The following is a 57,671-nucleotide window of genomic DNA, read 5'->3' on the forward strand; positions in this document are numbered from 1 at the left end:
CGGAGGCGCGTCGTTGTCGATCCCCTTGGCGCGCAACGCCGGTGCGGGCGGCCGCTCCTTGGTGGCCACGCCGCCCTCGCCTGCGCCGCGCTCCTGCGCCTGGGCCGCGGCAGCCTTGGCGAAGTCGGCCAGACCGCTCGGCGCCGCCACCGGTGCGACGGCGGGCGCGGGGGCGGCCTCGACGGTGACGTTGAACAGGAAGCCGACCGACTCCTCCTTCAGCGCGTCGAGCATGCCCTTGAACATGTCGTAGCCCTCGCGCTGGTACTCGACCACCGGGTCGCGCTGGGCCATCGCGCGCAGGCCGATGCCCTCGCGCAGGTAGTCCATCTCGTAGAGGTGTTCGCGCCACTTGCGGTCGATGACATTGAGCAGCACGTTGCGCTCCAGCTGACGCATCGCGCCTTCGCCGGCCATCTCCTCGAGTTGTTTCTCCCGCTCGGCGTAGGCGCGTTCGGCGTCGGCCACGAGCGCGTCGAGCAGCTCTTCACGGGTCAGCTCGCCGGGCTCACCGACAGCGTCGGAGTCGACCAGGTCGTGGTGGTCGATCCCGACCGGGTACAGCGTCTTGAGCGCCTCCCACAGCTTCTCCAGGTCCCAGTCCTCGGCGTAGCCCTCGGCGGTCGCGCCGTCGACGTAGGCGGTGATGACGTCGACGAGCATCTGGTGGGCCTGGTCCTGCAGGTTCTCGCCCTCCAGGATGAGGCGACGTTCCCGGTAGATGACCTTGCGCTGCTGGTTCATCACCTCGTCGTACTTGAGGACGTTCTTGCGGACCTCGAAGTTCTGCTGCTCCACCTGCGTCTGGGCGCTCTTGATGGCGCGGCTGACCATCTTGGCCTCGATCGGTACGTCGTCGGGCAGGTTGAGCCGGTTGAGCAGCGCCTCCAGCGTCTCACCGTTGAACCGCCGCATCAGCTCGTCTCCCAGTGACAGGTAGAACCGGGACTCGCCCGGGTCGCCCTGACGGCCGGAGCGGCCGCGCAGCTGGTTGTCGATGCGGCGCGACTCGTGGCGCTCGGTGCCCAGCACGTACAGCCCGCCGACTTCGATGACGTCCTTGGACTCTTCGACGTGCTCTTCCTTGACCTGCTGCAGCGTCGCCTCCCACGCCGCTTCGTACTCGTCGGGCGTCTCGACCGGGTCGAGACCCTGTTCACGCAGCCGCTTGTCGGCGAGGAAGTCGACGTTGCCGCCGAGCACGATGTCGGTGCCGCGACCGGCCATGTTGGTGGCCACGGTGATCGCGCCGAGCCGGCCGGCCTCGGCGATGATGCCGGCCTCCTGCTCGTGGTACTTGGCGTTGAGCACGTTGTGCGGGATTTTGCGCTTGGTGAACTGGCGCGACAGGTACTCGGAGCGCTCGACGCTGGTGGTGCCGATCAGGACCGGCTGGCCCTTCTCGTAACGCTCGGAGACGTCGTCGACGACGGCGATGTACTTCGCCTCTTCGGTCTTGTAGATCAGATCCGACTGGTCCTGGCGGACCATCGACCGGTTCGTCGGGATCGAGACCACGCCCAACTTGTAGATCTCGTGCAGCTCGGCGGCCTCGGTCTGGGCGGTGCCGGTCATGCCGGAGAGCTTGTCGTAGAGCCGGAAGTAGTTCTGCAGCGTGATGGTGGCCAGCGTCTGGTTCTCGGCCTTGATCTCGACGTGCTCCTTGGCCTCGATCGCCTGGTGCATGCCCTCGTTGTAGCGACGGCCGAGCAGGACGCGGCCGGTGAACTCGTCGACGATGAGCACCTCGCCGTTGCGGACGATGTAGTCCTTGTCGCGCTGGAACAGCTCCTTGGCCTTCAGCGCGTTGTTGAGGTAGCTGACCAGCGGCGAGTTGGCGGCCTCGTAGAGGTTCTCGATACCGAGCTGGTCCTCGACGAACTCCACCCCGAGCTCGTGCACGCCCACGGTGCGCTTGCGCAGGTCGACCTCGTAGTGGACGTCCTTCTCCATCAGCGGGACCAGGCGGGCGAACTCCGGGTACCAGTTCGAGGCGCCGTCGGCCGGGCCGGAGATGATCAGCGGCGTGCGGGCCTCGTCGATCAGGATGGAGTCGACCTCGTCGACCACGGCGAAGTTGTGACCACGCTGCACCAGGTCCTCGAGCGAGTGGGCCATGTTGTCGCGCAGGTAGTCGAAGCCGAATTCGTTGTTGGTGCCGTAGGTGATGTCGGCGGAATACGCCGCCCTGCGTTCATCAGGGGTGAGCCCGGAAAGGATGACGCCGACGTCGAGCCCCAGGAAGCGGTGCACCCGGCCCATCCACTCGGCGTCGCGTTTGGCCAGGTAGTCGTTCACCGTGACGACGTGCACGCCCTTGCCGGACAGCGCGTTGAGGTAGGCGGGCAGCACACAGGTCAGCGTCTTGCCCTCACCGGTCTTCATCTCGGCGACGTTGCCGAAGTGCAGCGCGGCGCCACCCATCACCTGCACGTCGAAGTGCCGCTGGCTGAGCACCCGCCACGCCGCCTCGCGGGCCACGGCGAACGCCTCGGGCAGCAGGTCGTCGAGGTCCTCGCCGTCGGCGATGCGCTTCCTGAACTCGTCGGTCTTGGCCCGCAGCTCGGCGTCAGACAGCTTCTCGACGTCGTCGGACAAGGTGTTGACATAGTCGGCCACCTTCTTCAGGCGCTTGACCATGCGGCCTTCACCGAGACGGAGCAACTTATCGAGCACGGATTTCCCCTGTGGGTTGACGTATCAGACGGAGTCCATGGTAGAGGTCGCGACTGAGAGCTCGGCCCTCCGCGACGTGTTGGACTCCGAAACAACGCCGAGAGCCCCGCGACACCGTCGGCGTCACGGGGTTCCCGGCGATCAGGCCGCGGCGGCTCAGGCCGAGCCGGGTCAGGCCAGCCGGATCAAACCGTAGTCGTAGGCGTGCCTGCGGTAGACGACGCACGCGCGGTCGCTGTCCTTGTCGTGGAACAGGAAGAAGTCGTGGCCGACGAGCTCCATCTCGTAGAGCGCGTCGTCGACGGTCATGGGTTTGGCGGGGTGTTCCTTGGTGCGCACGATGCGGCCGGGTTCGTGATCGTCGACCGGGGCGCCGTCGGACACCGGTTCGGCGGCGGACTGGGGCGGGTCCATGGCGGCGGCGAGCGCGGTGGCCTCGGCCACCGACACCGGGCGCTTGTCTCCGTAGTGGATCTTGCGGCGGTCCTTGCTGCGGCGCAGCCGGTTCTCGAGCTTGCTCACGGCGCCTTCGAAGGCGGCGTAGAAGCTGTCCGCGCACGCCTCACCGCGCACCACTGGCCCACGGCCGCGGGCGGTGATCTCCACGTGCTGGCAGTTCTTTCGCTGGCGGCGGTTCTTCTCGTGGTCGAGTTCGACGTCGAAGAGGTAGATGCTGCGGTCGAATCGCTCCAGTCGCTCGAGTTTCTCGGCGACGTAGACGCGGAAGTGATCGGGGATCTCAACGTTGCGGCCGGTGAGGTTGACGTCCGCCTTCGGCTCTGGGGCCGGCTGGTCCTCCTCGACCACCATCGTTCGGTCTGATTCCACGGATTGAATTGACATACTTGGCAACTCGTTTCTCTCGCGCGTCGCACGCAGTGCGTGCCGGGTGGGTCACGATTCGCGCCGCAGGAGAGGGGATTGCAGAGATTTCTTCCGCGACCAGCGGCGCAAGGTGTCGACTACTCACCTCCTACCGTGGTGCGGCGAAGTGGCGCTGACTGCTGAGCGCCGCCGTGAAGGTGTTCACGGGTGGTTGTTTGCGACGGTAGTCGTTGTTCACCCGGTCGTGCCAGTGATTTCGCGGACGTGTTTTCAGTTCTTCACGCGGGGTTGACCCAGGGGTGATCCGGCCCGCCCGTCAGGCGTGCGCCAGCGCGAGCACGGCGAGCACGTGGGCGCCCGCCTCCTGCAGCACGCGGGTCGACTCGGCGGCCGTGGCGCCCGTGGTCACGATGTCGTCGACGAGGACCACGGCTCCGGTGACGGGCCGCAGCAGCCGCACCCGGCCGGCGATGTTGCGCGCCCGGTCGGATCCGGACAGCCCGACCGAGTCCCGGGTCCACGCTGTGAGTCGCAGCGCCCGGACGAGGTCGACACCGGGACGTCCGGCGACCGCGATCTGCCCGATCCGGGTGACCGGGTCACCGCCACGGCGGCGTGCGGCCGTCCGGCGGGTCGGTGCGGGGACGACGGTGACCGGCGCCTCGACGATGCCCCACCGCAGCAGCTGCCCGAGACCTGTCGACAACGCACGACCCAGCGGCGCGACGAGGTCGGCGCGGCCGCGCTCCTTGACGGCGACGACGGCGTGCCGGCGGGCGCCGACGTAACGGCCGAGCGCGAACACCGGCACGCCCGGGTCCACCCGCGGGGTGATCACATGCGGGGCATCGGGTGGCACCCGCAGGTCGACCGCGCACCGCGCGCACCAGCGGGTGGACGGTGCACCGCAGCCACCGCACTCCAGCGGAAGCACCAGGTCGAGCATGAGGGCAGTGTCGCGCCCGGGACCGACAGCCCCGGCTGCCGGGCAGTTCACCGACAACCGCACGCCCGGGTTCCGCACGCGCTGTACTGGGACCATGCCGCAAGACGAACGTGAGTCGTTCATCGTCGACTGCCTCGTGAAGGCGTTCAAGGAACTCATGGACGCCGACCCGGACGCCTTTCGCACGAAGTTCCGGAAGATGGCCGCCGAACCGTTCGCGTTCTACCGCGGCAGCGCCTGCCTGTTCTACGCCGACGTCGCCGCCCGCGACGACAGGTGGGCCGATGAGCGCACCAGCCGGGTGTGGATCCAGGGCGACCTGCACGCCGAGAACTTCGGCACGTACATGGACGGGTCCGGTGTGTTGATCTTCGACGTCAACGACTTCGACGAGGCCTACGTCGGGCACTTCACCTGGGACCTGAAGCGGTTCGCGGCCAGCGTCGCGCTGATGTGCTGGCAGAAGGCGCTCTCGGACGAGGAGATCTCCAAACTGATCGACACCTTCGCCCGTGCCTACGCCGACCAGATCAAATGGTTCCTCGACGAGGACGACGACTCGAGCTTCTCGCTGAACCTGACCACCGCTCGCGGCGCCGTGCTCTACACCTTGCAGAGCGCCCGCCTCTCGACGCGCTCCGAGATGCTCGACCGCATCACCCGCGTCGACAAGTGGGACCGGCAGTTCCGCGAGACTGCCGGGGTGCGCCGCCTGGACGACGGTGAGCGCGCCAAGATCGAGTCGGCTTTCGACCGCTATCTGCAGACGATCCCGCGCACCAAGCGGTTCCAGGGCATCACGTACGACATCAAGGACGTGGTCGGGAAGAGCGGTCACGGCATCGGCAGTGCGGGGCTGCCGACGTACACCGTGCTGATCGAAGGCTTCAACCAGGCGCTCGACAACGATGCCGTGCTCTCGGTCAAGCAGGGCAACGTCGCCGCGCCGAGCCGTGTCCTCACCGACAGCCGGGTGCACGACTACTTCATCCATCACGGGCACCGCACCGCGGTGTCGCAGCGCGCGCTGCAGGCCCATGCCGACCCGCTGCTCGGCTACACCGACCTCGACGGGAAGGGATTCGTGGTCAGTGAATTGTCGCCGTACGAAGCCGATCTCGACTGGAGTGAGCTGACCGAACCCGATGAGCTGGGCGAGGTCGTCGAACAGTTGGGCCGGGCGGTGGCCAAGGTGCACTGCGTGGGTGACACCGACAGCGACCAGTCGCTGGTCGACTTCCAGACCGAGGAGGCCATCGACGCGGTCATCGGTGACCACCTCGACGAGTTCGTCGACGACCTGGTGTCGTTCGGCCTCGAGTACGGCGCGGTGGTGCGCGACGATCACCGCCATTTCGTCGAGGCGTTCCGCGAGGGGCGGATCCCCGGCATCAGCTCGTCCTGACGGCGTCGTCCGCGCCGCCCCGTCCGTCAGAAGTTGTACTGCGAAACGGTTTTCGCGTCGGCCTCCAAGGACGCGTCACCGACGTAGACGTTGTCGTAGCCGTTCATCTTGGTCAGCGACTCGTACCCGGGTATCCCGAGATCGGTGCCCGCCTCGATCGGCCGGCCCTGTGCCAGCATCAGGGCGATCTGCAGCTGCGCCTCCCCGGCGAGGGCAGGGTCCCAGAAGAAGATCTTGTCGATGGAACCGTCGGCGAGCTGCTCGGCGGCCGAGGACGGAACCGAGGTCCCCATCACGCAGATCTGGTTCTGCCGACCGGCTTCCCGGACGGCCCTGGCGATGCCGGGCACGTCGTTGGCCGCCGAGCCCTGGAAGCCCTTGATGTCCGGATTCTGCGCCAGCAACTGTTTGGCCTTGTCGTAGGCGATCTGCTCGTCGTCGGCACTCTCGATCGGGTCTCCCACCCGCGCCATGTCAGGGAACTCGGCAACCTGCAGATCGCGCGCGGCATCGACCCACTGCATGTGTGTCTTCGCCGTCGGCTCGCCGACGAACTGGACGTATTCGCCTCGCTCACCCATACATTGGGCGAGGTTCTGCATGATCCTCTCACCGAAGGCGGCGTTGTCGAACGCCTCGATGTCGATGTCGACGTTCTGGATACCGGTGGCCTCGTGCGAGACCACCTTGATGCCCTGCCCGCGGGCCTGCCCGAGCACCGCGTGGAGCGCCTCGGGTGAGTTGGGCACCACGGTGATGGCCGTGGGGTTCTGCGGAATCAGGTCGGCGATGATCTGGACCTGCTTCTCCGGGCTGGTGTCGTCGGCACCCTCCTGGCGGGTCTGCACGCCGGTGCGCGCGGCGAAGCTCGCGTCGCCCTCGGCCATGCGGTCGAACCACAGGATGCCCTTGATCTTGACGACGTTGACCATCGTCATGTCCTTCGGGTCCTGGCCGGCGCCGTCGGCCGGAGCACTGCTGCTGCCGGCGTCGTCGCCACCGTCATCGCCCGAACCACACCCCACGAGCGCGGTCGCGGCGACGCCGAGCGCCACCAGAAGAGCCATTCGCCTGTCCCGCATTCCCACTCCTTCGTGACGCCCGCCCGCGTCGAACGGGTCACCACCGAGGTCCGGCGGCGTGAGACGTGGCGTCGTGCCAGTCAAGCAAGTCGACGCCCGAACCGGGCTGTTTCGCGGCCCCCCGCCCGAACACCGGCGCTCGGCGATTCAGCGCGACACCGGGCACACGGTCAGCCGAGGACGATCGAGTCACCCCGGACGGAGACCGCTCTGGTGTCCAACGGCCGAGAGGCGGGGCCGTTCGCGACCGACCCGTCCAGGTTGAATCTGCTTCCGTGACAGGGGCAGACGATGGTGCCGTCGACGACCTCGGACACGGTGCACCCCGCATGGGTACACACCGCGGAGAACCCCGCGAACACCCCTTCGGACGGCTGCGTCACCACGACGCCGTCCACGATCAGGCCGGATCCGACCGGTATGTCGGCAGTGTTCGCGATGCCCTGCACGGTCGGCGGCGCACCTGGGGCGTCCGTCTCGGGGTTTGGGGCCGGTGCCCCGCCCGGCGTGGGCTCCTTGCCGTATGTCGCACACGCACTGAGCACGGTGGCCGCCGCACCGAGTCCGGCAGCGGCGATGAGCTTCTGGCGAGACATCAGGATGTCGTGGAGGAACATCTGTCGAGACCTTCCGTTCAGAACGTCACGCCGGTGGTCTGGAAGAACCACAGCGCCGAGGTGAGCCACACGTAGACGAGCCCGAAGAACACCAATCCGCCGACGATAGGGATGATCCACCCGGGGAGGCCCTTGCGGGTGAGCAACAGCATCTTCGTCACGAATACGCCATAGAAGAGGCAACCGAACAGCGAGTGCAGGAGGACCCTGCTGTCCGACGACTGGAATCCGAGGGCGTACAGGCAGTGCACGGCGACGGGGACGCTGGCCAGTACCGCCAGCCGTCCTGACCAGACATGCGCCGCAGCGATCCACGACGGCGCCCGCCCGCCGGGAATCAACCGGTACATCGCGAACGCCGATCCGAGCTGGAACACCCCGAGGAGTACCGCCAGGGTCGCCAGCCAGGACTTCACCGCCGTCCCGCTGGAGAAGCCCGCGATGTTGACCGAGAAGAATTGCGGCTGATGCGTTCTGCCGAAGACACCGAGTGCCACTGCGACCAGCGCGCCGACTGCGACGGCGATCAGCACGGGCACGCCACCCGACGACCTGCCCGTGCCAGGGGCGCCGATTCGCGTCTCAGTACTCATCGGCGGCGCCTCCCACCCGGGTCGCGGTGAATTCCCACGTCTTCTCGCCGATCCGCAACGTGCCCACCACGGCGGACCCTTCGAGGCGACCCTCCAGGCGGCTCGTGCGGTCCTTGTTCGACAGCGTCACCGTCCCGTCGGTGGCGCTGCCCTCGAGCCACGTCTCGATCGTGTTGACGTCGCACGCATAGGCGACCGCCTTCGGGCCGTCCACCGTGATGTCGAGGGTGAGAACACCACTGCGGGTTGGGATCTCGCCGGCATAGTCAGCGTTGGCAGGGAACGCCCGACGGGGTGGCGCGGGTGGCGGCGATGCCGGCGCGGACGGGGCCGCGACCGACGCGGTGACCGACGCCGAGGCCGGAGGTGCGGGCGGCTCCTCCTTCGACACGTTGACCAAAAGCAACCCTGCGCCCAGAGCGGCAACCGCCCCCAAGGTCGCGACAGGACCCGTCACCTTCATCTGTTGACCCTTCCGTACGCCGGTGCCGCCGTTGAGCGACACATTCGCTGTGCTCAACGGGACAGGGACGAGAAGGGTTCAACGGCAGATCAGCCGGGCAGCACCGGGATGGCGCCGGCGTTCATCAACGGCCGCACCTCCGACCATGCCGGGTCGCCCTCGGCAGCGCTCGAGAGTTGCAGCACCCCGCGCTGGTCGGAGACGTACACCGTGGAGGGGTTGGCGGCCACGGTGGTGACCGGCATCAGCAGGTTGCGGCTCGGTCCGTCGGAGTTGACGCCGTCGAGGTTCACGTACGAGACCGGGTGCTGCGGATCGCGCCGGCTGACGACGATGTCGTCACCGGTGCGCCAGGACAGGGAGACCACGGTGTTGCCGAGGCCGAAGCCGAGGCGACGCGGGTAGTTCAGCAGGAACTGGCCGGTGGGGGTCTGCTCCACGCCGGCCAGGATCACCTGACCCTCGATCACCATCGCCGCGCGCGTCCCGTCGCGGGAGAGCTGCAGCTCGCTGATCGGGCCGGGGAACTTCGTGGCCACCGGCGCCACGTCGACGGGGATGCGGGCAGGCTGGCCCGAAGCGTCCCGGATCACGCGGACCACGTTGTTGCCGTCGACCACCACCCACACCGCGTTGTCCAGCGACCAGCTCGGCCGCGTCAGGCTCCGCGCCTCGAGCGCCTGGCCTGCCGCCCCTCCCAGCGGTCCGATCCACAACGAGGACAACATGTCCGGCGCGCCCGGACGCAGCACCACCACCGACGCCGCGTCCTGTCCGCTGCGCGACACCGCGGCCGAGGCCTGGTTGGGCGCCTGCCCGAACGAGCCTGCGATCCGTGGCGCCCGCTGGCCGTCGAGCGACACCAGCGAGCCGTTGACCAGTGCGTGCAGCCCGGCCGCCGCACCGGGGAAGGCGCCCGGATCGGTGGCCGCCACGTCCGAGGTCTCCCAGCCGTCGGCGAACCGGTCGTCCAGGGGTGCGCCGTCGGCGCTGAGCACGTAGGGGCCGTTGATCCCGGCCCGCGACAGTGTCCAGATGATCTGTGCGGCAAGGAGTTGCCTGCTGTGCGGATCGGTGGTCGACAGATTCTCCAGGTCCACCCGGGCGCCGCCGTAGCCACGGCCGATGCCGGTCTTGCCGCCGTCGGCGCGGGTCACCGGGCTTCGCAGCTTCAGCGGTGCGCCGAGCAGATTGCGCACGGTGTTCGCCATCTCCGGCCGGGGTCCGGCGATCAGCTTGGAGATCAGTTCGGTGGCCAACTGGTCGGGATCGGACACCGCGACATAGCGGGGGTCCGGCACCACGGTGGCGCCGGTGGGGTCGGCGAAGTAGAGCGTGCTGCGCTTGTAGGTCGCCTGGAACTGCTGCCAGTCCAAAAACACGCCGTTGGGGAGCCTGTCGATCCGCCAGCCGCCCGGGGTCTTGAGCAACTCGATGGGGCCGGGGTCGGGCAGCGCGCCGTCCGCGGTCTCGAAAACACCCATGTCCGATAGCGATCCGAGGATGTCGGCGCGCATGCTGACCGAGACGCGGTCGGGCCGGCGAGTCTCGACGAACACCACCCGGTCGATCAGCAGCGCGCTGCCGGCGTCGTCCCAGTCCTGCGACGCCGACTCGGTGAGGAACTGCCGGGCCGCCAGGTGCCGATTGGCCGGATCCGCGGTGGCCTTCAGGAACTCGCGCAGCAGCACGTCGGGATCCATGTTGGGTGTCGGTGTGGGCAGGCTGGGCGGCGCCGGCCGCTCGACCGTCCCGATCGCCTGCGGCGCCGACGAACTCGGCACCCCGGCACATCCCGCGATGGCGACCGCGAACAGCATCAGCCACGCCGCGGTCAGGATCCGCCTCACACGCTCTCCCCCGCCGGTTCGCGCTCCACCGCACCGCGTCGCGGCGCCCGGTCGGGCCGGGTGGGCTTGAGCGGCAACGGACTCGTCGTCACCTTGTGGCCGCGGACCAGCGGCAGCGTCAGGCGGAAGCAGGCCCCCTTGCCTGGCTCGCCCCACGCTTCCAGCCGGCCCTGGTGCAGCCGGGCGTCCTCGATGCTGATCGCCAGGCCCAGCCCGGTGCCACCCGAGCGGCGCACCCGCGACGGATCAGACCGCCAGAACCGGCTGAACACCAGCTTCTCCTCACCGGGGCGCAGCCCGACGCCGTAGTCGCGCACCGTGACGGCGACGGTGTCCTCGTCGGCGGCCATCCGGATGCGCACCGGCTTGCGCTCGGCGTGGTCGATGGCGTTGGCGATCAGGTTCCGCAGGATGCGTTCCGCGCGGCGGGGATCCACCTCGGCGATCACCTCTTCGCCGGGCACGTCGACGATGAGCTCGACGTCGGCGTCCTGCGCGAGATGCCCGACGTTGTCCAGCGCGCTCTGCACGGTGTCGCGCAGATCGACCGACTCCACCGACAGCTCGGCGACGCCGGCGTCGTGGCGGGAGATCTCGAGCAGGTCGTTGAGCAGCGTCTCGAACCGGTCGAGCTCGTTGACCATGAGTTCGGTGGAGCGGCGCAGCGCCGGGTCGAGATCCTCGCTGTGGTCGTAGATCAGGTCTGCGGCCATCCGCACCGTGGTCAGGGGCGTGCGCAGCTCGTGGCTGACGTCGGAGGTGAAGCGGCGCTGCAGGTTGCCGAACTCCTCGAGCTGGGTGATCTGCCGCGACAGGCTCTCGGCCATGTCGTTGAAGGACACCGCCAGCCGAGCCATGTCGTCCTCGCCGCGCACCGGCATCCGCTCGGTCAGATGGCCTTCGGCGAACCGTTCGGCGATCCGCGATGCCGACCGCACCGGCAGCACGATCTGGCGGGCCACCAGCAGGGCGATCGCCGCCAGCAGGCCGAGCAGCACCACGCCGCCGGTGGCCATGGTGCCGCGCACCAGCGCGATGGTGCTCTCCTCGTTGCTCAGCGGGAAGATCAGGTACAGCTCCAGATTGGTCACCGGCGACGACGTCGGGCTGCCGACGATGAGCGCAGGTCCGGAGAAGCCCTCGGTGGTGACGGTGGCGTACTGGTAGCTGACCTGACCGGCCTGGACGAAGTCGCGCAGCGCCTCGGGCACCTGCTGCACCGGCCCGGCGGCGGTCGCGGCGCGCGGCCCGTCGCCCGGGACCACGAGCACGGCGTCGAACGGACCGCCGAGGCCGGCGCCCGCTTCGGCCTTGCGGTCGATGAGGGTGTTGCGGGCCAACTGCAGGCTGCTGTCCAGCGAGCGGCTCTCCTCGCCGCCCACGATGCCGCTGACTGTGTTGCGGGCGCGCTCGATCTCCTCGGTGGCGGCCTTGACCTTCACCTCGAGGATGCGGTCGGTGATCTGACTGGTGAGCACGAAGCCCAGAACGAGGATGACCGCGAGCGACAGCCCAAGCGTGAGCGAGACGACTCGCAGCTGCAGCGACCGGCGCCATGCCAGGCTGAGCGCGCGGCCCAGGGTGCCGAGGCCGCGCAGCAGCGGTGCCGACCGTCGGTGGATGCGGCGTCGCGAACTCCAGATCACGGCGCCGCCCGAGCGGCCACGGTCACGGAGGTCCGGCCTTGTATCCCACTCCTCGAACGGTCAACACCACCTGCGGGTTCTCCGGGTCCTTCTCGACCTTGGCCCGCAGCCGCTGGACATGCACGTTCACCAAACGGGTGTCAGCGGGGTGACGGTATCCCCACACCTGTTCGAGCAGCACATCTCGAGTAAACACCTGGCGCGGTTTGCGTGCCAGCGCCACCAGCAGGTCGAACTCCAGCGGCGTCAGCGAGATCTGTTCGCCCATCCTGGTGACCTTGTGGGCAGGCACGTCGATGTCGACGTCGGCGATGGACAGCAGCTCCGCGGGTTCGTCGTCGTTGCGGCGCAACCGGGCACGCACCCGGGCGACGAGCTCCTTGGGCTTGAACGGCTTCATCACGTAGTCGTCGGCGCCCGACTCGAGCCCGAGCACCACGTCGACGGTGTCGGTCTTGGCGGTCAGCATGACGATGGGCACGCCGGAGTCGGCGCGCAGGACCCGGCAGACGTCGATGCCGTTCATGCCGGGCAACATGAGATCCAGCAGCACGAGATCGGGCCGCAGCTCGCGGACCGCGGTGAGAGCCTGCGTGCCGTCACCGACCACCGCGGTGTCGAAGCCTTCTCCGCGCAGGACGATGGTGAGCATTTCGGCCAGCGATGGGTCGTCATCGACGACCAGGATCCTTTGCCTCATGGTGTCCATGGTGTCACCAGATCGCGACAAAACACTGCTAGCGCGCACCCGCGAGTCGGCTAACGTCCCAGGTCGGCTGCCAGCTGTGCCGGGACGACGTCAGGACCGACGCTGCGCCACGGCCCGCTCCAGTCGCGGGCCGCCAGTTCCCGGTAGACCGCGGCGGTGCGGGACTGCAGCCCCCCGTCGCGCTCGTAGATGTCCTTCGCGCGGGCGACGTCCTGTTCGGCCCGCCGATCGGCGCGGGCGGCGGCCAGTTCCACCGGCACGTCGAGCAGCAGCTGCCAGTCGGGCACCACCAGGCGGAGGCGGTCGTATTCGAGGCTGCGGACCCACTCCACGACCTCGCCGTCGGCGCCCTGGCTGAGCCGGGCAGCGCTGTAGGCGGCGTTGGAGGCGACGTACCGGTCGAGGATGACGACGTCGTAGGCCGCGCTCAGGTGCCCGATCTCGTCGCGGGCGTCGGCGCGGTCGAGGGCGAACAGCACGGCCATCGCGTGGACCGACTGGGCGAGGTCGCCGTGCGCACCGTGCAGGGCCTCGGCAGCGAGGTCGGCGGTGACCGACCGGTGGTACCGCGGGAAGGCCAGGGTGGCGACCGAACGTCCGGAAGACTCGAACGACGCCCGCAGCCCGGTGGTCAGCGTGTTCTTCCCCGCGCCGTCCACTCCCTCGATCGCGATGAGCACGCTGTTCACTTCTCCCGGGTCGCTCCGCTCCTGCCCACCGGCGAGCGTAACTGGTGCGTTCGACCCCCTCTGGCCGTCGATAGGCTTTCATCCGGCCATGTAGCAGCTGAGAGGAAGCTGTGGCGGGCGTATCGGAGCCGGCCGTCTAGTGACTGGGGGTTCGCCGGGTGGGGGGATCGGTAGAGGTCGTCGTCTCGGAGTTGGATTCGGCGGCCGCACGGCTGGCGGACGCCGGACAGCGCCTGCAGGACGGGCTGTCGGCCGTTGACCTGTCGGTCGACGAGCTGTTGGCGAAAGGCTGGAAGGGCGGCGCCGCGACGGCCTACACGGCCGAGTGGGACAAGTGGCACAACGGCGCGGGCCAGGTGGTCCGCGGGCTCCAGTCGATGTCGGAGTCGCTCAAGGCCGCGGGTGCGCAGTACGCCGCGACCGATCAGCAGGCTGCTGAAGCCGTGGGTTCGTCGTTCCAACCGACCGGCGGCGCACCAACCGGCGGGGCACCGAGTGGCAGCCCCAATGAGCCCGATGCGGCGGCGCGTCCCGGCGACAGCGCGGGTGGTGCCGCCCCGAGCAGTCAGGGTGGCACCGGCGCGATGGTCGAGATGATGAACCTCGGGCAGCCGGCGGCGCAGGCCGGACAGGCGCTCGGGCAGGCGACGGGGCAGCTTGCCGCCGGTCTGGCGCAGGCCGCCGCCGGGATCGCGCAGGCCGTGACGGCGTTGGCGCAACAGGCCGCACAAGCCGATGAGAAGGACGACGCGGAAGAGCAGGATGACGAGCGCGAGTCCTCGGATGAACAGACCGAGGATCGCGACGGCGACGAAGCGACCGAGCAGCCGGCCGGTGCGGACGGGCCTGCGGCTCGTGCATCATCGAGCGCTCCGGTAGACGCCGTGCCGCAGTCCTCGCCGACGGCCGTTGTCCCTGCGGGTGTCTCGAGGCCTTCCGGTGCCGGGTAGCGGCGGTGCCCCGCTTGTGGCGGACCTCGGGCAGCTGAGAGCGGCCGCCATGCACATGGCCAGCTTCGGGAACGAAGTCACCGAGTGCCTTGATGACATCGACCGGGCCATGGCCGCGTTGCGGGCGACCTGGCATGGGGAGGCGTCGGAGGCTCAGGCTGAGGCCCAGCGGATGTGGACCGAAGGCGCCAAACAGATGCAAGAGGCGTTGACGCAGTTGCAGAAAGTCGTGGACACGGCGCGTTCCAATTACGCCGATGCAGTGGCCAACAACAGTGAGATGTGGCCGTAGCAGTGCCCTCAGAAAGCGGCCACTCGCAAGGTGTCGGAGACATCCGCATCGAGGTGGATCCCGAGGCGCTGATCCGTGCGGGTCAACGACTGGGGCTGCTCGGCACGCAGTTGGACGTGTTGATGGATGTGCTCCGCCCGCTGCTGTCGAGCGGCATTGCGTCCGGTCTCGATCCGGCCGGATTCAACTTCGGGCTGGAATACGGCGATAGAGCAAAGGAATTCGCGGAGGCGCTGGCCAAGGGCGCGAACGCGTTCAAGTTTGTGGGCCACAAGCTGAAGGCGTCGGGACACAACTACAAGAACGCCGACGCCTCGTCGACCGTAGGCGGATCGGGACCCGCCGGCGGAGTAGGCGACGCGCCCGGCGAGACGGCGCCTGCCGATACGACCATCGGCCCGAGCTTGGCCGTGGTGTTTCCCCCGGCCAAATGGTGGGTGGTCGCGCCATTCGTGGGCCTGGCGCTGACATGGCCAACGGGGAACCCGGCGATGTTGCGCGTCACCGCCGAGCAGTGGCGCAATCTCGCCAAAGGCTTCTCGGTCTTCGAAGGCGAGGTGCACGGGGTCAAGACCACCGTGTCCGCGCAGAAAATCCCTGAGGGCGAGAAAATAGGTGCAGCGCTCGACAAACTGGGCAGAGCGGCAACGGGTTTGGCCACCTTGGCCTCGCAGCTGGGAACCTTGGTAAGCGATTTCGCGGACAGCGTGCAGGAAACGCAGGACGCCATTCGCCGACTGCTCGACAGGCTGCTGTCGGTCAACGGCTTCATCGACACGGTGACCGGCATCTTCACCGGCGAAGCAGAAGAAATCATCAAGGAGGTCGCGCGCGACGTCCAAAGCGTGCTCGAGAATTTCGTCGACCAGGTTCGCGGTATCGCCGGCCTTCTGGGGGAATTCACCGAATTACTCACCGAGGTCACCGAAGCATTCCAGAGCTTGGCCGACAAGACGTTGCGAGAGTCGCTCGGCGACCAGGTAGGTGGCGCACTCTCGGATTTCATCAAAATTCATACCGACCTTTCGCTCGGCGTGACGACGGGTCTGGTCAACACGGTGGCTGGAACCGTGTCAATGGCCGATCCTGCGGTGTGGCAGGGCATGGCTCAAACAGCCTGGTCGGTCATTCAGGATCCCACGAAAGCCGATGACGTGGCCCTCGCGTCACTGAAGGAATTCGTCGCCTACGACAAGCTGACCGGCGACAATCCGGCGCGCGGCATCGGCGAAGCCGGGTTCAACGTCGCGTCGTTGTTCTTGCCTCCCGGCGGAGCGGCCTCGAAGACCGGCACCGTGGCCCGGGGCATCGATGCGGCCCGCCGACAGTTCGGTGATTCGGGTTCGCCTTCTTTCGATGACCTGCCGGGCGCGGGACCCCAGGGACTGGGGGGTCTCGAAGACCTCACCGGGGGCGGATCCCGGGTGCCCGACGTTCCTGAGGTCCGACCGGGAGGAATCCCCGACTCGGTGATCGGTCCGGTGCCACCCAACGGTATCGACGCGCCCCCGGCGAGCCCGCGGGGAGTTGAAGCGCCGGCCGCGCCGCCTGATCCGCCGTCGCCGACGGGTGCGCCCGGTGGCCGCGAGGGTCACGGGGATGGCGGTGGCAGCGGTCCCCCGCCGCCACCAGATCCGCCGGAGCGCACGCCAGGTCCGTCGGACGCCGGTCCGGGACGGGCAGACGGCCCGCCGTCGCAGTCACCGGCATCGCCGGGGCCGGGGTCTGCCGACGCGCCGGCCGCGCCCAACCATGCGCCGTCCCCGGATGACCCGACGCCGCCGGCGACTCCGCAGGCACCCGAATCCTCGGGTCCAACGGGCCAATCGCAGGCAGATCCGTCGCCGTCCGACACGGGTTCACCGACCGGCCATACGCCGGCGGCTGCGGATGCTCCCGCCGGCGGGCACGCGCCTGAACAACACGGGGGTGGCACGGGCGTAGGCGAGAATCCGGCGCATCAGCCAGGGGGCAACGACGCGCCGAGAGAGGGCCATCGGCCTGGCTCCGACGAGCACACCGCGCGACCCGATGAGCGCACGCACACGCCCGCCGAGCAGCACCCGGCCAATCCGCCTGCGGTAGAACAGCCGAGCGGTCATGAACGCGCTGCAGCGGAGGGTAACCAGACTCGAGAGCCGGCGCATGCAGCCGGTGAGAGCGACGCGGAGCGGCACGAGCCTGCGGGAATGATGCCGGTCGGGATGGGCGGATTCGGCACGCCCATGGCGTCACACGGGTCTGGGTCGTCACCGGGTGCCGCCGAAGGGTCGCCCGCGGCTCCCAAGGCGGCGACGTCGGATGCATCCACGCGCAACTTGGACGGGACAGGCCCGCGCGCCGCAACACCAGAAAGCCCTCGGGCACAACAGCCTGGCGCCGCGGGGCCGGGCGCTGGAAAGAGCTCGCCAGCTCCGATTGAGTCAGTACCGATGCACGTTGCGTCGCGTCCAGATAGTCCACTGCCGCATCAAGGAGACGAGAAGCACAGCCCGCCTCCGGACGACAGTGAGGCCGATAGTCCGCCGGCATCGCGACCGGAGGCTGACAACGCACCGGCCGATCGGCCCGATCACACCTCGAACCCTGAATCGAATGACTCGGCTGCCAGCAGTCGCGAAGGGCACAGCGCCGAAGGTAATGATGTTCCCCGTCACGTCGAATTGTTGTCGCGTGAACTCGCGGACATGCGGCCGTGGGATCGTGAGCGAGTCGACCGAGCGATCACACCCGGGCGACTATTCCATGACCTGATCGAAAGCGGCTGCCCGGAAGCCATCGCAGCATCGGCGATTCGTAGTCCGTATGCGGGCATGACCGCACACCAGCTGCTCGAAAAGTTCTGGGATGCAGACAAGCACACGTGGAAGTGGCCACCGCACGACGGCTTCAAGGACGGCATATGGAGTGTCACCGATCGTATCCCAACGAATATCCGCTTGGACCGTATCGGGCTCGTTACCGAGCGCACGGGGGACTTCATGGGGGTGGAAGGAGACTCGTACCCCTCGCGCGGGCTCGCTCCCGGCACGTCGGGCGATTACAACGTGTTCCGTGGGACCGGGGCTACCCTGCCACCGGGATGGGAGGTCCGTTACGGAGAAGTGGCCGATGTCTTTGATCAGCCCGGCGGTGGCACACAATGGGTGGTCGTTGACGAGTACGGCAAGACGGTCCTGATCGACACCCTGATTGAGGAAGAGCTTATTGTGCCGGTCTCGGGCCCATACTACGAGAACTGGATGCGCAATCGAGAGGCTGCCAATGGTCACTGATACCCCTCGTGCGCAGAATGATCCGGATTTCGTCAACATCGCCGCGCATCTCGACAATTGGAGATCTGTACAACGCAGGCTGGCGCTGGACGTCTTCGACGAGCCCGACTGGGAGAACGGCCGCCTGTACTTTCGCAACGGCTACCGGCAGGGCGTCGAGACCTGGAAGCACTGGAAGGAACGGGGCGATTGGGCGGCGTATGTCATTGAAGCCACAACTCGCGGATACACGAACGTGCTCTTCTCCTCGAAGGGGGAACGCGACGCGCACCGGTTCGAGCGAGTAGAAGCCGCTTTCACGCGGCCTATTGACGCAGGCAAGTTCGTACTGGCGCGAGTTGGCAGCACACTTCGCGTGTCTATGGGGCTCGATTCGCTGTCGGTGCGCTGGAGGCGTCAAGGGAACGATCCGCGAATGCGAACGGATCCTCCGAGCGCCGACCAACTCAATTACATGCTCCAGATATGCGCTGGCATCCAACCGGGACTGCTCGAACAGCATTTGCTTCGATACTCACTGGCCGACCGCACCGAGTTCCACGCCTTGCCGTTACCGTCACAGGCTCCGATGATGAATGTTCTTCCGCTGACGTTCGATGAACTAGAAGCCCTCCTTCTGGAGGGTCTACCGCCGAAATATGAAGATCGCTGAGCCGATCGGATGTGCGCAGCAGTTCCTCGATGTCAGGACACTCCATCCGATCGGTTCAAGGAGACCGGACATTGTTATTTGACGACGCTCACCACTTCAAGGAGGACCGTTTCGCGCTTGGCGTGGAGGCGAACTCCGGTCGCTACTACGCTTCCATACCGGTCAGTAACGGATTGGTCGACTATGAGGAGCACTACGAACTGACGGCGGAACAGTATCGGACCTTCTCTCTCGACCCCTGCGCCGCAGTCGACTTCGTCGAGGCTTGCCGCCGGCACGATCACGACGAACTTCTGATGCAGCAGCCGGGAATGAATAGAGGCACTCCTATCTAAGGCACCATCACTTCACGAAACGGCATTATCGTGCTCCGCGCATGCGCTGGACCCGGGAATGAAGGAGGGAGTCGCGGATGGACAACCAACGACACGGCATCCGGGCCTCCGGCGAGTATGCGACTTACGACGGCCGCGAGTACTTCGCGCACAGCTTCGGCGATCGAGTGCGCCTCCTCTCCGACGACGACCCGCTCCCCCCGGGCTTCACCCCGTCCACGAAGAGTTGGGTCCGAGCCGAGACCATCGTTCAGAGGACGGACGTCGCTCGACTGGAAACGATCAGGACCGTCGCCCGATGGTGCGGGTATCGGTTCGAAGTCGGGATCATCACCGGTGACACCGCCAACGTCACGTATCTCGGCGTACGATTCGACGAGGTCTCCGGGATCCCCGGAATGTACCGCCCCGACAAGTTCGAGGTCATCGGCGAGGTACCCGTTGCCGAGCTGACCGACGTCGAAGAGCATGTGGCACTGCGGGGCTCGGTGTCCGACATCGCAGCCGCACTGTGGGCGAGGATGCGCAAAGGCGACGGGTTGACGGTTCCGTACCACCGCAGATGGGAGGTCGGCGGCTGCGAACCGACCCGAAGTCTCAGGGGGTATCCCTACGACGGTGTGCAGGTACTCGCGACAGGGCTCAAAGACCTCGAACGGCCCATGTTCGCTGCGCGCGATCGGATCATCGTCGAGAACTGGGCGAGACACTGCTGGGTGGCGATCGACCGAAGCACACGGGGAGAAGGTCCGCCCGAGGCATACCTCGTCGGCATGGAAGACGAAGGCACCGGACGCTATGTCGGCAACGCCGCAGAAGTGGTGATCGAGATGGTCCGGGAAGCGTTGGGGCAGAGCCCGAGGACGCAACCGGCTGAAGACGACATTCAGATCGGGTTCCCGGGCCTTCACAACACCACGACCACCTATGTCGGCAGCTGGCAGTGGAACGTGCTTGGCGAAGTGAGCCATGAGAACTTGGCCCAACGCGCCGCGCGCGCGACGCTGCGGGCGATCGACGCCAAGAAGACCGCGGACGAACAGGAACTCCTGGCCGTGCGTGCCGATTTCGCCGCGGAGGTAGAACAGACCGTCGGTTCAGCCCTGTCGGAAAGGGGTCTCGTGCTCGACGAGATGTTCGACGGGCTCGACGACGGAGCAAGCGGGCGCCCGCTGTCGATCGTCTACTACCGAGGTAGCGACTGCAGACTGCAGATCTACCGGTCGTCGCGCGAGGGTGAGACGAACTGCATGATCGCACCGCTGCACGCACCCAACGAATACGGGCTGCGCAGCAGATCGAAGTTGTGGCAATTCCTGGGTCGGTTCGTGGCGCGCCCGGAGCTTCCTCTCGAAGAGTCGGTGCGCGCGGCTCGACGGGAGGGCGACAGTCACGAGACGCCGCTGCACTGGGTGCGATGGATCATCGAGAAGCACTTCGATGCCGCGCGCGCGGGCATGCTCGAAAGTTCAGACGCGAATCCCGGTGTCCCGACGGTCAATGCGAGCGAGGCGATCACGCTGTATCTCGAGCACTACCCCGGCCGCAACGATGCCGAGTTCTTGGCGCGCTACGGCGCCGACCACACACCGGCGGCCGAACAGCTCGTACGGGAGCTCCTCGCCGAAGCGATGACCGTGCAACCCGACTGGACCCGCATGTCGTTGAACGACGCCGGCGACCACGTGCAGAGTGTCATGCACGAGCGCCACCCCGAGCTGTCGGCCGAGGCTCTGGCGAGCATCGGCAATTACTACACGTATCTGATGCGATGAGGCGGATAGAGGAAGCGCAGACGTGGATCTGACCGAGTTGGCGCAAGCGCTGACCGACATCGGCATCGCCCCGACGACGGTGGCGCTCGGCGGCCGCGCGGACTACACCTGGTGCGTCGATCAGTCACCCGAAGACGGCACCTGGGAGGTGTACTGGTACGAACGGGGAAACAAGAATCACCTGGTTCGGTTGACCACTGAATCGCAGGCATGTTTTCAGCTGCTGGGACGCCTGGCTTACAGTCAGCTACTCGCAGGCACCATCGGCCGATCGTGAGCCGCGCATCCGCCCCCAATACGTGAGTTTCGATGCCCCGCAGCGGCGGTAGATTCACTGCATCATGACCACACCGCCGACGCACCCGGGCCACTGGGGCCATCCCCCACCGGGAAAGCGGCGCGGACCCGCCGTGCTGTTCTTCACACTGCCGGTCGTCCTCGGCATCGTCCTGATCGTGGCGATCACGTTCGCCGGCCTACAGCGACGGGAGATCAATCCGGTCGCGATCAAGGCGCCGGTCGCCGAAGCCGACTGGAAACCCTATGTGGACGCCGGTGAGACGGTCGCGGAGAACCTCACGACGATCGACTACCGGACGGCCGATCGCGATGTACGGCGGGTCCTCGACAGCTCGACCGGACCGTTTCACGCCGATTTCGCCAAGCGTTCCCGCGAGTTCGTCGACACCGTCCGCACGTCGGAGTCGGTGAGCACCGGCACGGTCAACGGCGCGGGTATCGAATCGCTGGACGCCGACGGCGCACGGGTGCTCGTCGCGGTCACCGTCGAAACGGTGACCAAGGACAGCGCCGGTGCCGCCCCGAGGTCGTGGCGGCTGCGGATCACCGTCGTCGAGTCCGATTCCATCTTGAAAGCGTCCGACGTGGAGTTCGTGTCGTGACCGCGACCGGCGCCCGCATCGCCTGGTGGACGGTCAATGTCGTGCTGATCCTCGGAATCGCTGCGGCGACGGCCGTCGGCCTGTGGCTGAGCGGCCGTGACATCACGCCGAGCCGGCCGAATAGCCAGACCGAGAGTATGGAGCGAGTTCAGCAGCACGTGAAGAAGGTGGTCCCAAAGCTGCTCTCCTACACGCCTCAATCCGTCGCCGGCCTGGCGGAGACCGTCGACCCGCTGCTGACCGGCGACTTCAAGGACGAATACCGGGAGCTCCTCGAGACAGCGGTCGTGCCGCAGGCACAGCAACAGCGGATCACCACCGACGCCGAAGTCGTCGGCGTCGCGGTCGAATCGCTCAACGCCGACGTGGCGGAACTGCTCGTGTTCATCGATCAGGAATCCAGCACGCTCGACGATCCGCAGCCGGACACCGACGAGTCCGCTGTCCAGATGGTCCTGCGAAAAGTGCAGGGGCAGTGGTTGATCAGCTCGTTCAAACCCGTGCGAGCCGCCGCCGTTAGATCCGTCCGCAGTTCGGCGCCGTCGGAACGCCCTTGAACCGGTCCGCGATCCACTGCATGGCCGGCTCCCCGTCGACCAGCATCGGCAACGCATGGTTGATCACCGCCTTGTTCAGGAACGGCGGCTGCTCGTTCGTGCGCGCCTCGATGTCGGCGCCCTGGGCACACCAGTCCCTGCCGAGTTGCATCGCCGGCGCCCACGGCACCAGCGGGTCGAATCTGTTGGCGTTGATCAGCACCGGCGCGTTGGGCTTCGTCTTTCCCAGCTTCTGTTCCTCGAACAGCGACTTGAACGGTTCCTGGCTGACGAGCGTGTTCATGTCCTGATTGAAGTACGGCTGGAGGTGCCGGAACATGAACTTCGAGATCGTCTCCGCGATGCACTGGTCCTGCACCTTGAACAGCATGTCGGCGCCGCGCGGGGTCAGCGTCGCGCGGATCGCCGCCTCGTGCTCGGGATAGGCCGTCATCACCGAGTTCAGCGCGTATCCGACGACACCGACGAGCATGCTGCCGTCGGCGAACGGGAAGAGCGCCTTCAGGTCTGCGGGCGGCGCACCGGCATAGGTGCCCTTGACGTCCAGTTCGGGCGCGTACAGCTCGGCCATCTCGGCCGCGGACGCCGCCGCCCCACCGCCCTGGGAGTATCCCCAGAACGCGAGCGGGCCGTCCGGCGCCAGCGACGTGCCGGGCAGCCGCTTGGCGGCGCGGGCGGCGTCGAGCATCGCGTGGCCCTGCGACACCCGGCTCACGTAGGTGTGCAGCCCCGGGGTGCCGAGGCCCTCGTAGTCGGTCATGACGATCGCGAACCCGCGGGCCACCATCGTCGCGACGAACAACTCCTCGTAGTTGAACGCCAGGTCGAGATAGGGCGACCAGTGGATGCCCTGGTTGAACTGCCGTGACGGCGCACACTGGTCACCCTGACCCTGGGTGCCGGGGCCGTAGACGATCAACGGCCGTGGTCCGCCGAACGGCCACGGGTTGTGCGGCTCGAAGTAGGTGCCGGTGACGACGTTCGGGTTTCCGCGAGCGTCGGTGCTGCGGTACATGATTCGCGTGCCGTTGGCCATGATCATGCCGAGCTGGCCGGACGGCTCGAGCACCAGCCGCGACGGCTCCGAGCGCACCACGTCGCCCGGCTGGCCCGGCGGCAGCGGATCCGGCGGGGTGTAGAACGCCTGGTACTCGTCCTCGTTGAAGTACGGGTGGTGGTCGTCGATGGTCGGGTCGTCGGCGAACGCCGTCGCCGATCCGGCCATGACGAAAAAGCTGACAACTGTAACGACGACGCGCATCCCCCGACCCACGGCGCGAACGTTAACAGTTCGATAACGACGGCGGGCGGTTTGGCTCCCGATTGACGTATCCGGCTATCCGCCGGTCGATTTGATCACGAGCCAGAGGGCCACAGAAACGCCGAACGTGCGCCCACGGCGAGAAAACATGTGAATTCTCGCTGTGAGCGCACGTTCGGCGCGAAAACTCAGTAGCGGTAGTGCTCCGGCTTGTACGGGCCCTCGACGTCGACGCCGATGTACTCCGCCTGCTCCTTGGTGAGCTTGGTCAGCGAGCCGCCGAGTGCCTCGACGTGGATCTTTGCGACCTTCTCGTCGAGATGCTTGGCAAGGCGGTAGACCTCGTTGTCGTACTCGTCGTTCTTGGTCCACAGCTCGATCTGCGCGATGACCTGATTGGAGAAGCTGTTGCTCATCACGAACGAGGGGTGACCGGTCGCGTTGCCCAGGTTCAGCAGGCGACCCTCCGACAGCACGATGATCGAATGGCCGTCGGGGAAGATGAACTCGTCGACCTGCGGCTTGATGTTGATCCGCCGGATGTCCTTGTCACGCTCGAGGCGGGCCATCTCGATCTCGTCGTCGAAGTGACCGATGTTGCCGAGGATCGCCTGGTGCTTCATCGACCGCATGTGCTCGAGGGTGATGATGCCCTGGTTGCCGGTCGCGGTGATGATGATGTCGGCCCAGCCGACGGCCTCTTCGACGGTCTTGACCTCGAAGCCGTCCATCAGCGCCTGCAGGGCGTTGATCGGGTCGATCTCGGTGACGGCCACCCGCGCGCCCTGGGCCTTGAGCGCCTCGGCGCAGCCCTTGCCGACGTCGCCATAGCCGCACACCAGCGCGGCCTTGCCGCCGATCAGCACGTCGGTGCCGCGGTTGATGCCGTCGATCAGCGAGTGCCGGGTGCCGTACTTGTTGTCGAACTTGCTCTTGGTGACCGAGTCGTTGACGTTGATCGCCGGGAACGTCAGGTCACCCGCGGCGGCGAACTGGTACAGCCGCAGCACGCCGGTGGTGGTCTCCTCGGTGACACCCTGGACCGATTCGGAGATCTTGGTCCATTTGCCCTTGTCGGTCTCGAAGCGGTTGCGCAACAGGTTCAGGAAGACCTTGTACTCGTCGGACGCGTCCTCCTCATCGGGCGGAACGACGCCGGCCTTCTCGAACTGTGCACCGCGCAGCACGAGCATGGTGGCGTCACCGCCGTCGTCGAGGATCATGTTCGCCGGTTCGCCCGGCCAGGTGAGCATCTGCTCGGCGGCCCACCAGTACTCCTCGAGCGTCTCACCCTTCCACGCGAACACCGGGACACCCTTGGGCTCCTCGGGCGTGCCGTGCGGGCCGACGACGGTCGCCGCCGCCGCGTGATCCTGGGTGGAGAAGATGTTGCAGGACGCCCACCGGACCTCGGCGCCGAGCGCCACCAGCGTCTCGATCAGGACGGCGGTCTGGATCGTCATGTGCAGCGAACCGGAGACCCGGGCGCCCTTGAGCGGCTGGACGTCGTGGTACTCGCGCCGCAGCGCCATCAAGCCCGGCATCTCGTGCTCTGCCAGCCGAATCTCCTTGCGGCCGAACTCGGCCAGGGACAGGTCGGCAACCTTGAAATCGATGCCGTTGAGGCTGTCAGCCTTCAACTCAGTCATATGCATTCCTTTACGTGCGCGCGCGTGAGGCCATTTAGTTAGCCTGGTTACACAGTAGTCGGCGCGGTCGGAGCGCCGCTAATTCTGCTCGATGACACCGTATCGTTCGGCAAACGGCGTCATCAGCCGGGCCAGGTCACCGGCCACATCGTGGTCGGCCTCCGGCGGCATCGAGACATAACTCATCGCCAGCCGGACGATCGCACGGGCCAGCACGCCGGCGTCCTCGTCGCTCGCCCTGACCCAGCTGTGGGCGAAGGTGTCGGTCAGCCGGTCGGAGCACCGGGTGATGATCGGCCCGCTGTCGGTGGTGATGATCTGCAGCAGGTCGGGCTTGGTCTCCCCCGACAGCAGCGAGATCACCAGCGGGTCGGCGGCCGACTCGGCGAAGAACGCGCGGAACCCCTGCAGGAAGGCGGCGTGCACATCGCCGACATTGCCCTCGATGGCCTCGTCGACGGCGTCGACCAGGCGGTCCGCCAGCCGCAGCGCGTAGTTCTGCGCCAGGCCGTGACGTGAGCCGAATTCGTTGTAGATGGTCTGCCTGCTGATGCCGGCGGCCTTGGCGACGTCCGAGAGCGTGATCGCCGACCAATCCCGGGTCGTCAGCATGTCGCGCATCCCGTCCAGGATCGAATCGCGCAGCAGCACCCTCGACGCCTCGGCGTACGGGATGCGCTGCGCGCTTCGACGGTCGCGCGGGCTTGTCACACGCGCGAGGGTAGCGGTCAAGACCGCGCAACCTCCACCATCTCGAAGTCCGACTTGGCCGCGCCGCAGTCCGGGCAGCTCCAGTCGTCGGGGATGTCGTCCCAGCGGGTGCCCGGTGCGATGCCGTCCTCAGGCCAGCCCTTCTCCTCGTCGTACTCGAATCCGCACTGCACACAGACGAACAATTTGTAGTCACTCATCGAGTTGCTCCCATCTCTTCGAAGTCGACCTTCTCGCGCACCGCGCAATCGGGGCAGCACCAGTCGTCGGGGACCTGGTCCCACTGGGTGCCGGCCGGGAACCCCTCACGTGGGGCACCCGTGGTCTCGTCGTACACGTAGTCACAGCCGGGGCAGCGGTAGGCGGTCATCGGGAGACCTCCGCCACCGCCCCGTACCGCGCCAGCATCTTGTCGCGCAGCCGCGGATGCAGGTTCACCCGGGTGATGTCGCCGTCGTAGTGGTCCAGCACCCGATGGTCCATCACCTTGCGCCACAGCGGCGGGAAGTAGGTCAGCGCGATCATCGACGCGTAGCCACTCGGCAGATTCGGCGCGCCGTCGATACTGCGCAGCGTCTGGTAGCGGCGCGTGGGGTTGGCGTGGTGATCGCTGTGTCGCTGCAGGTGGTAGAGGAACAGGTTGGTGACGATGTGGTCGGAGTTCCAGCTGTGCGCGGGTGCGCACCGCTCGTAGCGGCCGCTGGCCGTCTTCTGCCGCAGCAGGCCGTAGTGCTCGAGGTAGTTCACCGTCTCCAGCAGCGTGAAGCCGAAGACGGCCTGGATCACGAGGTACGGGATCAGCGCCACGCCGAACACCGCGATCAGCACGCCGAAGAGCAGCACGGTCATCGCCCACGCGTTGAGCACGTCGTTGCCCGGGTAGGTCCTCGGGTCCCAGGGGCTGCGTCCGTTGCGTCGCAGGCGCTGGGCCTCGATCTGCCACGACGACCGCAGGCTGCCCCACACGCTGCGCGGCAGGAACTCCCAGAACGTCTCGCCGAAGCGTGCCGACGCCGGGTCCTCCGGGGTGGCGACGCGGACGTGGTGGCCGCGGTTGTGCTCGATGTAGAAGTGGCCGTATCCGGTCTGGGCCAGCGTGATCTTGCTGAGCCAGCGCTCGAGTGAGTCCTTCTTGTGCCCCATCTCGTGCGCAGTGTTGATGCCCACCCCTCCGAGCACCCCCACCGACAGCGCGAGCCCGATCTTGGCCGGCCAGCCCAGGCCGCCCTCGAAGCCCAGCCAGCTCAGGTCCGACGCGGTGAACAGGTAGGCGCCGAAGATCACGCTGGCGTACTGGAACGGCAGGTAGATGTAGGTGCAGTAGCGGTAGTACCGGTCGTTCTCCAGCCGCTCCATCACCTCGTCGGGCGGATTCTGGCCGTCGGGGCCGAACTTCAGGTCGAGCGCCGGCAGCAGCACGTAGAGCAGGATCGGGCCGATCCAGAACGGCACCAGGGCCGCGGTGTGCCAACCGAGGTCGTTGAGCGCCCAGACGATCGGCAGCATCACGAACAGGGCGGTCGGCGCGATCAGCCCCATCAGCCACAGGTACCGCTTCCTGTCCCGCCACTGATCAGCGGTGATGTCTGAGATTTCGGTCGTCATCGAACAGCCTCCTCGGTGATCGGGATCACGTCTTGAGTTGACTATACGACGCGATTTGTCCGCTGTCTAGACACAGACGGCTGTTTTGTAAACGCAGTCGCCGCCGAGTTCCACACGAGGGTCGTCAGGAGTAGGCGATCGCAGCCCACACGTAGAACTCGCGGGAAAGCTGGTCGTCACCAGCCCACCCTCGCCGAGTTCCACAACAGGGTCGTCAGGAGCATGCGATCGCAGCCCGCAGGTAGAACTCGCGAGGCAAGAGTGAGACCCTCAGCGGGCTTACTCGACTGCAGAGGCCTCGCGGCGCCCGAGCACGGAGTGCCTGCGGCCGTAGACGAAGTAGATGACCACACCGATGGCCATCCAGATCAGGAAGCGGATCCAGGTCAGGCCGGTCAGGTTGAGCATCAGCCAGACGCAGGCCGCGATGGCTGCGATCGGCAGCAGCGGCACCAGCGGCGCCCGGAACCCGCGCTCGAGGTCGGGACGGGTCTTCCGCAGCACGATCACGCCGGCGGACACCAAGACGAACGCGAACAGCGTGCCGATGTTGACCATCTCTTCGAGCTTGTCGATCGGGAACACCGACGCCGCGACGGCCACCAGGGCGCCGACGATCAGCGTGATGCGCACCGGCGTGCCATGCTCCCCGGTCTTGGCCAGCTGGCGGGGCATCAGCCCGTCGCGGGACATCGCGAACAGCACCCGCGTCTGGCCCAGCATCAGCACGATGACGACGGTCGTCAGGCCGGCCAGGGCGCCGATCGAGATCACCGTCGCGGCCCACTCCACCCCGTTCGCGGAGAACGCCGTCGCCAGGTTCGCCTTCTCCCCCGCGTCGCGCAGCACCGTGTACGAGACCATGCCCGACAGCACGATGGCGACCGCGACATAGAGCACCGTGACGATCGCCAGCGACCCGAGGATGCCGCGCGGCACGTCGCGCTGCGGGTTCTTGGTCTCCTCGGCGGTGGTGGCGACGATGTCGAATCCGATGAAGGCGAAGAACACGATCGAGGCGCCGGCGAGCAGGCCGTACCACCCGTAGCTGCTGCCCTCGGCGCCGGTGATCAAGGAGAACAGGGACTGCTCGGCGCCGCTGCCACCCTCGGCCGCCTCGGCCGGCGGAATGAACGGCGAGTAGTTGCTCATATTGATGTAGCCGGCGCCGACGATCACCACGAGCAGCACGACCGCGACCTTGATCACGGTGATGACCAGGCTGACGCCGGCCGAGAGCTTGGTGCCGCGCGCGAGCAGCAGCGTCACGAACGCGATGATCAACAACGCGCCCCAGTCCACCTTGAGGCCGCCGACCTCGGCGATGCCGCCGCCGAAGTTGAACACCGTCCCCAGGTAGCTCGACCAGCCCTTGGCCACCACGGCCGCTGCGACGGCGAACTCCAGGATCAGATCCCAGCCGATGATCCACGCGACGAACTCACCGAACGTCGCATAGGAGAACGTGTAGGCACTGCCCGCCACGGGCACGGTCGAGGCGAACTCGGCGTAGCACAGGGCCGCGAGCCCGCAGGCGATCGCGGCCAAGATGAACGAGATCGAGATGGCCGGACCGGTCAGGTTGCCCGCGGTGGACGCGGTGATGGTGAAGATCCCCGCGCCGATCACCACGGATACGCCGAACACGGTGAGGTCCCACCACGTCAGATCCTTGCGCAATCGGGTGCTCGGTTCGTCGGTGTCGGCGATCGACTGCTCCACGGATTTGGTGCGCCATCTGCCGGTCATGACGAATTCCTTTCGGATCCGGTGCGGGACAGATTCTCGCCCGGGTGTGCGAAATCTACCGGCTACTGTGACCCGATGGGGCGGAGTACTAAACACGCAATCGTCATCGGGGGGAGCATCGCCGGGCTGTGTGCCGCGCGGGTGCTCTCCGACTTCTACGAGCACGTGACCATCTTCGAGCGCGACGAGTTGCCCGACGGTCCGGCCAACCGCGCCGCCGTCCCCCAGGGCCGGCACGTGCACCTGCTGATGGCCCGCGGGGCCGCCGAGTTCGAGAGCCACTTCCCCGGCCTGCTCGACGACATGGTCGCCGCCGGCGTGCCCATCCTGGAGAACCGGCCCGACTGCATCCACTTCGGTGCGGCCGGTCATGTGCTCGGCACCCAGCACACCCTGCAGGACGAGTTCACCGCGTACGTGCCGAGCCGGCCACAGCTGGAATGGCAGATCCGCCGGCGGGTGAACGCGATACCCAACGTCGAGATCATCCGCCGGTTGGTGTCCGAACCGACGTTCGACGCCGCCGCCCAGCGCGTCACCGGGGTGCTGCTCGACGACGGCGAAGCGGTGTCCGCGGACCTCGTCGTCGACGCCACCGGCCGCGGAACCCGGTTGCCGGTGTGGCTCGCGCAGTGGGGTTTCGAGCGTCCCCGCGAGGACACCGTCGACGTCGGCATCGGCTACGCCAGCCAGCGGGTGCAGGTGCCCGACGGCCTGCTGGCCGAGAAGGTCGTGGTGGCGGGCGCGTCGGACGGTCTGCCGCTCGGTGTGGGCATGCTGTTCTACGAGGACGGCCTGTGGAACGTCACCACCTTCGGCGTCGGCAAAGTGGATCCGCCGAAGGACTTCGACGGGATGTGCGCGCTCGCCGACGAAATCCTGCCCTCGCACGTCGCCGCCGCGCTGCGGGCCGGGAAACCCGTCGGCGAGATGGCGTTCCACAAGTATCCGACGAGCCGGTGGCGCCGCTTCGACAAGCTCGACCGCTTCCCGGCCGGGATCGTGCCGTTCGGCGATGCCGTGGTCAGCTTCAATCCCACCTACGGCCAAGGCATGACGATGACGTCGCTGCAGGCCGGTCACCTGCGCCGGGCGCTGGAGAACCCCGGTGAGAGCCTGGCCCGCACGCTGAGCAAGGCCACCGCGAAGTCGACCTACCCGGTGTGGCAGATGAACGCGGTCGGTGACCTGACGCTGCACCGGGCCAGCGGCCCGATGCCGTGGTGGTACTCGCCGGTGGGCGGGCTGTTCGACCAGTTCCTCGGCGCCGCGGAGACCGATCCCGTGCTGGCCGAATGGTTCCTGCGACGGTTCAGCCTGCTCGACAGCCTCTGGATGGTGCCTTCGCCGCGGCTCGTGGGCCGCACGATCAAGCACAACATGAAACTGTGGCTGGCCGAGCGGCGCGCCGCGCGCGAACCCGTCCCGGTCGCCTGAGCGGGAACGGGCGTCAGAGCCCGACGGTGACCCGGAACAGCTTGGTCGGTTCCTGCGCCATCAGCCGGATCGGGCCGTCGTCGGCGGCCACCCATGCCGCCGCGCCGCGCTGCAGCGTCAGCGACGTGCTCTTGGCATGCACCACGGTCACACCCTCGGTGCACAGCAGCACCTGCGGGCCGTCGTACCGTGACGGCGCGTCGACCTCGTGGCCGCACTGGTCGCCCGCGACGCTCAACACCGACACCGCGAACTCCGGCGCCGGCGTGCGATAGACCAGTTCCATTCCGTCGCGGCTCATCTCGGGCCGCAGCTCGTCCTCGGGCGTCGGCGTGAAGTCGAGCACCCGCAGCAGCTCGGGCACGTCCACGTGCTTGGGCGTGAGACCGCCGCGCAACACGTTGTCGGAGTTCGCCATCACCTCGACGCCGATGCCGCGCAGGTAGGCGTGCAGATTTCCGGCAGGCAGGTAGATCCCCTCGCCGGGCCGCAGCGAGATGCGGTTGAGCAGGAGGGCGGCCAGCACTCCGGCATCGCCGGGATAGCGCTCGCCGAGTTCGAGCACGGTCTTGGCCTCGGCGGCGAAGCGCTTGTGACCGGAACGGACGTATTCGATGGCACCCTCGAGCACCGCGGGGACGAGCAGGTCGAGGTGGGGTTGCGGCGCCGTGATCCAGGTGGTGAACAACGCCCGCAGCCCGTCGGCGTCGGGCTGGCCGGCCAACAGGTTGAGGTAGAGCTCGAGTTCGGGAACGGCCAGCGCGCGGATCAGCTCGATGGTGTGGTCGACCGGGGCGAATCCGGCCAGTGCCTCGAACTGGTCGAGCGCCACCATCAGCTCCGGCTTGTGGCTGCGATCGCGGTAGTTGCGCATGGGCGCCGACACCGGGATCCCAAGCCGGTCCTCGCGTTCGAAACCCTCTGCGGCCTGCGCCGCGCTCGGATGGGCCTGCAGCGACAGCGGTTCGTCGGCGGCGAGCACCTTGACCAGGAATGGCAGGGCGTCGCCGAACTGGCTGAGCAACCCCGTCCCCAGCTGGCCCTCCGGGTCCTCGCGCAGCGCCGTCAGCAGTGACTGCTCGCCGTCGTCGGTCTGCAGCCAGGCCGGATCGCCGGGATGCGCGCCGAACCACAGCTCCGCCTCGGGATGCGCTGTGGGACTGGGCCTTCCGGTGAACTCGGCGATCGCGGTGCGCGAACCCCACGCATAGGTCCGCACCGCGCCTCGTAGCAGGTGCACGTGTCTAACCCCGAACCAGTCTCAGGTACACAGCCGTCATCTCCAGTCGTACGGCCAGCGTGGCCAGTTGGTGTTCCGGCCGACTGCTCGCCCCCCTCGCCGCGCCGTCACCGGCGTCGGGCACATCCTCGGCACTGACCACGTCGACGCCGTCGAAACCCGCGACCCTGGCCAGTATCACCGGGCGCTCGAGGTCGGTGGTGAGGACGAAGGCGCGCACCCGTCGCGGCAGCGGCCCGTCGAACTCGTCGTCGTGGAACAGCGATGCCTCGTACGACGTCTCGCCACGGCGACCGGACGGCCTGCTGCGCAAGCCCACCAGCAGGTCGGCCAGTCCCACGGCGGCCACCGCCTCACCGGCCGCCCGCAGCAGCACCGCCGCGCCGTGCCGGCAGAGCGCGAGGGTGGCGGCGTTGTCGCCTGCGAGCACGACGTCGCGCCCGGAGATGCGGTCGGCCAGCGTCTTGGCGGGGTTGGTGAACAGGTCGCGGCCCGCGCTGTTGCGCAGCGCCTCGGCGTCGAGCTCGTCGGCCAGTGCGGAAAGGTCGGCAGGCAGACCCACATCCACGGTGTGCAGTGTGGCCAGCCCGACCGCGAGGTAGCGGGCCAGGCCGAAGTCGTCGGGTACCCACACCCGCGGCGCCAGCGCCACCGCCCGGCCGGCGGTGGCATCCCGCAGCGGACCTTCGTACGGCGCGGCGATCACCACCCGCGCGCCACGGCGCACACCGGTCGCGGCTGCCGTCACCAGCGCGGGGTCGGCCGCGTCGTCGCCCGCGACCACGATCACGTCCAGCGCACCGATCCAGAGCGGCACCTGCGCGGTGACGACGATCGGCGCAGCGGCAGACGGTCCCATCGTGGCAGCGAGCATCGCCCCCGCGGTCTCGGCGACGCCACGGCCGGCGACCCACACGACGGTGCGTGGCGGCTGGCCCGACCGCAACGGCTCGAGCACTCCCTCGTCGAACGCCGCCGCGGTGGCGCGGACCTGGGCGCCTGCCATCGCCGTCGCCCGGAGCAGACCGTCCCGGTCGGCGTTCAGCAGTCCGTCGGCGTCGTCGAGGTCGATGACCGCCTCGGTGGCCCTCACGACGAGTCCCCCGCGACGGTGACGCTCTGGGCCTCGACCGTCTGCGATACCTGGCCGACCACCTCGTCGACCTCTTCGGCGGTGCGCGCCTCGACGTTCAGCCGCAGCAACGGCTCGGTGTTCGACGTGCGCAGGTTGAACCAATTCCCGTTGCCGAGATCGACTGTCACGCCGTCGAGGTGATCGATGGAGTGGATGCGGGGGCCGAACGACTTGAGCACCGCCTCGACACAGGCCGCCGCATCGCCGACGGTGAAGTTGATCTCCCCGGACGCCTCGTAGCGCTGGTAGTCGGCCATCAGGTCCGACAGCGGCCGGTCCTGCTCACCGAGCGCGGCGAGCACGTGCAGGGCGGCCAGCATCCCGGAGTCGGCGCCCCAGAAGTCGCGGAAGTAGTAGTGCGCGGAGTGCTCGCCGCCGAAGATCGCGCCGGTCTCGGCCATCAAGGTCTTGATGTAGGAGTGCCCGACCCGGGAGCGCACCGGTGTCCCGCCCCGCTCCACCACCAGTTCCGGCACGGCCCGGGAGGTGATCAGGTTGTGGATGACGGTGGCGCCGATCTCACGCTGCAGTTCGCGCGCGGCCACCAGGGCCGTCACCGCCGACGGCGACACCGGGCGACCGAGCTCGTCGACGACGAAGCAGCGGTCGGCGTCGCCGTCGAACGCCAGGCCGATGTCGGCGCCGGAGGACACGACATGGGCCTGCAGGTCGACGAGATTGGCCGCGTCCAGCGGGTTCGCCTCGTGGTTGGGGAACGTGCCGTCGAGTTCGAAGTACAAGGGCGCCATCGTGATCGACGGGATGTTCCCCAGCACCGCCGGAGCGGTATGACCCGCCATGCCGTTGCCCGCGTCGACGGCGACGCGCAACGGGCGGCGACCGGCCAGGTCGACCAGTGAGCGCAGGAAGTCGCCGTAGTCGGCAAGCACGTCGCGGTCGGAGATGACGCCGCGCGGCGCGTCCGACGCGGGCACACCGGCGATCACCTCCTCGGCGATCACCGACAGTCCGGTGTCCTTGCCGACGGGTTTGGCTCCTGCGCGGCACAGCTTGATGCCGTTGTAGGCGGCCGGGTTGTGGCTGGCGGTGAACATCGCGCCGGGACAGTCGAGCAGACCGGAGGCGAAGTACAACTGGTCGGTGGACGCCAGCCCGATCCGGGTGACGTCGAGTCCCTGGGCCACCACGCCCTCGGCGAACGCCGCGGCCAGCGCGGGCGAACTGGCGCGCATGTCGTAGCCGATCACCACCTGGTGGACCGCCGGGTCGGCGGCCATCAGCCGGGCGAACGCGCCGCCCACGTCGGCGACGAACGCCTCGTCGAGTTCGTCACCGACCAGGCCACGCACGTCATACGCCTTGATGACGCGGTTAACCGCCGCAGCCGGCCGGGACATAGCACTCCTCGTGACGGGATCTTCTGCGCCAGCCTAGCCGTCGGAGGATGACGGATCTGCGTCTATCGCCCGGCTCGTTTGCTCCACCGGCGGCCGCCGGCCTCCGGTTTACTCGCCGGGGTCCGGCAACACCCGCAGGTGTCCGCGCCGGCGCCCGCTCGAATCGGGCCGACGGGCCGGGGGCGCCATCAGCGCACCACCCGCGACTCCGGTGGAGGGATCGGAGAAGCCCGCCACCACACCGTTCATCGGGGCCGCCACTTCACGTCCCTCGCGCACCGCGTCGGCGAGGGCGACCAGGTCGTCCTCGTCCGGATGGGTGGGCAGCGGGCCGGCGTGGCGAACGAGCTCCCACCCCCGCGGCGCGGTGATCCGGCTGGCATGGCCGACGCACAGATCCCAGGAATGCGGCTCGTTCACAGTGGCCAGGGGCCCGACCACGGCGGTGGAGTCCGAGTAGACGAAGGTCAGCGTCGCCACAGCATAGTGAGGGCACCCGGGCCGGCAGCAGCGACGGGGAACGTTCACGATCGAGAGGCTATCGCGCACCGCGGTCCCGTGGCACCGGACACGCGCAGCATCGGGGCGGCCGATCTCGAACCGTTACGATCGGTGACCGTGGCCGAAGGGAACCGGTGGCGATCACGCCGCCGCCGGGATATGCGCGGCCCGCTGCTGCCGCCGTCGGTGCCGGGCTGGCGCAGTCGCGCGGAACGGTTCGACATGGCGGTGCTGGAGGCCTACGAGCCGATCGAGCGGCGCTGGGCCGACCGGGTCTCCGCCCTCGACGTCGCGGTGGACGAGATTCCGCGGATCTCACCGAAGGATCCCGACAGTGTTCAGTGGCCGCCCGAGGTGGTGGCCGACGGGCCGATTGCGTTGGCGAGGCTGATACCCGCGGGCGTCGATGTCCGGGGTAATGCCACCCGGGCGCGAATAGTGTTGTTCCGCAAGCCGATCGAGCGCCGGGCCAAAGACACCGACGAACTCGCCGAGCTGCTGCATGAGGTGCTGGTGGCGCAGGTCGCCACATTCCTGGGCGTCGAACCCACAGTCATCGACCCGACGATCGAGGACGAGTGAGGCCCGGCGCGGGCCAGGTCGGTGCTAGATGATGCCGCGCTTGAGGCGTCGGCGCTCCCGCTCGGAGAGCCCGCCCCAGATGCCGAACCGCTCGTCATGGGCCAGCGCGTAATCGAGGCACTCGTCGCGCACCTCGCAGCCCAGGCAGATCCGCTTGGCCTCGCGGGTCGAGCCGCCCTTCTCCGGGAAGAACGCCTCGGGGTCGGTCTGAGCGCACAGCGCGCGCTCCTGCCATTGATCCTCGGTAGTTGCCGGATCAACTTCCCACTCGTCGCCCTGGTCGGGGACCAGGCTCAATTGCGGCCGGTTTGCGGCCGCCGTCGGCGCCGGCCTGATATCGGTGTGCGGCATGCTGCCGACAGCGCCGAGCAGCCGGTTGTCGAACCGGACTACTCGATCGAAATCGCTACTCTCAAAAGACATTTCCCGCCTCCTCACTCGGTGTCGTAGATGGACTCGGAGCCCCACGATGGAGATGTGCGACCAATCAATTCGAACAAGTGATCGAATCTCGGTCTGCGACACCGATTTCGGCCGGCCAACCGGGAATGACACTGATGTGATTAGACACGCGTTAGCTGCCGGGGTCAAGCGCTGGAACAGAAATTCATACCATCCCGTGACCCGCATACGGCGCGCCGTGACGTCGGCGTGTCTCGTTTGTGATCTTGGTTGTTCGCGCCGGGGCCGCAGGCGGTCGCGGCGGCGATCGCGGCAGCGCCTAATCTCGATCGATGTGAAGGTCACCGTACTGGTCGGCGGAGTCGGCGGCGCGCGCTTCCTGCTCGGTGTGCAGCACCTGCTCGGACTCGGGCAGTTCGCCACCGGCGAGACGTCGTCCGGACATGAACTGACCGCCGTCGTCAACGTCGGCGACGACGCCTGGATGCACGGCGTGCGCATCTGCCCCGACCTCGACACCTGCATGTACACCCTGGGCGGCGGCATCGACCCCGACCGCGGCTGGGGCCACCGCGACGAAACGTGGCATGCCAAGGAGGAACTGGCGGCCTACGGGGTGCAACCCGACTGGTTCGGACTCGGCGACCGGGACCTGGCCACCCACCTGGTGCGCAGCCAGATGCTGCGGGCCGGCTATCCGCTCTCCCAGGTCACCGAGGCGCTGTGCGCGCGCTGGGCGCCCGGCGCGCGGCTGCTGCCGGTGAGCGACGACCGCAGCGAGACCCACGTCGTGATCACCGACCCCGGCCCGGGCGAGACGGCCGGAGAGCGGCGCGCGATCCACTTCCAGGAATGGTGGGTGCGCTACCGGGCGAACGTGGAGACGCACAGCTTCGCCTTCGTCGGCGCCGATAAGGCCACCGCCGCCCCCGGCGTCACCGAGGCGATCGCCGACGCCGACGTGGTGCTGCTGGCGCCGTCGAACCCGGTGGTGAGCATCGGACCGATCCTCGCCGTGGGAGGCGTCCGCGCCGCCCTGCGCTCGACATCGGCCAAGGTGATCGGCTACTCCCCGATCGTCGCCGGAAAGCCGTTGCGCGGCATGGCGGACCGCTGCCTGTCGGTCATCGGCGTCGAATCCACCTCCGAAGCCGTCGGCAGACACTTCGGGGCGCGCTCCGGTGTCGGCCTGCTCGACGGCTGGCTGGTCCACACCGGTGACGACGCCGCGATCGAGGGCGTCGACGTGCGGGCCGTTCCGCTGTTGATGACCGACCCGGGCGCCACCGCCGACATGGTGCGCGCCGCGCTCGACCTGGCCGGGCTGACGCTGTGACCGAGCACGGATCCGCCGCGGCGGTGGAACTGCTGCCGGTGCCCGGGCTGCCGGAGTTCCGCACCGGTGACGACCTCGCCGCCGCACTGGCCGCGGCCGCGCCGTGGCTGCGGGACGGCGACGTCGTGGTGGTCACCAGCAAGGTGGTGTCCAAGTGCGAAGGCCGCATCGTCGCCGCACCTGCCGACCCGGAGGAACGGGATGCGCTGCGGCGCAAACTGATCGACGACGAAGCCGTGCGGGTGCTGGCCCGCAAGGGCAAGACGCTGATCACCGAGAACGCCATCGGCCTGATCCAGGCGGCGGCCGGGGTCGACGGCTCGAACGTGGGCTCGACCGAACTCGCACTGCTGCCCGTCGACCCGGACGGCAGCGCGGCGGCCCTGCGGTCCGGACTCGCCGACCGGCTCGGCGTGCGCGTCGCCGTGGTGATCACCGACACCATGGGACGGGCCTGGCGCAACGGCCAGACCGACGCCGCGATCGGCGCTGCCGGGCTTTCCGTGCTGCACGGCTACGCCGGGGCCCGCGACGTGCACGGCAACGAACTGCTCGTCACCGAGGTGGCCGTCGCCGACGAGATCGCGGCGGCGGCGGATCTGGTGAAGGGCAAGTTGACAGGCATCCCGGTCGCGGTGGTGCGCGGGCTGTCGCTGCCCGACGACGGGTCGACCGCACGCGACCTGCTGCGGCCCGGCGAGGACGACCTGTTCTGGCTGGGCACCGAGGAGGCCCTGCACCTCGGCCGCACCCAGGCCCAGCTGCTGCGCCGCTCGGTCCGGCACTTCAGCGCCGACGCCGTCGAGCCGGAGCTGATCGAGGCGTCGGTGGCCGAGGCGCTCACCGCCCCCGCACCGCACCACACCCGGCCGGTGCGCTTCCTGTGGCTGCAGGACGCCGACACCCGCCGCCGCGTGCTGGACCGTATGCGCGACCGCTGGCGTGCCGACCTGACCGGCGACGGGATGCCGGCCGACGCCGTCGAACGACGCGTCGCTCGCGGCCAGATCCTCTACGAAGCACCCGAACTCGTGATCCCGTTCGTGGTGCCCGACGGCGCGCACGACTACCCGGACGCGCAGCGGACGGCCGCCGAACGGACCATGTTCACCGTCGCCGCAGGCGCCGCCGTCCAGGCGCTGCTGGTCGCCCTCGCGGTCCGCGGCGTGGGCAGCTGCTGGATCGGCTCCACCATCTTCGCCGCCGAACTGGTGCGCCACGAGCTGGAGGTGCCCGACGACTGGGAGCCGTTGGGCGCGGTAGCCATCGGTTACGCCGCCGAACCCACCGGCCCGCGTGATCCCGCGTCCGTCGACGGGCTGCTGGTGCGCCGGTGACACTGCACGCCTCGGCGGTCGAGGTGCTCACCGAGTGGGTGGCGCCCGACCCCGCCCAGGACAGCCTGCGGCACTCGGTGCTGGCGTTCCTGGCCGCCCGGCCCGACGCGTGTGAGCGGTCCTGCGCTGCAGGCCACATCACCGCCTCGGCACTCGTCGTCGACCACACCGGCACCCGGACGCTGCTCACCCTGCACCCGCGGGTGGGCCGGTGGCTGCAGCTCGGGGGGCACTGCGAGGAGGGCGACGCCAGCATCGTCGCCGCCGCACTGCGCGAGGCCGGTGAGGAATCCGGTGTCGCGGGCCTGACCATCGACCGGTCGATGGCCGCCCTGCACGTGCACCCGGTGACCTGCTCGCTGGGCGTGCCGACCCGCCACCTCGACATGCAGTTCGTGGTGCGCGCGCCGCGCGACGCCGAGATCGCGGTCAGCCGGGAGTCACTCGACCTGCGCTGGTGGCCACTCGACGCGCTGCCCGACGGCACCGACTTCGGCCTGGCGCAACTGGTGACCGCAGCGTTGCGCCGGAACGGCATTCCCGGCTAGCAAGCGCGCGGCTCGATGACCGGGAATGCAGTTCCGTGGAAGAGGCGGAAGAGTCAGACGTCGGTGGAGTAGCGCAGGCCGCCGTCGGGGATGGCCACGCCCGGCCACACCCGCGCGCCGCGCAGCAGCTCGCAGCGGGCGCCGATGTCGGCGCCGTCGCCGATCACCGCATCCCGGATCAGCGCGCGCGGCCCGATCCGGACGCCGAAGCCGAGGATCGACCGCTCGATCACCGAACCGGCCTCGACCCGCACCCCGTCGAAGATCACCGCGCCGTCCAACCGGGCGCCCGCCCCGATCTCGGCGCCGCGGCCGACCACCGTGCCACCGATCAGCAGTGCGCCGGGCGCCACCGCGGCGCCGTCGTGCACCAGCGATTCGCCGCGGTGACCGCCCAGCGCCGGCGACGGCGCGATACCACGCACCAGGTCGGCCGAACCACGCACGAAGTCCTCGGGCGTGCCCATGTCACGCCAGTAGGTCGCGTCGACGTAGCCGCACACCCTGAGTCCGTCGGACAGCAGCGCGGGGAACACCTCGCGCTCCACCGACAGCGCACGCCCGGCCGGGATCCGCTGCTCGATCACCTCGCGCCGGAACACGTAGCAGCCGGCGTTGATCTGGTCGGTGGGCGGATCCTGCGTCTTCTCCAGGAACGCCGTCACGACGCCCTCGGTGTCGGTGGGCACGCAGCCGAAGGCGCGCGGGTCGCCGACACGCACCAGGTGCAGCGTGACGTCGGCCTCCCGCTCGGCGTGGGAGTTCAGCAGCGCACCCAGGTCCGCGCCGGACAGCACGTCGCCGTTGAAGACCATCGCGGTGTCGTGGCGCAGCTTGTCGGCCACGTTGGCGATGGCGCCGCCGGTGCCCAGCGGTTCGGTCTCGGTGACGTAGTCGATCTGCAGGCCGAGCTTGGAGCCGTCGCCGAACTCGGCCTCGAACACCTTCGCCTTGTACGAGGTGCCCAGCACGACGTGCTCGATGCCTGCCTTGGCGATCCGGGACAGCAGGTGGGTCAGGAACGGCAGCCCGGCCGTCGGCAGCATCGGCTTGGGCGCCGACAGCGTCAACGGTCGCAGCCGGGTGCCCTGGCCGCCCACCAGGACGACGGCGTCCACCTCGGCCGGGTTCAGCGGATTCGCCACGCTAGTGCCCTTTCCTTCGCCGCGACTTCCTGACCACCAAACCTGCGCGCACGGCGAGGGCTCCCCGGAACGCCCCGCGCAGCGGGGCCTGCCACCACCTCGGGTAACGGTCAGCCAGGAAAGTGTAGGTGCTGCGATGATGCGCGGCCAAGTTGCGGGCCGGGTCGCGGCCGGTGGAGTGGCCCTTGTGGTGCAACACCTCCGCCGACGGCACGTACACGTTCTGCCAGCCCGCCTTGGCGAGCCGATCACCCAGGTCGACGTCCTCCATGTACATGAAGTAGCGCTCGTCGAAGCCCGATACGTCGTCGAAGGCGGACCTCCGCAGCAACAGGCACGCCCCGGACAGCCAGCCGACGACGCGTTCGCTGGGCTCCTCACGGTCCTGCCGGTAGGCCGCCGTCCACGGGTTGGACTTCCAGAACGGGCCGACCACCGCGTGCATGCCGCCGCGGACGATGCTCGGCTGGTGGCGCGCCGACGGGTAGACGGTGCCGTCCGGATCGTTGATCAGCGGCCCCAGCGCGCCCGCTCGCGGCCACCGGGCAGCCGCCTCGAGCAGGGTGTCGATCGAGTGCGGTCCCCACTGCACGTCGGGGTTGGCGACGACGAAGAACTCGGGGTCGCGCGACGGGTCGGCGTCGCGCAGGTATTCGGAGACGGCGCGGTTCACCGCGGTGCCGTAGCCGAGATTGCCGCCGGTCCGCAGCAGCCGGGTGTTCGGATACCGCTGCAGCGCCTCCTCGGGCGAGCCGTCGGTCGACCCGTTGTCCGCCATCACCACCGTGACCGGGCGTTCGGTCGCGTGTGGCAGGGACGCCAGGAAGCGGTCGAGGTGCGGGCCCGGCGAATACGTCACCGTCACCACCACCAGCTCGTCACCCACGTGACATCACCATCACGGCGTAGAGGGTAACCGGGCCGTCACGGCGCCTCGTCCAGCGCGCTGGTCAGCGCCTCCCGCCACGGCCGCAGCGGAGTGAGTCCGGCCGCGGCGGACCGCCTGCCGGACAGCACGGAGTACGCCGGCCGGGGCGCGGGCCGCGGGTGCCGGTCGGTGCCGACGGGACGGACCCGCTGCGGGTCGGCGCCGAGGAGCTCGAACACCGCCTTGGCCTGTTCGAACCGGCTGGCCTGGCCGTCGTTCGCCGCGTGCAGCACCGGTGCGTCGACAGTGCCGTCGGCCACCTGGAGCAGGGCGGTCACCAGGTCACCGACGTAGGTGGGGGCGCCGACCTGGTCGGCCACCACGTCGACGGTGGCGTCGCCGGCCGCCATGCGCCGCATGACCGCCACGAAGTCCGTTCCGCCCGCGGCGCCGCGGTAGATCCACGCGGTGCGGACCACGTGCGCGGTCGGCAGCGCGTCGAGCACGGCGCGCTCCCCCGCCAGCTTCGTCCGGCCGTAGACGCCGAGCGGTCCGGTCTCGTCGTCGACCTCGTAGGGCTCGCGGCGGTCGCCGCTGAAAACATAGTCGGTGGAGATGTGCACCAGGCCGGCGCCGACGGCCGCGCAGGCGCGCGCGATGTGGCCGGGGCCGACTGCGTTGACCTCGTGGGCGCGCTCGGGCTCCGATTCGGCGGCGTCGACCTTCGTGTAGGCCGCGCAGTTGATCACCACATCGCCGGCGCGCACGACGCGCTGGGCGGCGGCGGGATCGGTGATGTCCCACTCGGCGGAGGTCAGCGCCGCGACAGTGCGCCCCTCGCGGCGGGCCTGAGCTGCGAGAACGGTGCCCACGAGGCCGCCTGCCCCGGTGATCACGATGCGCTGCGCCATGGCCGCGAGTCTGACATGGCGGCTGGCACGCCGACGAGCGCTACCTCGATGCGGCGCCACTCGCAAGTAACCTGGGCTGATGCCCGCCCGTGTACTTCGTGCTGTCGCCGTGACCACCGCGCTGGCGGTGGTGCTGGGGACGGGTGTGGCGTGGAGCCGGATCCGCTCGTTCGAGTCCGGCATCAACCACATCAGCTCGGCCACACTGGGCGGCGGCGGCGAGGACGGCGCGATCGACGTGTTGCTGGTCGGGTCGGACAGCCGCACCGACGCCCACGGCAACCCGCTGTCGGCCGACGAGCTCGCAACGCTGCGCGCCGGTGACGACGTCGCGACCAACACCGACACCATCATCTTGATCCGCATCCCGAACAGCGGCGAGTCGGCCACCGCGATCTCCATTCCCCGCGACTCCTACGTCGAGACGCCGGGCATGTACAAGACGAAGATCAACGGCGTCTACGGCGAGGCCAGGTTCGAGACGCTGAAGCAGCTCGTCGAGGTCGAGGGCATGGATCCGGCGCAGGCTGAGAAGCAGGCCGTCGAAGACGGTCGCGAGGCGCTGATCAAGACCGTCGCCAATCTCACCGGTGTCACCGTCGACCACTACGCCGAGATCGGCCTGCTCGGCTTCTCGTTGATCACCGACGCCCTGGGCGGTGTCGACGTCTGCCTCAAAGATGCGGTCTACGAACCCCTTTCGGGTGCCGACTTCCCGGCCGGCTGGCAGAAGCTCAACGGCCCCCAGGCGCTGAGCTTCGTGCGGCAGCGCCACGACCTGCCGCGTGGCGACCTCGACCGGGTGACCCGCCAGCAGGCGGTGATGGCGTCACTCGCCCACGAGGTGATCTCCAGCAAGACGCTGTCGAGCCCCGCCACGCTGAGCCGGCTGGAAGCCGCGGTGCAGCGCTCGGTGGTGCTCTCCGACGGCTGGGACATCATGGATTTCGTCGACCAGCTGCAGAAGCTGGCGGCGGGCAACGTCGCGTTCGCCACCATTCCCGTTCTGCGGGAGGACGGTTGGAGCGACGACGGTATGCAGAGCGTGGTGCGGGTGGACCCGGTCCAGGTGCAGGAGTGGGTGTCGAGCCTGTTGCACGACCAGGACGAGGGCAAGACCGAGGAACTCGCCTACACGCCGAGCAAGACCACCGCGGAGGTGGTCAACGCGACCGACATCAACGGGCTGGCCGCCGCGGTGTCGGGAGTGCTGGCGGAGAAGGGATTCACGCCCGGCCCGACCGGCAACCACGAACAGGGCGTCCAGGTGAGCGGCAGCCAGGTTCAGGCCGCCACGGCCGACGACCTCGGCGCGCAGGCGGTCGCCAAGGATCTCGGTGGGCTTCCGGTCGTCGAGGACGCCTCGGTGCCGTCCGGCGCGGTGCGGGTGGTGCTGGCCGGCGACTACACCGGCCCGGGCTCGGGTCTCGACGGCGCCGACCCCGCCCTGCTGGCCGCAGACCCGGCGGCCGGCGGGTCGACCGAGGAGTCGACCGGGGTGCCCCCGACGCCTGCGCCGGTGATCACCGCGGGCTCCGACGACCCGGAGTGCGTCAACTGACATGACCACCGTCTCCGGTGCGGTGCTCGACCCGCTGCTGGCGGCCGACCCCGTCGGGCCGCGCATCACCTACTACGACGACGCCACCGGCGAGCGCATCGAGCTGTCCGCGGTGACCCTGGCCAACTGGGCGGCCAAGACGGCCAATCTGCTGCGCGACGAACTGGGCGCCGGACCGGGCAGCCGGGTGGCGGTGCTGCTGCCCGCCCACTGGCAGACCGCGGCGGTGCTGTTCGGTGTCTGGTGGATCGGCGCCGAGGTGGTGCTCGACGGCGAGGCCGACGTCGCGCTGTGCACGCTCGACCGGCTGCCCGAGGCGGACGCCGCGGTCGGCGTCGGCGAGATCGCCGTGCTGTCACTGGATCCGTTCGGCAAGCCGGTGCCCGATCTGCCCGTCGGGATCACCGACTACGCCACCGCGGTGCGCGTGCACGGCGACCAGATCGTTCCCGAACGCAGCCCCGGGCCCGCCCTGGCCGGGCGGTCAGCCGACGAGGTGATCACCGCGGCGCGGGAATCCGCTACGGCGCAAGGAATCACGGCCACCGACCGGGTACTGTCCACCCACGCGTGGGCCACCGCCGACGACCTCGTCGACCATCTGCTCGCGGTGTTCGCCGCCGGCGGATCGCTGGTTCAGGTGACGAACCCTGACACCGCGGGGCTGCCACGCCGCCGCGAGATGGAGAAGGTCACCCGCGGCTGACGGTCACTTCAGCAGTGCGCGCGACATCACGACGCGCTGGATCTGGTTGGTGCCCTCGTAGATCTGGGTGATCTTGGCGTCGCGCATCATCCGCTCCACCGGGAAGTCGATGGTGTAGCCGGCGCCGCCGAACAACTGGACGGCGTCGGTGGTCACCTCCATCGCGACATCGGAGGCGAAGCACTTCGACGCCGCGGAGATGAAGCCGAGCGCCGGTTCGCCGCGCTCGGCACGGGCGGCGGCGCTGTAGACCATCAACCGGGCCGCCTCCACCTTCATCGCCATGTCGGCGAGCATGAACTGCACACCCTGGTTGTCGCTGACCGGGCGGCCGAACTGCTTGCGGTCCTTGGTGTAGGCGATCGCCGCGTCCAGTGCACCCTGCGCGATGCCCACCGCCTGCGCACCGATCGTCGGGCGGGTGTGGTCGAGGGTGGCCAGCGCAGTCTTGAAGCCGGTGCCCGGCTCGCCGATGATCCGGTCACCGGGAATGCGGCAGTTCTCGAAGTACAGCTCGGTGGTCGGCGAGCCCTTGATGCCTAGCTTCTTCTCCTTGGGCCCGATGCTGAAGCCTTCGTCGTCGAGGTGCACCACGAACGCCGAGATACCGTTGGCGCCCTTGTCCGGATCGGTCACCGCCATCACGGTGTACCAGTCCGACTTGCCGCCATTGGTGATCCACGCCTTGGTGCCGTTGAGGATCCAGTCCTCGCCGTCGGCCTTGGCGCGGGTCCGCATGGCGGCCGCATCGCTGCCCGCTTCGCGCTCCGAGAGCGCATAGGACGCCATCGCCCCGTCGACGAGGTCGGAGAGCACCTTCTTCTTGAGGTCCTCCGAACCCCGCAGAATCAGACCCATCGTGCCCAGCTTGTTCACCGCCGGGATCAGCGACGCCGACGCATCGACGCGCGCGACCTCCTCGATCACGATGCAGGCCGCGACCGAGTCCGCACCCTGGCCGCCGTACTCCTCGGGCACGTGCACGGCGTTGAAACCCGAGGCGTTCAACGCCTGCAGGGCCTCCTCCGGGAAGCGCGACTGCTCGTCCACCTCCGCGGCGTGCGGTGCGATCTCCTTCTCCGCGAGTGCGCGGATCGCGCTGCGCAACTCCTGATGTTCCTCAGGCAACTGGAACACGTCGAACGACTGATTACCGGCCCAATGAGCCATCGCGGCCTCCTAGCTACTCACCGGTAACTTTACCCGCTGTCAGCCGTCGCCCAGCAACCGGTCCCGCAACGCGGCGTCTTTGGCGAGGACCATCTGCTCGAGATCGGCCTGGAACGCGGTCATCCGGTCGCGCAGCGCCACATCGGCGGCGCCGAGAATCCGCACCGCGAGCAGGCCCGCGTTGCGTGCTCCACCGATCGACACCGTGGCCACCGGCACGCCCGCGGGCATCTGCACGATCGACAGCAGCGAGTCCAGCCCGTCGAGTCGTGCCAGGGGCACCGGCACCCCGATGACCGGCAGCGGCGTCGCCGAGGCCACCATGCCGGGCAGGTGGGCGGCACCGCCTGCGCCGGCGATGATCACCTCGACGCCCCGCTCGGCCGCGGTGCGCGCGTAGTCGAGCATCCGGCCCGGTGTTCGGTGCGCCGAGACGACGCCGACCTCGAAGGGCACCTCGAACTCGGCGAGCGCCTCGGCGGCTTCGGCCATCACCGACCAGTCGCTGTCGCTGCCCATGATCACGCCAACTCGCGGCGCGGGTGCTGCTTCCCGGGTCGCTTCGCTCCTGCCCTCTGGTGCTGCTTCCCGGGTCGCTTCGCTCCTGCCCTCTGGTGCTCCGGAACTCATCTGTGCGGGTCCCATCCGTCGGTCCATTCGGCGTGCGACAGCCAGTGTGCCGCCCGTTCGGCACGCTCGCGCAGGTACTCCGCGTCGCGGCCGGGGATGTTCACGTGGCCGATCTTGCGGCCGGGCCGTTCGGTCTTGCCGTACAGGTGCACCTTGGCGTCGGGCAGCCGGGCGAACAGGTGGTGCAGACGTTCGTCCATGCCCATCGCCGGAGTCTGCGCGGCGCCCAGGACGTTGGCCATCACCGTCACCGGGGTGAGCAGACCGGTGTCGCCGAGCGGATAGTCCAGCACCGCCCGCACGTGCTGCTCGAACTGACTGGTCCGTGCGCCGTCCATGGTCCAGTGCCCGGAGTTGTGCGGGCGCATCGCCAGCTCGTTGACCAGCAGCCCGCCCTCGACGGTCTCGAAGAGCTCCACCGCGAGCACCCCCACCACGCCGAGCTCCGACGCCAGACTCAGCGCGAGTTTCTGTGCCGCCGAGCTCGTCTCATCGGACAGCCCGGCTGCGGGCGCGATCACCGTCACGCAGATCCCGTCGCGCTGCACGGTCTCCACCACCGGCCACGCCGCCCCCTGACCGAACGGTGACCGGGCCACCAGCGCGGCGAGTTCGCGCCGCATCTGCACCCGCTCCTCGGCCAGCACGGCCACTCCGTCGGCCAGGTAGCGGGCCACCACCTCGCGGGCGTGCCCGGCGTCGCGGGTCAGCACGACCCCGCGTCCGTCATAGCCGCCGCGGACCGTCTTGATCACCACCGGCCCACCGACGGCGCGCGAGAAGGCTTCGACGTCGTCGACCGACTCGAGCGCGGTGTAGCGCGGTATGGGAGCGCCGAGCGCCTCGAGCCGGCGGCGCATCACCAATTTGTCCTGCGCGTGCACCAGCGCGGCGGGCGGCGGCGCGACATTGACGCCCTCGCCGATCAGCGTGTCGAGCAGTTCGGTCGGCACATGCTCGTGGTCGAACGTCAGCGCGCTGGCCCCGGCGGCGGCCCGGCGCAGCGCGTCGAGGTCGGTGTGGGATCCGATCACCACGTCAGGGGTGACCTGGGCGGCTGGCTCGTCGGGGGCGGTGGCCAGCACGCGCAGCGACTGACCGAGGGCGATTGCCGCCTGATGGGTCATCCGGGCCAGCTGGCCCCCGCCGATCATTGCCACGACGGGCGGCGAGGAGGAATTCGTCGGCACGCCGCCTATCGTGTCACGATCCCGGCCAACGCCCTGACCTGGGGCGCAGCCGCGGATTCCGCGTCGTCACGGGCCGTTACGTAGACTGCCTCCTTGTGTCCTTTGCCGATGCGACGATCAAGCGCCTTCCGGGGCCGATCCGTCCCTACGCCGAGCAGCACCACGAACTGATCAAGTTCGCCATCGTCGGTGCGACGACGTTCATCATCGACTCGGCGATCTTCTTCACGCTCAAGCTGACGATCCTCGAACCCAAGCCGGTGACCGCCAAGATCATCGCCGGCATCGTGGCCGTGATCGCGTCGTACATCCTCAACCGGGAATGGAGCTTCCGCGACCGGGGTGGCCGCGAGCGCCACCACGAGGCGCTGCTGTTCTTCGGGTTCAGCGGAGTCGGCGTGCTGCTGAGCATGGCGCCGCTGTACTTCTCCAGCTACGTGCTGGGCCTCCGGGTGCCCGAGGTGTCGTTGACCATCGAGAACATCGCCGACTTCGTCTCGGCCTACATCATCGGCAATCTGCTGCAGATGGCGTTCCGGTTCTGGGCGTTCCGGCGCTGGGTCTTCCCCGACGAGTTCGGGCGCAACCCGGAGCGGGCGCTGGAGTCCACCCTCACCGGCGGCGGCTTCGCCGAGGCGATGGAAGATCATCTGGAGCACCACGAGCAGGGGCGTCTCGGCAAGGGCGCCGGGAACGGCCTGCAGCACGACCCCGCAGACGGCACGGTCACGCCGCTGCGCCGACGCGCCCGGCGAGGTCAGCTGGGCGACTCCTCGGAACCGAGGGTGTCGAAGACTTCGTGATACAGCAGTGAATGCACCCGCTCCACGCGGGGGATGTCGTGGAATTCCAGTGGGTCCTGAGCCGCCGACTCGATGATCAGCGTCCCGGTGCGCAGAATCCGGTCGAGCAGGCCGTGCCGGAACTCGACGCTGTTGATCCGCGCCAGCGGGATGTCGATGCCCGAGCGGGTGAGGACACCGTGCCGGAACATCACCCGCCGGTCGGTGATCACGAAGTGCGTCGTCCACCAGTTCAGGAACGGCCACGCCGTCAGCCAGCCGATGAGCACGGCCCAGATCGCGGCGATCACGCCCAGCACGACCGTCCGGGCGGTGGGATCCCAGCCGAGGGTGTTGACGTAGCCCGCGCCGAAGGCCGCCACCGCGGTGGCCAGCAACAGCACCAGCACCGGTCCGATCAACCGCTTCCAGTGCGGGTGCCGGTGCAGCACCACCTGCTCGTCGTTGGCCAGCACGTTCTCCGGGTAGCCCACGGCAGCACTCTACGACTCGACCGGCCGCAGATGGGTGATGTCGCCCGCGGACACGGTGACCAGCTCGCCGGGCGTCCTGATCTGCAGCCGCCCCACGCCGTCGATGCCCTCGGCCACGCCTTCGACCGCACGGTCCCCTGGCAGTGTCGCGCGCACCCGGCTGCCCAGGGTCCGGCTGCGGGCACGGTAGTCGGCGGCGAGCGCGTCGTCCCGCCCGTCTGCGCGACGCCACCGGGTGGTCACCTCCGCCAGGTGGCGTAGCACCGCTGCGGCCAGCCGATCGCGGTCGACGGCATCCACCCCGAGCATCGCCAGCGAGACGGCCACGGGATCGGGCGCCTCGTCGGCGGTCATCGTGGCGTTGATGCCGAGCCCGACCACCACCGTCCGGGCCGGCGCGGCGACCTCGGCCAGGATGCCGGCCAGCTTGCCCGGCGAGTCCTGCGGGCCGACCTGCACGTCGTTGGGCCACTTGAGGCCGGCGGCCACGCCTGCGACCTCGGCCACTGCGTCGACGACCGCGACCCCGGCGGCCAGCGGGAGCCATCCCCACGCATCGGGGGCCACGTCACCGACATCGACGCCGACCGACAGCGCGAGCTGCGAGCGCGGTGGCGCGGACCACCGGCGGCCGTGCCTGCCGCGCCCGGCGCTCTGGTGCTCGGCGATCAGCACCGCACCGGCGATGTCCTCCCCCGCCGCGGACCTGGCCAGCAGGTCGGCATTGGTGGAGCCCGTCTCCTCGACGACGTCCAGCCTCGTCCACGGCGGCGCGGTCAGCCCGCCGCGCAGGAATTCCGCGTCGAGCGCGGGTCGCGTCCGGTCTGTGTTCACCGGTACAGGCTAGGGGCTCCGGTGCCGCCCGCACGCCCGCGGCCATCATACATTGCCAAATCTGCACGAACGTAACAAATGGCAATGCCATGGCCTGATGGTGACGACTGAACCGCCCTGCTGCACAATGTGACGGTGACGTCACCGCGCCTGTTGGCAAACACACGGTCAGGTGAGTCATTCATTGCTGCAATCGTCGTGCTCGTGTGTGCGACGGGAGTCGCGTTGTGCGGGATCGTGGCGACCGCCGGCGGCGTCGACCAGCAGGGCTTCCATCTGCCTGCGGTCCGGCACTTGCTGGCGACGGCGCCCGCGCTGGACGTGGTCGGCCTGCCGACCGCGACCGGACCGCTGTACCACCTCCTGGTGGCCGCCGTCGCCGGACCGGCGGGTGTCGGCGACGCAGGCATCCAGATCGTCGGCGCGCTGTTCGCCGCGGCGCTGGCGGCGCTGGCGCTGTGGCACGTCCGGGCGCTCCCGAACCCGGCGCACCGCGTCCTCGCCGTCGCACCGTTGCTGCTGTCTGCATATTTCTGGCAGTCGGCGCTGTGGATGCTCACCGACGACGCCGCGGTGCTGTTCGGGCTCGCGGCCGTGCTCGTCGCGCTGTCCGGCTCGACGACAAGACAGCAGCTGGCCGCGGGATTGCTGATCGCCGCCGCGATCGCGACCCGACAGAACTTCGTGTGGCTGCTGGCTCCGGTCTGCGCTCACTACCTCCTCCCGCTGGCCGACCGGCCCGCCGCCGTCCGCGGCGCGGCGCTGGCCCGGGTGGGCGGCCCCGGCGTGGCCACGCTGGCACTGCTGATCTGGCTGTGGGGCGGACTGACGCCTCCCGCCGGTCGGGAGTTCAACGCGGCCGCGCTCAGTCCGACGGCGCCCGCCTTCGCCGCCGCGGTCACCGCCGTCTTCGCCCTGCCGATCCTGCTGGCCGTGGTCGACGGCTGGGCGCCGCTGCGGCGCCACCTGCCCGTCGCGGTGACGGTCGGTCTGCTGGCCGCCGCCCCCGCCGTCGTCTTCACCAGCAGCGCCACCGTCGCGCCCGACCAGTCACGTCGCGGTGGACTGGTGTGGTCGCTGGTCGCAGTGGCACCCGACGTCATGAACCGCTCCCCGATGCTGGTCGCGCTGGCCTTCACCGGCGGCGCGGTGACCACGCTGCTCTGCGTCGCCCTGCCGCGCTCACTCGCCGTGCTGCTGTCGGTGTCGGTGCTCGCCCTCGCCACCGTCACCGTCGCGGGGGCACAGCTGTACCAGAAGTACGTCGAGCTGCCGCTGGGCATGCTCGCGCTCGTCATCGTCGCGCAGCTGTTCGCCGCGGGACGGATACGGCGCACCTGGCCGCTCGTCGCGCTCGCGGTGCTGCAGGCCGTGATCACCGCGGCCGTCGTCGGCCTGCCGATCCTGCGGGCGGTGGCATAGATGCGGGCGAAACCGTTGCAGCGCAGGCCTTTCCGTACGGCTTCGGGTAGGGGGCTGCGATGTGTGGCATAGCCGGTGTCCGCAGGTTCGACGGCGCACCCGTCGACCTCGGGCTGCTGAAGGCGATGGCCGGGCACCTCGAGCACCGGGGACCTGACGGCCGCGGATACCTGGTGGACGGCTCCCTGGGCCTGGCCCACACCCGGCTGTCGATCATCGATGTCGAAGGGTCGCCCCAGCCGATGAGCGGCGCCGGCGGTCACAACCACCTGGTGTTCAACGGGGAGATCCTCAACTACCGGCAACTGCGCACCGGCCTGTCCTACCCGTTCCGCACCGACGGAGACACCGAGGTGCTGCTGGCCCTCTACGACAGACACGGCGCCGACGGCGTCACCCGGCTGCGCGGCCAGTTCGCCTACGCACTGTTCGATTCGCGTACCGCCGACCTGCATCTGTTCCGGGACCGCCTCGGAATCCTGCCGCTGTACTACTACACCGACGGCCGGTTCTTCGCGTTCGCGTCGGAGATCAAGGCCCTGCTGCCCGCGATCGCCTCCGTGCAGGTCGACGAGGCGGCGTTGCACGGCTACCTGACGCACCGCTCGGTTCCGGCGCCGCACACCTTCATCGCCGGGGTCCGCAAGCTCAGGCAGGGACACCACCTGGTGGTCGGCGCCGACGGCACCGTCCGCGAGCACCCCTACTGGACGCTGCCCGCGGCACCGCAGCTGACGTCGTGCCCGCCCGAAGAAGCCGTCCGACTCGTCGGTGACGCGCTGACCGCGTCGATGCGCGAATCGCTGGTCTCCGATGTGCCGGTGGGCGCGTATCTGTCGGGCGGCCTGGACAGCAGCCTGATCGCGGCGCTGGCCGCGCGGGAGCAGGGCGGCACCGGGTTGCACACCTTCGCCGCGGGATTCGACGATCCGCGGCTCGACGAGACGGCGTGGGCGCGGCGCACGGCGCAGATCGTCGGCAGCACCCACCACGAGGTCCGCATCGGCGCCGAGGACTTCGAGCAGAACTGGAGTCGACTGAGCTGGCATCGCGACGCGCCGCTGTCCGAGCCGGCCGACGTCGCGGTGTTCCGCCTCGCCGAACTGGCGCGCCGCGACGTCAAGGTGGTGCTGTCCGGCGAAGGCAGCGACGAACTCTTCGGCGGTTACCCCAAGCACCGCTTCGCCGCCGCGACCCGGCTGGCCGGCGTCCTGCCGTCGCGCCTGTTGCGCCACCTCGAACGCCGGTTGCCCACGGGCCAGGCCAGACTGGGCATCGCACTGCGCACCTTGTCCGAGGCCGGCTACCCGGAACGGCTGCGCGGATGGTTCTCACCGTTCACCGCCGCCGAGCGGACGGAGCTGGTGGGCGGCCCGCCGACCCGGGACGCCCCGCAGGCCTACCGGCTGGGCGGCGGCGACGCCCTGCACCGCATGCTCTACGCCGACGTGCACACCTGGCTTCCCGACAACCTCCTCGAACGCGGTGACCGGATGTCGATGGCGGCCTCGCTGGAGATGCGCCCCCCGTTCCTCGGACTTCCGCTCGTCGAGTTGGCGTTCAGCCTGCCGAGCAACGTCAAGGTGCGTGGTTCCGTCGGCAAGTGGGTGGTCAAGGAGGTCGCCCGGCGCCATCTGCCGAAGGAGATCGTCGACCGGCCGAAGGTCGGCTTCAAGGTCCCGCTCGATCAGTGGTTCCGCGGCAGTCTCCACGACCTGGCCGCCGATCTGTTGACCGACAGGTCGTCCTTCGTCGCCGCCGCGCTCGACCCCCGCGCCGTCCGCGAGCTGCTCGAGTCGCACACCTCCGGGCGGCGCGACGAACAGATGCGGATCTGGACGCTGCTGTCACTGGAGGTGTGGCACCGCGAGCTGGTCAGCCGCCGGACGCTGCCGGAAAACACCACATCACGTTAATTTCGCGAAAGATCACGGATTCGCCTCTAAATCACCGCGCTGACACTGCACAGTCGCCCTCTATTTTGCGACTGATGCCTCTGACGTCGACAAAGTCACACATGCCGGCTCGACGTGGCGCCCGGATCCGTTGTATGGTGACGACCGAGTTCGTTTGCGGATGTATCTTCAGCAACGTTTTGTCCGCTCCCAACCACCGGCGAAGGCGACAGACCTTGAACCCCAGCTTCAGACTCCGTCTCGAAGAGATCCGGCGTGGCAAATGGGTCATCATCGCCGCGACGGTCATCACGATGCTGTCGACGGCGCTGCCCTCCGTGCTCGCCGATCCGACGTATCTGGCCAAGTCGGCGCTGGTTGTCTCCTCGCCGGACCGGGCCACCGATCAGGACGCACTGCTCGCCGTCGGCTACGCCACCCTGTTCAACGACCCGGCGAACAACGTCCGGCTGCGCGCCATGAAGAACCTCCCGGACGACATCATGTTCGAGGCCCGCACGGCCGCGGCCAGCCCGATCGTCACCGTCGAGGCGATCGCCGCGGACCCGAAGGAGGCGCAGGACGCCTCCGAGGCGATGGCGGTGGCGCTGCGCGACGACATCAACGCGGTTCGCAAGAAGGAGAACGAACGGCTGATCGCCGATCTGACCCGCCAGCTCAACGAACTGTTCGCTCTGCCCGGCGCGGACGGCGCGCCGAACCTCGGCATCGGACCGCTGCAGGAGCGGATCGGCGACATCCGCTCGGATTCGACCGCCCAGCTGCGCGACCTCCAGCTGCGGGCCGGCGTCATCCGGCAGGCTCCCGACGTCGTGCTCAACGTCGCCCTCGGTGCGGTCGGCGGCCTGCTGCTCGGTGTGCTGATCGTCCTGCTGTACTCCCGCGTTCTCGGCCGGCCGACCGCGACCGAGCTGCAGCAGCGCACCGGCGTGCGTGCGCTGGTCGAGGTGCCCAGCGGCGGCGACCCTGACGGTGACTCGTTGCGCGCCGAGCGGCTGCGCACCCTGGCCAACATCATCCGCCTCGGCGATCAGAACCGTGCGCAGGTCGTGGCGCTGACTGACGTCGCCGGCGCCGGCCGCGCCACCGAACTCGCCGGTGCGATGGCGAATCTTTCGGCGCAGCAGGGTTACCGGACTGTGCTGGTACACGCCAACGAGGCAACACGACTGGCAGGCCAGGCCGGTTTCACCGATGCGCTGGCCGACCGGCGCACCGTGCGTTCCCTGCTCGTCGACGGGGCGGCCGAGACGTTGCGCATCATGCCCAGCGGTAGCGAAATCACCGACCGGTACGCCACGGTGACCAGGGAACGGGTCGCGGCGGTGCTCGACGAACTGCGCTCCGATGCCGATGCGGTGTTCGTCGCGGCGCCTGCGATCGACGAGAGCTCCGAGACACAGGTGGTGTGCGCCGCCGCCGATGCCACCATCCTGGTGGTGAGCGGCCAGTACTCCCGCTCCCGCGACGTCTCAGCCGCGGCCGAGACGCTGGCCCAGTCACACGTCACGCTGCTGGGTGCGGTCGTCGTCGACGGTGAGGTGGCCGGCCGTCCGGTCGCCGTCCCGGCCGGCTCTCCGCGGACGTAGAACCTCCATGGCGACAGCACCGACTCAGGTGCGTGAGGTTGCTCGGCGCCGGTCTCGATGGCCCGCGGCTGTGGCGATCATCTGCGGAACGGTTCTCATGGCGTCCGGCCTGTTCTTCGGCGCACAGGCCGGGACCTTCCTGTTCGCCGGCGTGGTGGCGTTCACGCTGGGCGTGTGGGGGCTGAGCGACCCGGTGGTGGCGACGATCTTCCTGCTGGCGGCGATGTTCCTCCGCTCGGCCCTGTTGCCGCAGTTCGGCGGCGCCCCGTTCCTGTTGGCGCTGGCCGTGCTGGTGGCCGCAACGGCGTGGTGGATCAGCCGCTCGGACATCACCTTCCGGTTCGGAGCGGTCGAATGGGCGATGGCCGGATTCGTGGCCTGGAACGTCTGCTCGGCCCTGCTCCCGCACAAGTACGGACCCGGTGACCAGTTCACGCTCGACGCGCGCTCGGTGCCGCACTTCATCCTGATCCCGACGGTCATCCCGTTCGTCGCCTACATCGTCGGGCGCGTCGTCTTCACGCGGGCATCGGCGGTGCGGGCAGCCATGTGGGCGCTGATGGCGTTCGCGGCGTACTCCGCGGTCGTGAGTGTCCTGCAGTTCACCGGTCCCTCCGAGCTGATCTGGCCTCGCCACGTCGCCGAAGCACCCGAATGGGCGGGCCGTGCGGTCGGTGTGGTGAACCAGCCGGTCGCCAACGGGATGGTGCTCGCACTCGGCATCGCGATCGCGGCGCTGCTGGTCAGCCGGCGGTCCGAACCCACCTGGTCGCGGTGGCTGGCGCTGGCGGTCGGATTGGGCTGCGGCTGCGCGCTCTACCTCACCTACACCAGGGCCGCCTGGCTCAGCGGCCTGCTCGTGCTGGTCATCGGCGCCGTCCTCGCCAAGGGGTATCGCGGCGGATTCATCGCCGTGCTCGGAGTCATCGGGGCTCTCGCCGTGGTGAATTGGGCGACGCTGACCAGTGCCGACCGCTCGGCCGGAGGCGTCGGTTCCACCCAGGAGGTGGATGACCGGTTGAACACCATCGCCACTGCGCTGTGGGCCGCCGAGCAGAAGCCGATCGTCGGGTGGGGGGTCAGCCGGTTCTGGTCGGTCAACACCTACCACCACCAGCAGTGGTCGACCGACACCCCGTGGATCCGCGGCTACGCGATCCCGGCCCACCAGAACGAGCTGGGGATCCTGGCCGAACTCGGCGTCATCGGACTCGGCCTGTGGCTGGCGGTGCTGGTTCTCATCGCTCACCGCCTGTGGAACGCCTACCGCACGCTGCCCACCGGCGATCTGTGCGGCAAACCGCTTGCGGTGGTCGCCATCTCGGCGTTCACGATCCTGGTGTGCACCGGCATCACCGTCGACCTGCGATTCTTCGACTTCCCGCTGATGGCGGTGTTCCTGGTGGCCGGCATCGCCGCAGGATGGGCGGAGCGGCACCGTGCCGGGTGAGCGCCGGGCGGTGTGGGCCGGCACGGCCGCTCCAGGGGGCATCGCCACCTACATGCGGGTCATGCAGCGCACGCCGCTGTGGGAGGACTGGAACGTCACGCTGGTCATCACGCACCAGGAGGGCCCACCGTTCACCAAGATCGCGGTCTTCGCCTGGGCGCTGGTGCAATTCGGCTACACACTCGTACGCCGCAGACCCGAGGTGGTGCACCTGCACGCCGCCTCGGACACCAGTCTGCTGCGCAAAGGGATCCTTCTGGTGATCGGCCGCCTTGCCCGGGTGCCGGTGATCCTGCACATCCACGGCAGCAACTTCTTCGACTACTACAACGAATCACCGCCGCGCCGGCAGCGGTTGATCCGGGCGATGCTGCAGCGCTCAGCGGCGGTCGTCGCACTCGGTGACACCTGGTTGCAGCGGCTGCGGTCCGTCGCACCGTCGGCGCGCGTCGAGGCGATCCCCAACGCGGTTCTGCCGCAACGCTGGATCACCGGCCCCGCCCCCGGCGAACCGGTACACGTCGTGTTCCTGGGGCGGATCGGCGACCGGAAGGGCACGCTGCGGCTGCTCGACGCGTGGCAGCAGGTGTCCCACCTCGGCTGCCGGCTCACCATCGCCGGTGACGGCGACGTGGACGGCGCGCGGGAGCGGGTGCGAGCGCTCGGGGTCGAGGACACCGTGACGGTGCGGGGGTGGCTCGACGAACAGCAGGCCGGCGAATTGCTCGATGCGGCGCATGTGTTCGTGCTGCCGTCGCGCAACGAGGGCCAGCCGATGGCGGTGCTCGAGGCGATGTCGCGGGGTCTCTGCGTGATCGCCGGCGACGTCGGCGGCATCCCGGACATGATCGGCGGCGGCTGCGGGCTGCTGGTCGACCCCGACGACATCCACGGCATCGCCGAGGCCCTACGGGTGGCCGTCACCGATCCCGTTGCGCGGGTGACCTATGGCGCCGCCGCCTACGCCCGGGTGGGCGAGCAGTTCGACGTGCGGGCGGTCGCCCGCCGGCTCGACACTCTGTACCGCGAGGTGTGCCGATGAGTGACAACATGATCCGGCCGCTGTTCATCGTGCCGGACCTTCGCATCGGTGGGGCCGAGCGGCATCTGGTCACGCTCGTCACCCGGATGGACGCCACCAGGTTCCGCCCCGAGGTGGTGTGCATCGGCGAGGAGGGCGAGTTCTTCTCGGCGCTCACCGACGCGGGGATCCCGGCACACGCGATGCGGCTGCCGAAACGGCATGCGCTGCAGGCACTGCGGGGCCTCGTCGAAACGATGCGGCGCATGAGACCCGACGTGGTGGTGTTGCGCGGATACAACGCCGAGGCGCTGGGCCGCATCGCCGCCCGCATCGCCGGGGTGAAGCACGCCGTCCTGTGGGTGCACAACATCGGCGACGCCGAGCCGCGGGGCAGGGCGCGCAGGCTGACCGACCGCATCCTCGACCGCTGGACCGACCGCTACTTCGGCGTCGCCGAGGCACAACGGTCCTACCTCACCGACGACCTCGGCTATCCCGCCGACCGCATCCGCATCATCCACAACGGGGTCGACCCGGTGCAGTTCGGCACCGGCACCGACCGGCGGGTGCTCACCGACCTCGGGATCGCACCCGGCCTACCGGTCGCCGGCGTCGTCGCCGCGCTCCGCCCGGAGAAGGACCACGTCACCTTCCTGCACGCCGCCCGGCAGGTGGTGGACGCCCGCCCCGGCGCGCAGTTCCTCGTCATCGGCGACGGCCCCGCCCGCGCTGGGCTCGAAACGCTCTGCGCCACCCTTGGTCTCGCTGACAACGTGCACTTCACCGGCGCTCGCCGCGACATCGACCGGTTACTGCAGGCCGTCGACGTGTTCGTGCTGAGCTCACGCACCGTCGAGTGCTTCCCGGTGTCGCTGCTGGAGGCCATGGC

55 protein-coding genes (1 of these 55 running past the window's edge) are annotated in these 57,671 nt (G+C 68.9%); 24 read left to right on the forward strand and 31 right to left on the reverse strand.

Annotation, left to right across the window (positions count from 1 at the left end; all coding sequences use genetic code 11):
• The 3 genes from secA to H7I41_RS28070 form a co-directional block, all read right to left on the reverse strand.
• On the reverse strand, window positions 1–2,676 hold a 2,676-nt coding region (secA, locus tag H7I41_RS28060), incomplete at its 3' end, for a preprotein translocase subunit SecA (protein WP_264015925.1).
• Window positions 2,677–2,847: 171 nt separating this feature from the next.
• Entirely contained in the window at window positions 2,848–3,519 is a 672-nt protein-coding gene (hpf, locus tag H7I41_RS28065; RefSeq protein WP_302471839.1) for a ribosome hibernation-promoting factor, HPF/YfiA family, read from the reverse strand.
• Between the two features lie 298 nt (window positions 3,520–3,817).
• Entirely contained in the window at window positions 3,818–4,447 is a 630-nt protein-coding gene (locus H7I41_RS28070) for a ComF family protein (RefSeq protein WP_264015926.1), read from the reverse strand.
• Window positions 4,448–4,541: 94 nt separating this feature from the next.
• On the opposite strand from H7I41_RS28070, the gene H7I41_RS28075 reads away from it, so the two are divergent.
• Window positions 4,542–5,852, forward strand: coding sequence for a DUF2252 domain-containing protein (locus H7I41_RS28075; RefSeq protein WP_264015927.1), 1,311 nt, complete (start codon window positions 4,542–4,544; stop codon window positions 5,850–5,852).
• Between the two features lie 26 nt (window positions 5,853–5,878).
• On the opposite strand, the gene H7I41_RS28080 is transcribed toward H7I41_RS28075, so the two are convergent.
• The 8 genes from H7I41_RS28080 to H7I41_RS28115 all read right to left on the reverse strand — a co-directional run bounded on the left by H7I41_RS28080 (window position 5,879) and on the right by H7I41_RS28115 (window position 13,492).
• On the reverse strand, window positions 5,879–6,934 hold the full coding sequence (locus H7I41_RS28080; RefSeq protein ID WP_264015928.1) for a substrate-binding domain-containing protein: 1,056 nt from the start codon (window positions 6,932–6,934) through the stop codon (window positions 5,879–5,881).
• A gap of 170 nt (window positions 6,935–7,104) precedes the next feature.
• Window positions 7,105–7,551 carry a QcrA and Rieske domain-containing protein gene (locus H7I41_RS28085; RefSeq protein WP_264015929.1) on the reverse strand — a complete coding sequence of 149 codons (447 nt, stop codon included), beginning with the start codon at window positions 7,549–7,551 and terminating at the stop codon, window positions 7,105–7,107.
• A gap of 17 nt (window positions 7,552–7,568) precedes the next feature.
• Window positions 7,569–8,144 (reverse strand): DUF6529 family protein, encoded by a 576-nt coding sequence (locus H7I41_RS28090; RefSeq protein WP_264015930.1) that lies wholly within the window; start codon window positions 8,142–8,144, stop codon window positions 7,569–7,571.
• Window positions 8,134–8,664, reverse strand: a complete 531-nt coding sequence (locus H7I41_RS28095; protein ID WP_264015931.1) for a hypothetical protein — start codon at window positions 8,662–8,664, stop codon at window positions 8,134–8,136. Before H7I41_RS28095 ends, H7I41_RS28090 begins: the two co-directional genes overlap by 11 nt.
• 32 nt (window positions 8,665–8,696) lie before the next feature.
• Window positions 8,697–10,448 carry an MtrAB system accessory lipoprotein LpqB gene (gene lpqB, locus H7I41_RS28100; RefSeq protein ID WP_372503819.1) on the reverse strand — a complete coding sequence of 584 codons (1,752 nt, stop codon included), beginning with the start codon at window positions 10,446–10,448 and terminating at the stop codon, window positions 8,697–8,699.
• A gap of 5 nt (window positions 10,449–10,453) precedes the next feature.
• Window positions 10,454–12,103 carry an MtrAB system histidine kinase MtrB gene (gene mtrB, locus H7I41_RS28105; protein WP_264015933.1) on the reverse strand — a complete coding sequence of 550 codons (1,650 nt, stop codon included), beginning with the start codon at window positions 12,101–12,103 and terminating at the stop codon, window positions 10,454–10,456.
• A gap of 22 nt (window positions 12,104–12,125) precedes the next feature.
• The gene (gene mtrA, locus H7I41_RS28110) at window positions 12,126–12,812 is read right to left on the reverse strand and encodes a two-component system response regulator MtrA (protein WP_264015934.1); all 687 of its coding nucleotides are present in this window, start codon (window positions 12,810–12,812) and stop codon (window positions 12,126–12,128) included.
• 50 nt (window positions 12,813–12,862) lie between these two features.
• Window positions 12,863–13,492, reverse strand: coding sequence for a dTMP kinase (locus H7I41_RS28115; protein WP_264015935.1), 630 nt, complete (start codon window positions 13,490–13,492; stop codon window positions 12,863–12,865).
• A 167-nt stretch (window positions 13,493–13,659) separates the two neighbouring features.
• On the opposite strand from H7I41_RS28115, the gene H7I41_RS28120 reads away from it, so the two are divergent.
• From H7I41_RS28120 to H7I41_RS28160, 9 genes are all read left to right on the forward strand, one after another.
• Window positions 13,660–14,451 carry a WXG100 family type VII secretion target gene (locus tag H7I41_RS28120; protein WP_264015936.1) on the forward strand — a complete coding sequence of 264 codons (792 nt, stop codon included), beginning with the start codon at window positions 13,660–13,662 and terminating at the stop codon, window positions 14,449–14,451.
• 16 nt (window positions 14,452–14,467) lie between these two features.
• Entirely contained in the window at window positions 14,468–14,743 is a 276-nt protein-coding gene (locus tag H7I41_RS28125; RefSeq protein ID WP_264015937.1) for a WXG100 family type VII secretion target, read from the forward strand.
• Between the two features lie 2 nt (window positions 14,744–14,745).
• The gene (locus tag H7I41_RS30370) at window positions 14,746–18,018 is read left to right on the forward strand and encodes a glycohydrolase toxin TNT-related protein (protein WP_264015938.1); all 3,273 of its coding nucleotides are present in this window, start codon (window positions 14,746–14,748) and stop codon (window positions 18,016–18,018) included.
• Window positions 18,008–18,670: a hypothetical protein gene (locus H7I41_RS28135; protein WP_264015939.1), complete on the forward strand. Its 663-nt coding sequence runs from the start codon at window positions 18,008–18,010 to the stop codon at window positions 18,668–18,670. Before H7I41_RS30370 ends, H7I41_RS28135 begins: the two co-directional genes overlap by 11 nt.
• Before the next feature lie 29 nt (window positions 18,671–18,699).
• On the forward strand, window positions 18,700–19,005 hold the full coding sequence (locus H7I41_RS28140; RefSeq protein WP_372503816.1) for a hypothetical protein: 306 nt from the start codon (window positions 18,700–18,702) through the stop codon (window positions 19,003–19,005).
• 488 nt (window positions 19,006–19,493) lie between these two features.
• Window positions 19,494–20,780 (forward strand): SPFH domain-containing protein, encoded by a 1,287-nt coding sequence (locus H7I41_RS28145; RefSeq protein WP_264015940.1) that lies wholly within the window; start codon window positions 19,494–19,496, stop codon window positions 20,778–20,780.
• A gap of 22 nt (window positions 20,781–20,802) precedes the next feature.
• Window positions 20,803–21,057 carry a hypothetical protein gene (locus H7I41_RS28150; protein WP_264015941.1) on the forward strand — a complete coding sequence of 85 codons (255 nt, stop codon included), beginning with the start codon at window positions 20,803–20,805 and terminating at the stop codon, window positions 21,055–21,057.
• A gap of 64 nt (window positions 21,058–21,121) precedes the next feature.
• Window positions 21,122–21,682, forward strand: coding sequence for an Rv1363c family protein (locus tag H7I41_RS28155; RefSeq protein ID WP_264015942.1), 561 nt, complete (start codon window positions 21,122–21,124; stop codon window positions 21,680–21,682).
• Window positions 21,679–22,239, forward strand: a complete 561-nt coding sequence (locus H7I41_RS28160; RefSeq protein ID WP_264015943.1) for a hypothetical protein — start codon at window positions 21,679–21,681, stop codon at window positions 22,237–22,239. Before H7I41_RS28155 ends, H7I41_RS28160 begins: the two co-directional genes overlap by 4 nt.
• On the opposite strand, the gene H7I41_RS28165 is transcribed toward H7I41_RS28160, so the two are convergent.
• The 7 genes from H7I41_RS28165 to H7I41_RS28195 all read right to left on the reverse strand — a co-directional run bounded on the left by H7I41_RS28165 (window position 22,199) and on the right by H7I41_RS28195 (window position 29,214).
• Window positions 22,199–23,500 (reverse strand): lipase family protein, encoded by a 1,302-nt coding sequence (locus H7I41_RS28165; protein ID WP_264015944.1) that lies wholly within the window; start codon window positions 23,498–23,500, stop codon window positions 22,199–22,201. The genes H7I41_RS28160 and H7I41_RS28165 overlap by 41 nt on opposite strands.
• 188 nt (window positions 23,501–23,688) lie before the next feature.
• Complete coding sequence (gene ahcY, locus H7I41_RS28170) at window positions 23,689–25,149, reverse strand: adenosylhomocysteinase (protein WP_264015945.1); 1,461 nt, start codon at window positions 25,147–25,149, stop codon at window positions 23,689–23,691.
• Window positions 25,150–25,227: 78 nt separating this feature from the next.
• Entirely contained in the window at window positions 25,228–25,860 is a 633-nt protein-coding gene (gene alkX / locus H7I41_RS28175) for a TetR family transcriptional regulator AlkX (protein WP_264015946.1), read from the reverse strand.
• Between the two features lie 17 nt (window positions 25,861–25,877).
• Window positions 25,878–26,060 (reverse strand): rubredoxin, encoded by a 183-nt coding sequence (locus H7I41_RS28180; RefSeq protein WP_264015947.1) that lies wholly within the window; start codon window positions 26,058–26,060, stop codon window positions 25,878–25,880.
• Complete coding sequence (locus tag H7I41_RS28185) at window positions 26,057–26,230, reverse strand: rubredoxin (protein WP_264015948.1); 174 nt, start codon at window positions 26,228–26,230, stop codon at window positions 26,057–26,059. The genes H7I41_RS28180 and H7I41_RS28185 overlap by 4 nt, the downstream gene beginning before the upstream one ends.
• The gene (locus H7I41_RS28190; RefSeq protein ID WP_264015949.1) at window positions 26,227–27,465 is read right to left on the reverse strand and encodes an alkane 1-monooxygenase; all 1,239 of its coding nucleotides are present in this window, start codon (window positions 27,463–27,465) and stop codon (window positions 26,227–26,229) included. The genes H7I41_RS28185 and H7I41_RS28190 overlap by 4 nt, the downstream gene beginning before the upstream one ends.
• 279 nt (window positions 27,466–27,744) lie before the next feature.
• The gene (locus H7I41_RS28195; protein ID WP_264015950.1) at window positions 27,745–29,214 is read right to left on the reverse strand and encodes an amino acid permease; all 1,470 of its coding nucleotides are present in this window, start codon (window positions 29,212–29,214) and stop codon (window positions 27,745–27,747) included.
• Window positions 29,215–29,289: 75 nt separating this feature from the next.
• On the opposite strand from H7I41_RS28195, the gene H7I41_RS28200 reads away from it, so the two are divergent.
• Complete coding sequence (locus H7I41_RS28200; protein WP_264015951.1) at window positions 29,290–30,651, forward strand: FAD-dependent oxidoreductase; 1,362 nt, start codon at window positions 29,290–29,292, stop codon at window positions 30,649–30,651.
• A 13-nt stretch (window positions 30,652–30,664) separates the two neighbouring features.
• Here the strand turns inward: H7I41_RS28200 and manA are convergent, their stop codons facing one another.
• From manA to H7I41_RS28220, 4 genes are all read right to left on the reverse strand, one after another.
• Window positions 30,665–31,891: a mannose-6-phosphate isomerase, class I gene (gene manA / locus H7I41_RS28205; protein ID WP_264015952.1), complete on the reverse strand. Its 1,227-nt coding sequence runs from the start codon at window positions 31,889–31,891 to the stop codon at window positions 30,665–30,667.
• Window positions 31,892–31,895: 4 nt separating this feature from the next.
• Window positions 31,896–32,984 carry a TobH protein gene (locus H7I41_RS28210; protein WP_264015953.1) on the reverse strand — a complete coding sequence of 363 codons (1,089 nt, stop codon included), beginning with the start codon at window positions 32,982–32,984 and terminating at the stop codon, window positions 31,896–31,898.
• Window positions 32,981–34,384: a phosphomannomutase/phosphoglucomutase gene (locus H7I41_RS28215; RefSeq protein ID WP_264015954.1), complete on the reverse strand. Its 1,404-nt coding sequence runs from the start codon at window positions 34,382–34,384 to the stop codon at window positions 32,981–32,983. Before H7I41_RS28215 ends, H7I41_RS28210 begins: the two co-directional genes overlap by 4 nt.
• Window positions 34,385–34,492: 108 nt before the next feature.
• Complete coding sequence (locus H7I41_RS28220; protein WP_264015956.1) at window positions 34,493–34,912, reverse strand: DUF3499 domain-containing protein; 420 nt, start codon at window positions 34,910–34,912, stop codon at window positions 34,493–34,495.
• 132 nt (window positions 34,913–35,044) lie between these two features.
• Here H7I41_RS28220 and H7I41_RS28225 point away from each other — a divergent pair, with 132 nt between their 5' ends.
• The gene (locus H7I41_RS28225) at window positions 35,045–35,467 is read left to right on the forward strand and encodes a metallopeptidase family protein (protein ID WP_264016018.1); all 423 of its coding nucleotides are present in this window, start codon (window positions 35,045–35,047) and stop codon (window positions 35,465–35,467) included.
• A gap of 24 nt (window positions 35,468–35,491) precedes the next feature.
• On the opposite strand, the gene H7I41_RS28230 is transcribed toward H7I41_RS28225, so the two are convergent.
• Window positions 35,492–35,758 carry a WhiB family transcriptional regulator gene (locus H7I41_RS28230; protein ID WP_264016019.1) on the reverse strand — a complete coding sequence of 89 codons (267 nt, stop codon included), beginning with the start codon at window positions 35,756–35,758 and terminating at the stop codon, window positions 35,492–35,494.
• Between the two features lie 445 nt (window positions 35,759–36,203).
• Here H7I41_RS28230 and cofD point away from each other — a divergent pair, with 445 nt between their 5' ends.
• The 3 genes from cofD to H7I41_RS28245 are packed head-to-tail and all read left to right on the forward strand — an operon-like array spanning window position 36,204 to window position 39,090.
• The gene (gene cofD / locus H7I41_RS28235) at window positions 36,204–37,205 is read left to right on the forward strand and encodes a 2-phospho-L-lactate transferase (protein WP_264015958.1); all 1,002 of its coding nucleotides are present in this window, start codon (window positions 36,204–36,206) and stop codon (window positions 37,203–37,205) included.
• Window positions 37,202–38,542 (forward strand): coenzyme F420-0:L-glutamate ligase, encoded by a 1,341-nt coding sequence (locus H7I41_RS28240; protein ID WP_264015959.1) that lies wholly within the window; start codon window positions 37,202–37,204, stop codon window positions 38,540–38,542. Before cofD ends, H7I41_RS28240 begins: the two co-directional genes overlap by 4 nt.
• Window positions 38,539–39,090, forward strand: coding sequence for an NUDIX hydrolase (locus tag H7I41_RS28245; RefSeq protein WP_264015960.1), 552 nt, complete (start codon window positions 38,539–38,541; stop codon window positions 39,088–39,090). Before H7I41_RS28240 ends, H7I41_RS28245 begins: the two co-directional genes overlap by 4 nt.
• Before the next feature lie 53 nt (window positions 39,091–39,143).
• On the opposite strand, the gene manB is transcribed toward H7I41_RS28245, so the two are convergent.
• Genes manB through rfbD form a run of 3 tightly spaced genes read right to left on the reverse strand, consistent with a single transcriptional unit; the run spans window position 39,144 to window position 42,014 of the window.
• Entirely contained in the window at window positions 39,144–40,223 is a 1,080-nt protein-coding gene (manB, locus tag H7I41_RS28250) for a mannose-1-phosphate guanylyltransferase ManB (RefSeq protein ID WP_264016020.1), read from the reverse strand.
• 13 nt (window positions 40,224–40,236) lie between these two features.
• Window positions 40,237–41,121, reverse strand: a complete 885-nt coding sequence (locus H7I41_RS28255) for a glycosyltransferase family 2 protein (RefSeq protein ID WP_264015961.1) — start codon at window positions 41,119–41,121, stop codon at window positions 40,237–40,239.
• 38 nt (window positions 41,122–41,159) lie between these two features.
• Window positions 41,160–42,014, reverse strand: a complete 855-nt coding sequence (gene rfbD, locus H7I41_RS28260; RefSeq protein WP_264015962.1) for a dTDP-4-dehydrorhamnose reductase — start codon at window positions 42,012–42,014, stop codon at window positions 41,160–41,162.
• A 79-nt stretch (window positions 42,015–42,093) separates the two neighbouring features.
• Here rfbD and H7I41_RS28265 point away from each other — a divergent pair, with 79 nt between their 5' ends.
• Both H7I41_RS28265 and H7I41_RS28270 read left to right on the forward strand, forming a co-directional pair.
• Complete coding sequence (locus H7I41_RS28265; protein WP_264015963.1) at window positions 42,094–43,575, forward strand: LCP family protein; 1,482 nt, start codon at window positions 42,094–42,096, stop codon at window positions 43,573–43,575.
• Between the two features lies 1 nt (window position 43,576).
• Window positions 43,577–44,281, forward strand: coding sequence for a TIGR03089 family protein (locus H7I41_RS28270; RefSeq protein WP_264015964.1), 705 nt, complete (start codon window positions 43,577–43,579; stop codon window positions 44,279–44,281).
• A 3-nt stretch (window positions 44,282–44,284) separates the two neighbouring features.
• On the opposite strand, the gene H7I41_RS28275 is transcribed toward H7I41_RS28270, so the two are convergent.
• From H7I41_RS28275 to H7I41_RS28285, 3 genes are read right to left on the reverse strand one after another with little or no spacing between them, the layout of a single operon-like run.
• Window positions 44,285–45,451 carry an acyl-CoA dehydrogenase gene (locus H7I41_RS28275; RefSeq protein ID WP_264015965.1) on the reverse strand — a complete coding sequence of 389 codons (1,167 nt, stop codon included), beginning with the start codon at window positions 45,449–45,451 and terminating at the stop codon, window positions 44,285–44,287.
• A gap of 39 nt (window positions 45,452–45,490) precedes the next feature.
• Entirely contained in the window at window positions 45,491–46,081 is a 591-nt protein-coding gene (purE, locus tag H7I41_RS28280) for a 5-(carboxyamino)imidazole ribonucleotide mutase (RefSeq protein ID WP_372503820.1), read from the reverse strand.
• Window positions 46,078–47,271, reverse strand: coding sequence for a 5-(carboxyamino)imidazole ribonucleotide synthase (locus H7I41_RS28285; protein WP_264015967.1), 1,194 nt, complete (start codon window positions 47,269–47,271; stop codon window positions 46,078–46,080). The genes purE and H7I41_RS28285 overlap by 4 nt, the downstream gene beginning before the upstream one ends.
• 95 nt (window positions 47,272–47,366) lie before the next feature.
• Between H7I41_RS28285 and H7I41_RS28290 the strand changes: the two genes are divergently transcribed.
• Window positions 47,367–48,074 carry a GtrA family protein gene (locus H7I41_RS28290; RefSeq protein WP_264015968.1) on the forward strand — a complete coding sequence of 236 codons (708 nt, stop codon included), beginning with the start codon at window positions 47,367–47,369 and terminating at the stop codon, window positions 48,072–48,074.
• On the opposite strand, the gene H7I41_RS28295 is transcribed toward H7I41_RS28290, so the two are convergent.
• Together H7I41_RS28295 and H7I41_RS28300 are read right to left on the reverse strand one after the other, a co-directional pair.
• A complete protein-coding gene (locus H7I41_RS28295; RefSeq protein ID WP_264015969.1) occupies window positions 48,029–48,547 on the reverse strand; it encodes a PH domain-containing protein in 519 nt (172 codons plus the stop codon). The two genes, H7I41_RS28290 and H7I41_RS28295, sit on opposite strands and share 46 nt — an antisense overlap.
• Before the next feature lie 9 nt (window positions 48,548–48,556).
• Window positions 48,557–49,381: a biotin--[acetyl-CoA-carboxylase] ligase gene (locus tag H7I41_RS28300; protein ID WP_372503817.1), complete on the reverse strand. Its 825-nt coding sequence runs from the start codon at window positions 49,379–49,381 to the stop codon at window positions 48,557–48,559.
• A gap of 204 nt (window positions 49,382–49,585) precedes the next feature.
• Between H7I41_RS28300 and H7I41_RS28305 the strand changes: the two genes are divergently transcribed.
• The 6 genes from H7I41_RS28305 to H7I41_RS28330 all read left to right on the forward strand — a co-directional run.
• Window positions 49,586–50,803 (forward strand): hypothetical protein, encoded by a 1,218-nt coding sequence (locus tag H7I41_RS28305; protein ID WP_264015970.1) that lies wholly within the window; start codon window positions 49,586–49,588, stop codon window positions 50,801–50,803.
• A 59-nt stretch (window positions 50,804–50,862) separates the two neighbouring features.
• Window positions 50,863–52,719 (forward strand): asparagine synthase (glutamine-hydrolyzing), encoded by a 1,857-nt coding sequence (asnB, locus tag H7I41_RS28310; RefSeq protein WP_264015971.1) that lies wholly within the window; start codon window positions 50,863–50,865, stop codon window positions 52,717–52,719.
• A 215-nt stretch (window positions 52,720–52,934) separates the two neighbouring features.
• On the forward strand, window positions 52,935–54,308 hold the full coding sequence (locus H7I41_RS28315; protein WP_264015973.1) for a hypothetical protein: 1,374 nt from the start codon (window positions 52,935–52,937) through the stop codon (window positions 54,306–54,308).
• Between the two features lie 97 nt (window positions 54,309–54,405).
• Window positions 54,406–55,758 (forward strand): O-antigen ligase family protein, encoded by a 1,353-nt coding sequence (locus H7I41_RS28320; protein WP_264015974.1) that lies wholly within the window; start codon window positions 54,406–54,408, stop codon window positions 55,756–55,758.
• Window positions 55,748–56,800, forward strand: a complete 1,053-nt coding sequence (locus H7I41_RS28325) for a glycosyltransferase family 4 protein (RefSeq protein ID WP_264015975.1) — start codon at window positions 55,748–55,750, stop codon at window positions 56,798–56,800. Before H7I41_RS28320 ends, H7I41_RS28325 begins: the two co-directional genes overlap by 11 nt.
• Window positions 56,797–57,671 carry the 5' portion of a glycosyltransferase gene (locus tag H7I41_RS28330; RefSeq protein ID WP_264015976.1) on the forward strand. 280 nt of this gene lie beyond the right edge of the window, so the window shows 875 of its 1,155 coding nt (coding positions 1–875); it begins with the start codon at window positions 56,797–56,799; the stop codon falls past the right edge of the window. The genes H7I41_RS28325 and H7I41_RS28330 overlap by 4 nt, the downstream gene beginning before the upstream one ends.

Origin of the sequence: [Mycobacterium] manitobense (assembly GCF_025821665.1) — a bacterium.
Classification (GTDB): domain Bacteria; phylum Actinomycetota; class Actinomycetes; order Mycobacteriales; family Mycobacteriaceae; genus Mycobacterium; species Mycobacterium arseniciresistens.

Coding starts and splice junctions, on each gene's coding strand:
- hpf (WP_302471839.1), bottom strand. CDS start 3,519: ATGTCAATTCAATCCGTGGAATCAGACCGAACGATGGTGGTCGAGGAG.
- H7I41_RS28070 (WP_264015926.1), bottom strand. CDS start 4,447: ATGCTCGACCTGGTGCTTCCGCTGGAGTGCGGTGGCTGCGGTGCACCG.
- H7I41_RS28075 (WP_264015927.1), top strand. CDS start 4,542: ATGCCGCAAGACGAACGTGAGTCGTTCATCGTCGACTGCCTCGTGAAG.
- H7I41_RS28080 (WP_264015928.1), bottom strand. CDS start 6,934: ATGCGGGACAGGCGAATGGCTCTTCTGGTGGCGCTCGGCGTCGCCGCG.
- H7I41_RS28085 (WP_264015929.1), bottom strand. CDS start 7,551: ATGTTCCTCCACGACATCCTGATGTCTCGCCAGAAGCTCATCGCCGCT.
- H7I41_RS28090 (WP_264015930.1), bottom strand. CDS start 8,144: ATGAGTACTGAGACGCGAATCGGCGCCCCTGGCACGGGCAGGTCGTCG.
- mtrA (WP_264015934.1), bottom strand. CDS start 12,812: ATGGACACCATGAGGCAAAGGATCCTGGTCGTCGATGACGACCCATCG.
- H7I41_RS28135 (WP_264015939.1), top strand. CDS start 18,008: ATGGTCACTGATACCCCTCGTGCGCAGAATGATCCGGATTTCGTCAAC.
- H7I41_RS28140 (WP_372503816.1), top strand. CDS start 18,700: ATGTCAGGACACTCCATCCGATCGGTTCAAGGAGACCGGACATTGTTA.
- H7I41_RS28155 (WP_264015942.1), top strand. CDS start 21,122: ATGACCACACCGCCGACGCACCCGGGCCACTGGGGCCATCCCCCACCG.
- H7I41_RS28165 (WP_264015944.1), bottom strand. CDS start 23,500: ATGCGCGTCGTCGTTACAGTTGTCAGCTTTTTCGTCATGGCCGGATCG.
- ahcY (WP_264015945.1), bottom strand. CDS start 25,149: ATGACTGAGTTGAAGGCTGACAGCCTCAACGGCATCGATTTCAAGGTT.
- H7I41_RS28180 (WP_264015947.1), bottom strand. CDS start 26,060: ATGAGTGACTACAAATTGTTCGTCTGTGTGCAGTGCGGATTCGAGTAC.
- H7I41_RS28185 (WP_264015948.1), bottom strand. CDS start 26,230: ATGACCGCCTACCGCTGCCCCGGCTGTGACTACGTGTACGACGAGACC.
- H7I41_RS28190 (WP_264015949.1), bottom strand. CDS start 27,465: ATGACGACCGAAATCTCAGACATCACCGCTGATCAGTGGCGGGACAGG.
- H7I41_RS28195 (WP_264015950.1), bottom strand. CDS start 29,214: ATGACCGGCAGATGGCGCACCAAATCCGTGGAGCAGTCGATCGCCGAC.
- H7I41_RS28200 (WP_264015951.1), top strand. CDS start 29,290: ATGGGGCGGAGTACTAAACACGCAATCGTCATCGGGGGGAGCATCGCC.
- H7I41_RS28215 (WP_264015954.1), bottom strand. CDS start 34,384: ATGTCCCGGCCGGCTGCGGCGGTTAACCGCGTCATCAAGGCGTATGAC.
- H7I41_RS28225 (WP_264016018.1), top strand. CDS start 35,045: ATGCGCGGCCCGCTGCTGCCGCCGTCGGTGCCGGGCTGGCGCAGTCGC.
- rfbD (WP_264015962.1), bottom strand. CDS start 42,014: ATGGCGCAGCGCATCGTGATCACCGGGGCAGGCGGCCTCGTGGGCACC.
- H7I41_RS28265 (WP_264015963.1), top strand. CDS start 42,094: ATGCCCGCCCGTGTACTTCGTGCTGTCGCCGTGACCACCGCGCTGGCG.
- H7I41_RS28270 (WP_264015964.1), top strand. CDS start 43,577: ATGACCACCGTCTCCGGTGCGGTGCTCGACCCGCTGCTGGCGGCCGAC.
- H7I41_RS28275 (WP_264015965.1), bottom strand. CDS start 45,451: ATGGCTCATTGGGCCGGTAATCAGTCGTTCGACGTGTTCCAGTTGCCT.
- purE (WP_372503820.1), bottom strand. CDS start 46,081: ATGAGTTCCGGAGCACCAGAGGGCAGGAGCGAAGCGACCCGGGAAGCA.
- asnB (WP_264015971.1), top strand. CDS start 50,863: ATGTGTGGCATAGCCGGTGTCCGCAGGTTCGACGGCGCACCCGTCGAC.
- H7I41_RS28320 (WP_264015974.1), top strand. CDS start 54,406: ATGGCGTCCGGCCTGTTCTTCGGCGCACAGGCCGGGACCTTCCTGTTC.